This is a genomic window from Sorangium sp. So ce145 (assembly GCF_051525985.1).
Taxonomy (GTDB): domain Bacteria; phylum Myxococcota_A; class Polyangia; order Polyangiales; family Polyangiaceae; genus Sorangium; species Sorangium cellulosum_B.
Map to the genome: position 1 here is coordinate 10,086,099 of NZ_CP150315.1, position 57,671 is coordinate 10,143,769.

General features: G+C 71.1%; 42 protein-coding genes, 2 tRNA genes and 1 pseudogene (2 of these 45 cut by a window edge). 15 read left to right on the plus strand and 30 right to left on the minus strand.

The genetic code is table 11. The annotated features are described in order from the left end of the window. Positions 1 to 362, minus strand: partial view of a transposase gene (locus tag WMF34_RS37380; RefSeq protein WP_437990793.1) — the beginning only. 559 nt of this gene lie to the left of the window's left edge; only the first 362 of its 921 coding nucleotides appear in the window; it begins with the start codon at positions 360 to 362; the stop codon falls past the left edge of the window. Between the two features lie 414 nt (positions 363 to 776). Between WMF34_RS37380 and WMF34_RS37385 the strand changes: the two genes are divergently transcribed. After that, the gene (locus WMF34_RS37385) at positions 777 to 1,289 is read left to right on the plus strand and encodes a hypothetical protein (RefSeq protein WP_012239973.1); all 513 of its coding nucleotides are present in this window, start codon (positions 777 to 779) and stop codon (positions 1,287 to 1,289) included. A 208-nt stretch (positions 1,290 to 1,497) separates the two neighbouring features. After that, on the plus strand, positions 1,498 to 3,357 hold the full coding sequence (locus WMF34_RS37390; RefSeq protein WP_157907183.1) for a hypothetical protein: 1,860 nt from the start codon (positions 1,498 to 1,500) through the stop codon (positions 3,355 to 3,357). 39 nt (positions 3,358 to 3,396) lie between these two features. Here WMF34_RS37390 and WMF34_RS37395 read toward each other — a convergent pair whose 3' ends face one another. The 7 genes from WMF34_RS37395 to WMF34_RS37425 all read right to left on the minus strand — a co-directional run bounded on the left by WMF34_RS37395 (position 3,397) and on the right by WMF34_RS37425 (position 14,234). Further along, positions 3,397 to 4,257, minus strand: a complete 861-nt coding sequence (locus tag WMF34_RS37395; RefSeq protein ID WP_012239975.1) for a hypothetical protein — start codon at positions 4,255 to 4,257, stop codon at positions 3,397 to 3,399. A gap of 139 nt (positions 4,258 to 4,396) precedes the next feature. Beyond that, a complete protein-coding gene (locus WMF34_RS37400) occupies positions 4,397 to 5,632 on the minus strand; it encodes a hypothetical protein (RefSeq protein WP_157907185.1) in 1,236 nt (411 codons plus the stop codon). A gap of 928 nt (positions 5,633 to 6,560) precedes the next feature. Continuing rightward, positions 6,561 to 7,754 (minus strand): serine/threonine-protein kinase, encoded by a 1,194-nt coding sequence (locus tag WMF34_RS37405; protein WP_437990794.1) that lies wholly within the window; start codon positions 7,752 to 7,754, stop codon positions 6,561 to 6,563. 294 nt (positions 7,755 to 8,048) lie between these two features. Beyond that, positions 8,049 to 9,797 carry an ABC transporter permease gene (locus tag WMF34_RS37410; protein WP_012239978.1) on the minus strand — a complete coding sequence of 583 codons (1,749 nt, stop codon included), beginning with the start codon at positions 9,795 to 9,797 and terminating at the stop codon, positions 8,049 to 8,051. After that, positions 9,794 to 11,038 (minus strand): ABC transporter ATP-binding protein, encoded by a 1,245-nt coding sequence (locus WMF34_RS37415; protein ID WP_012239979.1) that lies wholly within the window; start codon positions 11,036 to 11,038, stop codon positions 9,794 to 9,796. The genes WMF34_RS37410 and WMF34_RS37415 overlap by 4 nt, the downstream gene beginning before the upstream one ends. Beyond that, complete coding sequence (locus WMF34_RS37420) at positions 11,035 to 13,173, minus strand: hypothetical protein (protein WP_437990795.1); 2,139 nt, start codon at positions 13,171 to 13,173, stop codon at positions 11,035 to 11,037. The genes WMF34_RS37415 and WMF34_RS37420 overlap by 4 nt, the downstream gene beginning before the upstream one ends. Further along, positions 13,170 to 14,234 carry an AAA family ATPase gene (locus WMF34_RS37425; protein WP_012239982.1) on the minus strand — a complete coding sequence of 355 codons (1,065 nt, stop codon included), beginning with the start codon at positions 14,232 to 14,234 and terminating at the stop codon, positions 13,170 to 13,172. The genes WMF34_RS37420 and WMF34_RS37425 overlap by 4 nt, the downstream gene beginning before the upstream one ends. A 91-nt stretch (positions 14,235 to 14,325) precedes the next feature. Between WMF34_RS37425 and WMF34_RS37430 the strand changes: the two genes are divergently transcribed. After that, the gene (locus WMF34_RS37430) at positions 14,326 to 14,859 is read left to right on the plus strand and encodes a hypothetical protein (RefSeq protein WP_437990796.1); all 534 of its coding nucleotides are present in this window, start codon (positions 14,326 to 14,328) and stop codon (positions 14,857 to 14,859) included. Positions 14,860 to 14,955: 96 nt separating this feature from the next. On the opposite strand, the gene cysK is transcribed toward WMF34_RS37430, so the two are convergent. Both cysK and WMF34_RS37440 read right to left on the minus strand, forming a co-directional pair. After that, the gene (cysK, locus tag WMF34_RS37435; protein ID WP_437990797.1) at positions 14,956 to 15,912 is read right to left on the minus strand and encodes a cysteine synthase A; all 957 of its coding nucleotides are present in this window, start codon (positions 15,910 to 15,912) and stop codon (positions 14,956 to 14,958) included. Positions 15,913 to 15,963: 51 nt separating this feature from the next. Next, entirely contained in the window at positions 15,964 to 17,034 is a 1,071-nt protein-coding gene (locus tag WMF34_RS37440; protein WP_012239984.1) for a sulfate/molybdate ABC transporter ATP-binding protein, read from the minus strand. A gap of 725 nt (positions 17,035 to 17,759) precedes the next feature. Between WMF34_RS37440 and WMF34_RS37445 the strand changes: the two genes are divergently transcribed. Continuing rightward, positions 17,760 to 18,719: an NAD-dependent epimerase/dehydratase family protein gene (locus WMF34_RS37445; RefSeq protein ID WP_437990798.1), complete on the plus strand. Its 960-nt coding sequence runs from the start codon at positions 17,760 to 17,762 to the stop codon at positions 18,717 to 18,719. Positions 18,720 to 18,735: 16 nt separating this feature from the next. On the opposite strand, the gene WMF34_RS37450 is transcribed toward WMF34_RS37445, so the two are convergent. The 4 genes and pseudogenes from WMF34_RS37450 to WMF34_RS37465 form a co-directional block, all read right to left on the minus strand. Then, complete coding sequence (locus tag WMF34_RS37450) at positions 18,736 to 19,479, minus strand: DUF434 domain-containing protein (RefSeq protein ID WP_437990799.1); 744 nt, start codon at positions 19,477 to 19,479, stop codon at positions 18,736 to 18,738. Positions 19,480 to 19,923: 444 nt separating this feature from the next. Next, the gene (locus WMF34_RS37455; RefSeq protein ID WP_437990800.1) at positions 19,924 to 20,175 is read right to left on the minus strand and encodes a hypothetical protein; all 252 of its coding nucleotides are present in this window, start codon (positions 20,173 to 20,175) and stop codon (positions 19,924 to 19,926) included. A gap of 345 nt (positions 20,176 to 20,520) precedes the next feature. Further along, positions 20,521 to 20,904, minus strand: a complete 384-nt coding sequence (locus tag WMF34_RS37460; protein ID WP_012239988.1) for a hypothetical protein — start codon at positions 20,902 to 20,904, stop codon at positions 20,521 to 20,523. A 116-nt stretch (positions 20,905 to 21,020) separates the two neighbouring features. Then, positions 21,021 to 21,929 (minus strand): annotated as a pseudogene (locus tag WMF34_RS37465) (protein kinase domain-containing protein). A 306-nt stretch (positions 21,930 to 22,235) separates the two neighbouring features. On the opposite strand from WMF34_RS37465, the gene WMF34_RS37470 reads away from it, so the two are divergent. After that, entirely contained in the window at positions 22,236 to 23,066 is an 831-nt protein-coding gene (locus tag WMF34_RS37470; RefSeq protein ID WP_437990801.1) for a hypothetical protein, read from the plus strand. A gap of 137 nt (positions 23,067 to 23,203) precedes the next feature. On the opposite strand, the gene WMF34_RS37475 is transcribed toward WMF34_RS37470, so the two are convergent. After that, entirely contained in the window at positions 23,204 to 24,715 is a 1,512-nt protein-coding gene (locus tag WMF34_RS37475; RefSeq protein WP_437990802.1) for an ATP-binding protein, read from the minus strand. A 68-nt stretch (positions 24,716 to 24,783) separates the two neighbouring features. Next, positions 24,784 to 26,373: an AAA family ATPase gene (locus WMF34_RS37480; protein ID WP_437990803.1), complete on the minus strand. Its 1,590-nt coding sequence runs from the start codon at positions 26,371 to 26,373 to the stop codon at positions 24,784 to 24,786. Positions 26,374 to 26,949: 576 nt separating this feature from the next. On the opposite strand from WMF34_RS37480, the gene WMF34_RS37485 reads away from it, so the two are divergent. Next, the gene (locus WMF34_RS37485; protein ID WP_437990804.1) at positions 26,950 to 27,915 is read left to right on the plus strand and encodes a glycosyltransferase family 2 protein; all 966 of its coding nucleotides are present in this window, start codon (positions 26,950 to 26,952) and stop codon (positions 27,913 to 27,915) included. 112 nt (positions 27,916 to 28,027) lie between these two features. Further along, positions 28,028 to 29,005 (plus strand): lysylphosphatidylglycerol synthase transmembrane domain-containing protein, encoded by a 978-nt coding sequence (locus tag WMF34_RS37490; protein WP_437990805.1) that lies wholly within the window; start codon positions 28,028 to 28,030, stop codon positions 29,003 to 29,005. 167 nt (positions 29,006 to 29,172) lie between these two features. On the opposite strand, the gene WMF34_RS37495 is transcribed toward WMF34_RS37490, so the two are convergent. Next, positions 29,173 to 29,811, minus strand: coding sequence for a hypothetical protein (locus tag WMF34_RS37495; RefSeq protein ID WP_437990806.1), 639 nt, complete (start codon positions 29,809 to 29,811; stop codon positions 29,173 to 29,175). 157 nt (positions 29,812 to 29,968) lie between these two features. Between WMF34_RS37495 and WMF34_RS37500 the strand changes: the two genes are divergently transcribed. The 4 genes from WMF34_RS37500 to WMF34_RS37515 all read left to right on the plus strand — a co-directional run bounded on the left by WMF34_RS37500 (position 29,969) and on the right by WMF34_RS37515 (position 35,095). Then, positions 29,969 to 32,131: a DUF2079 domain-containing protein gene (locus tag WMF34_RS37500; protein WP_012239996.1), complete on the plus strand. Its 2,163-nt coding sequence runs from the start codon at positions 29,969 to 29,971 to the stop codon at positions 32,129 to 32,131. Then, complete coding sequence (locus tag WMF34_RS37505) at positions 32,106 to 32,552, plus strand: universal stress protein (protein ID WP_012239997.1); 447 nt, start codon at positions 32,106 to 32,108, stop codon at positions 32,550 to 32,552. The genes WMF34_RS37500 and WMF34_RS37505 overlap by 26 nt, the downstream gene beginning before the upstream one ends. 141 nt (positions 32,553 to 32,693) lie before the next feature. Further along, the gene (locus WMF34_RS37510; protein WP_437990807.1) at positions 32,694 to 33,908 is read left to right on the plus strand and encodes an ammonium transporter; all 1,215 of its coding nucleotides are present in this window, start codon (positions 32,694 to 32,696) and stop codon (positions 33,906 to 33,908) included. Between the two features lie 437 nt (positions 33,909 to 34,345). Continuing rightward, positions 34,346 to 35,095 carry a YebC/PmpR family DNA-binding transcriptional regulator gene (locus WMF34_RS37515; RefSeq protein ID WP_044966745.1) on the plus strand — a complete coding sequence of 250 codons (750 nt, stop codon included), beginning with the start codon at positions 34,346 to 34,348 and terminating at the stop codon, positions 35,093 to 35,095. A gap of 22 nt (positions 35,096 to 35,117) precedes the next feature. Here the strand turns inward: WMF34_RS37515 and WMF34_RS37520 are convergent, their stop codons facing one another. Then, a complete protein-coding gene (locus tag WMF34_RS37520; RefSeq protein WP_437990808.1) occupies positions 35,118 to 35,921 on the minus strand; it encodes a CPBP family intramembrane glutamic endopeptidase in 804 nt (267 codons plus the stop codon). Continuing rightward, positions 35,918 to 37,294, minus strand: coding sequence for a bifunctional phosphopantothenoylcysteine decarboxylase/phosphopantothenate--cysteine ligase CoaBC (coaBC, locus tag WMF34_RS37525; protein ID WP_012240001.1), 1,377 nt, complete (start codon positions 37,292 to 37,294; stop codon positions 35,918 to 35,920). The genes WMF34_RS37520 and coaBC overlap by 4 nt, the downstream gene beginning before the upstream one ends. Before the next feature lie 349 nt (positions 37,295 to 37,643). On the opposite strand from coaBC, the gene WMF34_RS37530 reads away from it, so the two are divergent. Next, the gene (locus WMF34_RS37530) at positions 37,644 to 38,672 is read left to right on the plus strand and encodes a tryptophan--tRNA ligase (protein WP_437990809.1); all 1,029 of its coding nucleotides are present in this window, start codon (positions 37,644 to 37,646) and stop codon (positions 38,670 to 38,672) included. A 96-nt stretch (positions 38,673 to 38,768) separates the two neighbouring features. Here the strand turns inward: WMF34_RS37530 and WMF34_RS37535 are convergent, their stop codons facing one another. The 3 genes from WMF34_RS37535 to uvrC all read right to left on the minus strand — a co-directional run bounded on the left by WMF34_RS37535 (position 38,769) and on the right by uvrC (position 44,447). Beyond that, positions 38,769 to 40,526, minus strand: a complete 1,758-nt coding sequence (locus WMF34_RS37535; RefSeq protein WP_012240003.1) for a VanW family protein — start codon at positions 40,524 to 40,526, stop codon at positions 38,769 to 38,771. A 64-nt stretch (positions 40,527 to 40,590) separates the two neighbouring features. Further along, entirely contained in the window at positions 40,591 to 41,937 is a 1,347-nt protein-coding gene (locus tag WMF34_RS37540; RefSeq protein ID WP_437990810.1) for a serine/threonine-protein kinase, read from the minus strand. A 281-nt stretch (positions 41,938 to 42,218) separates the two neighbouring features. Further along, entirely contained in the window at positions 42,219 to 44,447 is a 2,229-nt protein-coding gene (gene uvrC, locus WMF34_RS37545) for an excinuclease ABC subunit UvrC (RefSeq protein WP_437990811.1), read from the minus strand. A 1,422-nt stretch (positions 44,448 to 45,869) separates the two neighbouring features. On the opposite strand from uvrC, the gene WMF34_RS37550 reads away from it, so the two are divergent. Then, a complete protein-coding gene (locus WMF34_RS37550) occupies positions 45,870 to 46,001 on the plus strand; it encodes a hypothetical protein (protein WP_269454207.1) in 132 nt (43 codons plus the stop codon). 531 nt (positions 46,002 to 46,532) lie between these two features. Further along, a complete protein-coding gene (locus tag WMF34_RS37555) occupies positions 46,533 to 46,985 on the plus strand; it encodes a hypothetical protein (RefSeq protein ID WP_012240008.1) in 453 nt (150 codons plus the stop codon). Positions 46,986 to 48,213: 1,228 nt separating this feature from the next. Here the strand turns inward: WMF34_RS37555 and WMF34_RS37560 are convergent. Both WMF34_RS37560 and WMF34_RS37565 read right to left on the minus strand, forming a co-directional pair. Continuing rightward, positions 48,214 to 49,461 (minus strand): DUF2062 domain-containing protein, encoded by a 1,248-nt coding sequence (locus WMF34_RS37560; RefSeq protein ID WP_012240009.1) that lies wholly within the window; start codon positions 49,459 to 49,461, stop codon positions 48,214 to 48,216. A gap of 3 nt (positions 49,462 to 49,464) precedes the next feature. After that, positions 49,465 to 50,337 carry a tetratricopeptide repeat protein gene (locus WMF34_RS37565; RefSeq protein WP_012240010.1) on the minus strand — a complete coding sequence of 291 codons (873 nt, stop codon included), beginning with the start codon at positions 50,335 to 50,337 and terminating at the stop codon, positions 49,465 to 49,467. 117 nt (positions 50,338 to 50,454) lie between these two features. On the opposite strand from WMF34_RS37565, the gene WMF34_RS37570 reads away from it, so the two are divergent. Beyond that, complete coding sequence (locus tag WMF34_RS37570; protein ID WP_437990812.1) at positions 50,455 to 52,584, plus strand: peptidoglycan DD-metalloendopeptidase family protein; 2,130 nt, start codon at positions 50,455 to 50,457, stop codon at positions 52,582 to 52,584. Positions 52,585 to 52,802: 218 nt separating this feature from the next. Here WMF34_RS37570 and rpsI read toward each other — a convergent pair whose 3' ends face one another. From rpsI to glmS, 6 genes are all read right to left on the minus strand, one after another. Then, positions 52,803 to 53,195, minus strand: coding sequence for a 30S ribosomal protein S9 (gene rpsI, locus WMF34_RS37575; protein WP_012240012.1), 393 nt, complete (start codon positions 53,193 to 53,195; stop codon positions 52,803 to 52,805). Between the two features lie 8 nt (positions 53,196 to 53,203). Next, positions 53,204 to 53,653 carry a 50S ribosomal protein L13 gene (gene rplM / locus WMF34_RS37580; protein ID WP_012240013.1) on the minus strand — a complete coding sequence of 150 codons (450 nt, stop codon included), beginning with the start codon at positions 53,651 to 53,653 and terminating at the stop codon, positions 53,204 to 53,206. Positions 53,654 to 54,154: 501 nt separating this feature from the next. Next, positions 54,155 to 54,239, minus strand: a tRNA-Ser gene (locus tag WMF34_RS37585). 106 nt (positions 54,240 to 54,345) lie between these two features. Continuing rightward, a tRNA-Ser gene (locus WMF34_RS37590) sits at positions 54,346 to 54,432 on the minus strand. A 189-nt stretch (positions 54,433 to 54,621) separates the two neighbouring features. Further along, positions 54,622 to 56,382 (minus strand): sensor histidine kinase, encoded by a 1,761-nt coding sequence (locus tag WMF34_RS37595; protein WP_437990813.1) that lies wholly within the window; start codon positions 56,380 to 56,382, stop codon positions 54,622 to 54,624. A 159-nt stretch (positions 56,383 to 56,541) separates the two neighbouring features. Beyond that, on the minus strand, positions 56,542 to 57,671 hold the 3' portion of the coding sequence (gene glmS, locus WMF34_RS37600; RefSeq protein WP_012240015.1) for a glutamine--fructose-6-phosphate transaminase (isomerizing). Its footprint extends 706 nt past the window's final position; only the last 1,130 of its 1,836 coding nucleotides appear in the window; its start codon lies beyond the right edge, outside the window — the gene reads right to left on this strand; the stop codon is at positions 56,542 to 56,544.

Here is a 57,671-nt window from a genome sequence, read left to right on the forward strand (position 1 = left end):
GAATATGAAATCTTTTCCACCACGGCCGCCCGCGTCAAGAGGCGAACAACGCTGGTTGCTTCGTGGCCCCACACCGGCCCCTCCCAGGTTCGGAGCACCTTGGTCCCCAGCGCCACGAGGCGATGAAACAGCTGCAGGAATCGCGGAAGCACGCCTTCGACGTCAGTGATGACGATGTGCAGGTGCGTGGACATAGCACACAATGCATGCAGGCGAATGCCGTAGCGCCTGGCCGAAACCGCGAGCGCATAGATGATCAGCTGAGTAATCGCGGCATCCGGTCTGAAGAGGAGGTGTCGCCGCAACGCGCGTCGTGTGAGGAGATAGGTGGCACCTGCAACGATAGCGCGGGGCTGGCTCATCGCTGCCGACTATGCCAAATGCGTGCCGCGGATTGCGGCCAATGATTTCGCACACTTGAATCTTCGAGAACCTGGCGGTTGCTGTTTTCCGCCGGCGCCCGCCATGGCCTATGCCCGGGACCGCCTCATAGACAACACGTATCGGGTCTCACCACCAAGGCAACGTCGGTCAGACCGGCCGGGCCGGCAGACCGGCAACGTCGGTCAGGTCGACAGTCAACGGCAACGTCGGTCAGCCCGGCAGTCAGCTCGGCACGGGCCCAACAGCGGCCTCCGTTTCCGGTGGCACAGGCCAACAGCGGCCTCCGTTTCCGGTTGACATCTGGCACGGCGCATGGATCAACCACATTGCGCGCGTTCATGGTTGTCGACCTCGTGCGATGCTCTCGCCCGCCATGCTGCTGGAGAACTCCCATGCACCGACCCCTCCTCGCCCAAGGCCTCGTGCTGTCGCTCTCGCCGTTCGGGTGCTCTACTAGCCCGGAAATTCCTGAAGCGTACGGCATGGCGGTCATGACCGTGAACGGGGAGAGCTTGGTGCTTGACACGGGCGATAGCGGCAAGCTGCCTGTCGCCGGATTCGACGACAGCTGGGACGTTGACTGCTCCCACATCAATGGCGAAACCAATCTGGAGCTGGTGGATCACTCGAAGGACAGGAGGGGCTTCTACTACCTCGATCTCCATCTGCTCGGCAGCAAGCGCAAGGGCGGCGACGCTGCTGTCGTGAACATGCGAATGTACGTCGACGATGCGCTTTTTTATGGCTCTTGCCACGCGACGCTCCGGACATCGTCCGAGGACTCGCACGAATGCAAGTTCTCTTTCGCTGACTGTGGCCTGAACTTGCTCGGCGCTGCCCAGGACGTTGTCCCAGCGCGCCTCGAGTTCGCGTCATTCCGCTTGAAATGGTGCTTCGTCCCCTGAGGGGGCGGAGCGCGATATGTCCAAGGACAGCTCCTCCGCGGCGCGTCGTCGCGCAAGGACGACCGAAGCCGCTCCACAGGGCGTCCCGACAGCGCGCGAGGCGCTCGCACCGGGCGCGACGTCGGGCACGGCGTGCCGCAATGAGGCTTGGAGGAGCGCCCCGAAGCAGCTCTGGCCGGCGCGTCGGCCCGCAGGTACACCTCGATCCATGGTCGATGCGTCTCCCCGGCGGAGGTTCAGCGCCGCGTTCGTTCGGTGGTCTCGCCGCGTCCGGCGGCGGCTCGCGCTCGATCTGATCCTCACCGGCGCCGCCGCTGGGATGATGCTCGGCGCGGTAGGCGCGGCGGTCGCCTGGCACATGCGGCAAGGCGCGCTGCGCCCCTGGATGGCCGCGGGCGGCCTGCTCGGCGCCGTGGCTGGCGCAGCGGTGGCGCGCCGGCGCCGGTGGACTGACCCGAACGTCGCGTTGTTTCTCGACGGCAAGCTCGGCTCCGCCGAGTCGGTCTCCACGGCCGTCGAGCTCGCAGCAGCCGAGGACGCGGCGGACGGCGCGCCCCGTGGCAGCGCATCCGCGGCCCGCGAGGTGGTGTTCGCCCACGCGACCGCGGCCCTCGATGCCGCAACCGCCCGGCAGGTCCGCACGCCCCTTGGGCGACGCTGGCATGCCGGAGCGCCCCTCGCGGCAGCGGCCATTGGCTATCTCAGCTGGCTTCCTCTGCCACCAGCGCCCGCGGCAGCAGCGCCCCCACCCGGGGCCGAGCAGGTACGCCTCGCCGAGATCGCCGGCCTTGGGCGGGTGATCCAGCTTTCCGAGATCGACGCTCGGGACGCGGAGCAGCACGATCGGCTGAAGAAGCTCTCGGACGACGCGAAGCGGCTCCGCGAAAAGCTGAAGAGCGGCGTCGAGCGCCGCGAAGCGCAGGCCGAGCTCGGCAGGCTCCGCGACGCGATCACGGCCGAGCGGCTATCGCTCGGCGAGGGCGAGCAGCGTCATGGGATGGAGTCGGCGCTCGGCAAGCTCGGAGAAGACCCTCAGCTGAAGCGGGCTGCGAAGGCGCTCGGCGATCGCGACCTCGTCGCGTTCGACGAGGAGATGGCGCGGCTCGCGAACAAGCTCGAACGGGACGACCGCGAACGGGCCAGGAAGGTGCTCGAGGAGGCCGCCGAAGCCGCCAAGCGGGCCGGCGCCCCCGGCGTGGCGAAGGCGCTCGAGGAACAGCGCAAGCTGCTGGATCAGCGCGGCAAGCAGGCCGACGCGTTGAGGGAGCTGGCGGAGGCGCTCGGCGACGGGCTCGGCGACGAGGGGCGCGACGCGCTCCGCGAGCTCGCCCGGACCGGCAGCGACCGCGACGCGCGGCGGCTTGCTGGCAGCCTCGAGAAGGCGCTCGAAAAATTGAGCCCCGAGGAGCGCAAGCGGCTCGCCGACCGCTTGAAGCAGCGAATGGCGCAGTCGCCCGAGAGCGCGCTCGGAGAGCCCATGTCAAAGGAGCAGATGCGCGAGCTCGCACGGCAGCTCGAGACGCTGGACGGACAGCAGCAGCTCGAGGAACAGCTGCGCCAGATGGCCCAGGAGGGGGGCCCGGGCAGCGAGGAATCGAAGCGCCAACGAGCGCTCGACGATGCACAGCGCGGGGCGGGCGAGGCCGAGGGGCAGCTCGGGGGGACGCCGCTCCCGATGCCGATCGCAGGCGGGTCAGGCCAACCGGGGTTGGGCGGCCAGGAGCGCGGACAGGGCGGGCAGCAGGGCTCGTCGGGGGGCGGGACGGGCAAGCAGGGGTCGGCGCAGCCAGGTCACTCGGAGGGCGGCGGCTCGGGCAGCCACGAAGGGCAGACCGGCGCGATCGCCGGGGGTGAGCTGCGCTCACGGGCCAGCGCGAGGCTCAACCCGGGTAGGCCGATGCCGGGGATCGTGACGGGCCGAGCAGCCGGGCGCGCCGGAGACACCGCCAATGTGCGCGGCGAGAGCGCGCTCGGTGTCGTGGGTCCCCAGGAGGTCGGCGGTGTCGAGCGCAGCGATGTCCCCGAGGAGTACCGCGAGCAGGTAGGCCGTTACTTCCAGCCGCGCTGAGCCCGGGGACGAGACGTGGAGCGCGCAGCGCCCACCGGCCTAGAAGCTCGCGCCCAGCAGCAGGCCGTTCGCCTCCGCGCTGACGAAGGGCGCGGCATACAGCCGGGGGAGCCCGGCCTTCGTGACCGGCGGGCGGCTCGACGTGGAGAACGCGTACAAGGCCGTCCCCGCGAGCACCACGCCGCCGCCGAGGAAGCTCCAGAACGAGACGTTGGCGAGCGTGGTCTGGGCGTCGCGCAGGTCGGTGCGCCTCTCGCTGCCGAACGGCTCCGTCGCTGCGGACTCGCCCTTTGCCGTGGAGAGGATCGCGAAGGTCACGCCCGACGCGAGCCCGAGCAGCCCGACGGCCCCGCCCGCGACCACCAGCGGAATGCTCGGGCCCGAATCGAGGCTGAGGGCGATGCTCTGGTCCGAGCCCCTCGCCACGAGCAGCGACGTCGACGTCCTGGCGCCAGCGCGGCGTGCCTCGATCGTGCGCTTGCCGGGATCGACGAACACCTGGGTGTCGAGGGGCGAATGCCCGACGACCTTGCCGTCGACGAGCACCTCGGCGTCGTCGACGTTCACGCTGATGCGAAGCGCGCCGACCTGCGACCTGGCGACGGCGAGGCGCTTCTGCAGGAAGCTCTTCTTCTCGGCCTTCTCGCCGAGCGGAAAGGTGTTGAGCGCGTACAGGAGGTGCTCGGCCGCCTCGCGGGGCTGGTTCACCTCCAGCTCGACGTTCCCGAGGTTGCCGGCCACGTCAAAGCTCTGCTGGAGATCCCACGCCGCCTGATAACGCGCCTCGGCCTCGGCGAATCGCGCTTCATCGTAGAACCTGTTCCCCTCCCGGTAGAGCTGCGCGGCGCGCTCGCCCGCGCGCGACGTCGCGGGCGCGGCGTCGGTCGGAGAGTTGGGCATCAGCCGAGCCTCGCCGGTCGCGCTCGCGACGCTCGGCCTCAGAAGAACCGCCGCGCACGGGAGGAGTAGAGACAGGTATTTCAAGAATGGCTTTCGCATGGTGGCTGGCGGGAGGAATGCAATCCGGAGAGGCGACGCCTCAGGGGAACGGACGCGGGGGAGCGGTCGTCCCCGGGGGCGTTGTGGGCGACGCAGAGGGCGCGGACGGCGGGACCGAGGGCGGGATGGGGGGGCTCACAGCCGAGTCGTAGATGTCGTCCGCCGCCGTCGAAGGCTTGACGGGGCGCCGCACCTGCACAGCAGGGCGCGGTGATGACGGACGGGCGGCGACCGTGGGCGCGGAGTGAGCGGGCGGCGAGCTCGGCTCCGCCGTGGGCGACGCCGTCGGAACCTCGAGCACGGCGGGAACGGGTCGCTCTGCGGTGGGCGGCGGCTCGATCGCCACCGGGGGCGGAGGTTCGGGCTGCGCGCTCGGGGTGGACGTCGCGAGGCCAGCGGGATCGGGCGAGGGAGCGCGGCCGCCCTCGGCCAGCGCCGGATCGTGCTCGCTCGTCGGGTTGGCGGCGCGCCACAGCACCCAGAAGCCAGCGACCGTCGCGCTCCCCAGAAACACGAGCAACGCGAAGAGCGCCAGCGGGGCCCGCCGGCGGCGCGCGGCGAGCACCGCCGCGGCGGCCGCTGCGGTCACCGCGGTGTCGTCGGACCGCGCCGCGGTCGGCTGCAGCCCCGCTCGAGGCGCGCCGGCTGAGGGCGGGGGAGCGGCCGCTGCGATCGGCCGCTGCTTCCGGGACGACTGCCCGCGCGAGCCGGACGACTCGTCTTCGGGCGGCGGCCAGACGCCGCTGCCCACACCGACGCGGGCCGTGCGGACGCCACCGGGACGCACGCCGCCCTGCCCATCGGGAGCCCCCGTCGGCGGACCCGACAACCCCTGCACAGGGATCCTGCGCATCGTCGGCCGGTTCCGTTCGTCGACGCCCTTCAACAGCGACGGCGCTACCTGGATCTTCTGCTGATCCATCGCCTGGTGCTCTCGGTTCGGAGGCAGCGTGACCGGAGGAACATACACCTGCTTGTCGCTCGGCCCCGCCTCGCGATCCTGGCGGCGCCGCGGCCTGGGCTCGCCCCACTGCACCATCCGCTCCGCGGGCGGCGCTGCGGGGCCGGTGTTCCCTTCTTCAGGTCTGCGGCGCGGCTCCTGCGTAAGCGCTCGCTGTTGCGCGGGTGAGGGGTGCTCTTGCGATGCAAAATTCGGTGTGTCGTACCCGCGCGGCGGCTGCTGCGGCAGCGTCGGTTGCTGCGGCGCGGCGTCGCCCGCAGCGCCCTGAGCCGCCGGCTGCCCTGGCGAGCTCTTGTTCGCGTTCCTGTTGGTCATGCCTGCCCCTCTCGCCACGCGCAAAAGGCGCGCTGCTGCCCCACGTGAGCAGCAGCGCATCGAGCCCCCGGTACAAGACGCCGCGCTGTCATGGGCGCACTCCCGAGGTGATCTGCCTCGACCGCTGCACCGCAGACGGCGTGGCGGGTGCCGCGGCAGCGCTCCGACGAGCCCGGGGGCGCCGGAGGCCAGCGTCGAACGCGCGCTGGTCCGCGCACGGTACCTCGGAGCTCGCTCGGGGACAGGGCCACGGCATGGACCCGAAGATACTCCACCCGGCCGCCACCACCACGCACCCAAGCGTCACCACCCCCTCCGGAGCGATGCCAAGGTCGCTCCATGGCAGGGCGCGGGCATCGGGAGCCGCCGCGGTCACGTCCGTGACGGCGGCGGCTCCCGGTGCCCGGAGGCGCCGGTGTCGCGGACCATGACGTCGCGCGAGGCGCGGCTCCGCGGGTCGACAGCGTGCAAAGTTAACCCTGGCCACCTTTTTGCTTCCTCAGCGAACCACGCGCGTGTTGTCCGATACTGCGCTGCCAAAATTCCCGTGTGCCACGACATCGATTTTTTTGCACCCATCCAGCATCCACGGTCCACGACGGTCCGCACCCAGGTTGAGCTGCCGACGGTCCGCACCCAGGTTGAGCTGCCGACGGTCCGACGGTTCACACCCAGGTTGAGCTGCCGAGCTGCTTTCTGGCCCGCACCCAGGTTGAGCTGTCTAGGTTGAGCTGTCTCGGAGCTGTCTCGTGGCCCACACCCAGGTTGACCTCCACCGCGCGCCTAGGTTGACCCCTCCGAGGTTGACCCTTCCGACCCAGGTTGCCCTCTCAGCGCCGGCGCTCCCATTCCGCAGCCCGCATCGTAGCGGGTTCGTCACACCGGGTGACGTTCCTGGCATCCGCGGCGACGACGCCGTACCCGCCTGTCAGCCCAGGAAGCTCACCAGCAGCGCCAGGGTGAAGCCGAAGAGCACCACGCTCACCACCAGCAATCCCATGGCCGCCCAGCTGGCCTGAGCGCGCGCGGGCCGTCGCGCGCGCCGCGGCCTGCTTCTGTGCGCCTCCGAGGCCCGCTGCAGCGCAGCCCCTGGGGCGGGCCGCGCTGCCATGTCCGGCGCCGTGAGGCCGAACGCCTTCACGGTCGCGCTCAACGTCGGTGGGAGCGCCGGCGCCCGGACCGGCGGCAGCGTCAGCGGCGCCGTGCGCTGCCAGTACGACCCGGACGGGTTGACCGACCCGCCATCCACCCGTCCCGAAAGCCCCGCGGCGATGCGCGACAGCTCCGCCGCGAACGCCGCTGCGTCCGGAAAACGGAGCTCCGGGCTCTTCTCCAGCGCCCTCATGATCGCGCGGTCGAGCTCCGGCGGCACCGGTCGTGGCGCGTGGCTCGACGGCGGCGCGGGGACCTCGCTCGCATGGGCGCGCACGAGCTCGTGGACGCGCCTCACATGCTCGAACGGATCGCGACCGGCGACCAGCGTGTAGAGCACCACGCCGGCCGCATACACGTCGGTGCGCGCATCGACGGCGAACCCGCAAGCCTGCTCGGGCGAGAGATAGCGCGGCGTACCGACGAGCACCCCCTCCTCCGTCTGATAGAGCGACGGCGCCGGCGCGCGCCCATCGCCGCGCGGAGCGACCACCTTCGCGATCCCGAAGTCGAGCACCTTCACCACGCGCCGACCCTGCGCATCCGCGTCGCACACGAAGAGGTTCTCGAGCTTCACGTCGCGGTGAACGATGCCCGCGCCGTGCGCCGCGGCGAGGCCCGCCAGCGTCTGCGTCACGAGATCGAGCGCCTCCATCGCCGGCAGCGCGCCGCGCGCCGCGAGCTCCTCGCGCATCGTCCGGCCGTAGAGCCGCTCCATCACGAGGAACGTCCTCCCCTCGGCGGTCCGCCCGAAATCGGTGACGGTCACCAGGTTCGGGTGGGCGAGCCGCGCCAGCGACTGCGCCTCGACGCGCATCCGCTCCACGAGCCGCGGCTCGCGGTTCAGGTCGCGGTGCAAGAGCTTCACCACCACCGGCTTGTCGAGGCCCACGTGCGCCGCCTCGATCACCTCGCCCATTCCCCCTCGCCCGAGCCGGCGCACGGGCCGGTACGGCGTTCCATCCAGCAAGGTATCGCTCAGCTCAGGCGCCGCGCATCGGCAGTCTTCGTGCGAAGGCAAGGCCATCCCCTGCGGGTCGAGGTGGTGCCGCCGTCGTCACACGACGCGAGGAATCGAGATCCCCTCTCGCTCCCGGACCTCGAGCGCGCGAGCGCTCTTCTCACACGCTCGCCACAGGACGCCCAAGATTTCGACAGATCCGCGCGCGGCGCATCCTGCTGCATTCCCCGGACGCGTTCCAAATTTCCACACAAAGAGACGTGCACGTACGATTTCGGAGCGCGCCGCGATCACGCCCCGTGATCAGGCGGCGGTGCCCGCTGCGCTCCCTGGCTCCGCGTGCTCGGGCGTGGCCGCGTGCGGCGGAGCTGCCTGCTCCGCCGCGAGCGCCGCCTCGTCTTCCCGGGCGAGGAGCGCGTCCGTCTCGGCGAAGGCTGCCTCGCGTTGCGCGACGACGGCGGCGCAGCGCGCGCGGGCCGCGGAGAGCAGGCCGAGCCCGACGGCGACCCAGCCAGCTGCGGCCGTGTACCCGGCCGCGATGACAGACCCCGCGTCGCCCTGATCGGCCCTGGAGAGCATCACGAACGCATAGAACGGCGACGGGGCCGCGACGAGGAGAGCGCTCTCGCTCGTGTCGAGCTCCGCGACGAGGCCGGCGATGGCGGCGACGATCCATGGGCCGACCGCGATCGTGAAGAGCAGCGTCAGGAGCAGCGCCCGCGCGACCAGGGGCGAGGCGATCCGCGCGCGAAGGAACGCGCCGAGCCCGACGAGGAACACGTAGACGGCGAGCGCGTAGACGGCGACGTGCTGGACCTGCTGCGCCTGGATCTGCGGCGTCGGGACGGGCGCGCCGAGGCTCAGCCGGTGCCCGACGACCCAGAGCGCGGCGATGGCGGGGACCCCCACCGCGAGGAGGAGGTACGCCGAGCGCATCACGCCGGGGCCGAAGAAGCGACGCAGCCGGCTGGCGCGGCTCCGAGCCCAGTGAACCTCGACGCGGCGCGATGGGCCGATCGGCTCTCCGGCGAAGAGGAACACGCAGAAGATCAGAAACGAGAGCGCCGCGCACACGCCCGCGACGATCGCGGGCAGGCGATCGGAGGCGTCCACCGAGAACGCCGGCACCGCGACGGCGGCGGTCGTCACGGGCGCGCAGACAGCGAACCACGTCTTCAGCCCGGAGGAGCGATCGTCGCTCTCGCTCGTGAGGTTCGCGACGGTCACCTGGTACAGGAACCACGCGGGCATGCCGACCGCCGCGATCGGAAGGAGGATCAGGAAGAGCACGTAATCGAGGCCGAGCGGCGCGCGCTGGTAGGCGATCGGGAGCCAGATGGGCGGCCCCTCGGGGACCTCCGGCCAGGCCAGGTGGGCCGCATACGAGAGCCCCGAGCCGCCCGCCGAGAACAGGCCGATCGACAGCGGGAACGCGAGCAGCAGCGTGACGAGGATCGCCGCGCGCAGGCTCCCCATCTTCGAGCTGATCGCCAGGCCGAAGGCCACGCTGAGCAGCGCGATCAAGAAGAGGAACAGGAAGGCGATCACCACCTCCATCGCGGTGATCCCGCCGAACAGGAACGGCAGCGCCCCGACCGGCGCGAGCATCACCACGTACATCGAGATCGCCGTGTAAGCCGCGAGGAACTTGCCTCGCGCGATCTCGCCGGGCGGGATGCCCGTCAGGAGCACCGCCTCCCAGGTGCGCCCCTCGCGCTCCGAAGCGATGCTGTTCGCGGCGACCGCCGGCCCGACCAGCGCCACCACGAAGTACGCGAGCGAGAAGAAGACCTGGAACAGGATCACGCCCGTCTTCGCAGGCGCGATTTCCTTCGCCGCGATGCCGCCGATGGCCGCCACGAGCAGCGCCATCAGCACGGCCAGCACCAGCAGGATGATCGGCGTGCGGGCGAGGCGCGCCGCCTGCTTGAGCTCCCGGATCCAGATCGGGTTCGGCTCGCGCAGGACGTGCCCCACGCGATGCCGCGCCCGATCGACGAGCCGCTGCGACGCCGGACCGGCGGGCGGCGATGTGCCAGTCTGCACGCTCACTGCACCTCTCCTTGCGTGACCTCCAGGAAGATCCTCTCGAGCTCGTTGCGCTCCGGCTCGACGCCGATCACACCGACGCCGCTGCGCACGAGGTGCTGCACGATCTCGGCGATCTTCACGTCGGTGCCCACGTAACCGACGTGCACGGCTCCGGCGACGATGTCGACGTCGGTGATCCCCGGCCCGCCCCTGACCAGGAAGGCCGCTGCCTCGGGATCGCCGAGGACCCGCACCTTGACCTTGCGCCGGGAGATCTGCGAGAGCGCCGGATAGGCCGCCTGCCCCGCGCTCGCCGGCGCAGCGGCGTGCGGCGGGTGCTGGCCGTATCCGGGCGGCGGAGCGCCGGCCTGCGCGCGATCGACGGCGGCCGGATCCACCGGCGCGCCGTCGGGCGTGGCCGCCTCGGGTCCGTGCCGCGGCGGCGCGTGCCCGTGCGCCTGCGGCCCGTACGCGCCCGGCGCGGCGCCATGGCGCGGCGGCGCGTGCCCGTGCGCCTGCGCCGCGCGCACCGCCTCGAGGCGCGCGGCGATCTCCCCGATCGGCCCAGCGACGACGAGACGGCCCTTCTCGAGGATGCCGATCGACGTGCACACGTCGGAGAGCTCCGTGAGGATGTGCGACGAGAGGAAGATCGTCTTCCCCAGGCTCCGGAGCTCGAGCAAGAGATCGCGGATCTCGATGCGCGCGCGCGGATCGAGATCGCTCGCCGGCTCGTCCAGGATGAGGACCTTGGGATCGTGCAGCAGGATCCTCCCGAGCTGGAGGCGCTGCTTCATCCCCTTCGACATCGTGGCGACGATCCGGTCCTGGATCTTGCCGAGGTCGGTCAGCTCCAGGACGGCGTCGACCACGTCGAGCGACGGCACCCGGAAGGCGTCCGCGAAGAACTCGAGGTACTCGCGCACCGTGATCCTGTCGTAGACGCCGGCGTGATCCGGCATGTACCCGATGCTTCGGCGGACAGCCGCGGGGTCGATCGTCACGTCGACGCCGTCGATCTCGACCCGCCCCGCCATGGGCTCGAGCAGGGTCGCCATGACCCGGATCGTCGTCGTCTTGCCCGCGCCGTTCGGCCCGATGAAGCCGAAGATCTCGCCGGGGCCCACGTCGAAGGTGACGTCCTTCAGCACGTCGAGCGCGCCGAAGCGGTGCGAGAGGTGCCGGACGCGGATCGTCGGCCGAGGCCGCTCGATCTGCGCCGCGGCCGGGGAGGGCGGAGCGCCGCCGAGCGCCGCGCTCACGGCCGGCCTCCGTAGCCAACGACCCGCACGAGCACGCGGTCGCTGTCGATCCGCAACCCGGAGTCGCTCGCGCGCCCCTCGCCGCCGTCGAGCTGGCCGAACAGCACGGGCACGCCGGCCGGGAACCAGTCGACCGATCCGCCGGCCGCCTCCTCGATGGCCAGCCACGCAGCGCCTAGCCCTGGCGCGTCGGGATCGAGGAGCGGAGCCAGCAGCCTCCCGCCGAGGTCGTGGACGTCCATGCCGCCGACCCGCCGCCCGAAGCCCGCGTGCGAGAGCCAGCCCTGCCCCTCGCTCCGCGCCGCGAGATCGACCCCCGCGCGCGACGAGACCCTCTCCCCGTCGCCGATGCGGGCGAAGTAGCGGGCCGCGCCCTCCGGTAGCCACAGGACGCCGCCCCGGAGGTCGCGGCCGCTCCGGTTGCTCACCACGACGTCGCCGCTCGGATCGGCGACGATCGCGATGCCGTCCCCGAGCGACGCGGCCCCGTCCTCACGCACGATCACCGTCTGCCAGGGGAGCGCCGCGACCTTCGTCAGCCGCGCCCCGTCGCGGTCCACGAGCAACCGGTCGCGCCGCTCCGAGAGCTCGGCGACCACGGCCGTGCTGATCACGCCGCTCGCGTCGGTCGTGCGGACCGTGAGCTCCTCCGCGCTGGCGACGAAGAAGCCCCGGAACCGGCGCACCGCCCCCTTCGTCATGCCGGCCCCCGCCTCGATCAGCGTGAGGTGGCGCGCCCGGCCGCGCACCCCCTTCGCGAGCAGGCCCACGCCGACGATCGCCGCGAACGTGACCGCAGAGAGCACCGGCAGGTGCCAGAGCGCGCGGAGCGGCCTCCCCTGCCGCGCGGCGCGCGAGAAATTGATCGGACCGGCGAGCACCGCGTAAATGCAGAGCAGCAGCGCGGAGACCCCGATCGCCCAGCGGGAGCTCTCGTTCGGATCGAGCTCCCGCCGCACCGGATCGAGGTCGACGCCCATCGCATCCTCCCCCGGGCGGAAGGCGACCGTGGAGCGACGGTCGTAGGCTCGGCGAGCGAGATCGGCCACCCGGATCTTCACCCACGGGTCGCTGGCCGCAGGCGAGCGCGTGGGGTCGAACGCGAGCAGGTGCACCTCGCCGAGGCCGTAGAACGCCGAGCTGCCATACGCGCTCCCGCGCAGGTTGCCGCCCGACCAGCCAGAGAGCGACTCGGCCACCGCGGGGGTCGCGCTCGGCGCGGGCAGGAGCACGTTGCCCTGCTTGCCAAAGCCGCTGGAGCCGCCGGGCGGCGCGATCTCCGCAAGGGTGGGCGGCGCGACGGCGGCCCTCGCGACCTCACCGCCGACGAAGGCCGCGAGCGTCGGGTGCCGCAGATCCTCGGGGCGGGCGACGGACAGCGCCAGCGTGCCGCCGGAGAGGACGAAGCCGGCGAGCGCCTCGAGCTCGGAGCCGCCCAGCCTGGACAGCGTGTCGGTGCGCATGAGCACGGCGTCCGCCGCGTTGTACAGGGCCGCCCGGTCGGGCAGCAGCGGGTCGCCGGTCGCGCTGTCGAAGCGAGGTTGCCCGACCCAGAGGACAGGGCTCGGCGTCCCCCCGGGCGCGCGGCTGGTCGATATGTACAGCGGCGCGATCGGCGCGTCGTGGAGGCCCCCGCGGAGCAGCGACCTCTCGCTGACGTCGAAGAGCACCACCGCGTGCTGCGAGGTCGACGAGAGCCCCTGCGACGACACCTGCGCTCCGCCCTCATCGAGCGCCCGCACCTGCACGTCGCCGAAAGGCGACACGTGCACCGGCACGCGCACGTCGACCGACGCGCCAGCCCCGACCGCGTACGGTGCCGACGCGACGAAGACGCGGTCATCGGAGTAGCGCTTCGACTCGACCTCGACCTCGCCCCTGGCCGCCCGGCCGCCGTTGTTCTGGATGCGCACGACGACCTGGTTCCAGCCCCAGGGCATCCCGCCGCTCGTCCCGAGCACGGGCGCCACGTCGACGACGAGCGCCGTCGCGGTCGACGGGGGCGGCGCCTGCCCGGACGCGGGCCCCGCCGAGAAGAGCGCCGCGAGCGACGCCGCCCCCGCGAGGCCCTTCGCGCCTCTCCTCAGCGACCCGCTCCGGATCGCCTGCCCCCGCGGCTCCTGCACGCGCCTCATCGCCGGATCGCCTGCGCCACGGGCTCGGGCCGCGCCTCGATCGCGGAGAGGAGCGCCGCGATCACCTGATCCGTCGTGATGCCCTCCGCCTCGCCCTCGAAGGACCGGATCATCCGGTGGCGGAGCACCGGCCTCGCGACCCGCTGCACGTCGGCGAAGGCGACGTGCGCTCTTCCCTGGAGCAGCGCCACGGCCTTCGCGGCCAGCACGAGCGACTGCGCGCCGCGCACGCCGGCGCCGAACCGGAGCGACCTCCGCACGATCTCGGGCGCCCCCTCGGCGGCCGGATCGCTCGCCCGGGTGAGCCGCGACGCGTACCGCATGACGGGCTCGGCGACCGCGATGTCGCGGCAGAGCGACCGCAGCGAGAGCACGTCGTCGCGGGTGAGCACCCGCGGCGGCGGCCCGCGATCGTGGCCCGTGGTCCGGGCGAGGATCTCGGTCATTTCATCCTCGGTCGGGCCCGGCACGAGCACCTTGAGCAAGAACCGATCGAGCTGCGCCTCCGGCAGCGGGTAGGTCCCTTCCATCTCGATCGGGTTCTCGGTGGCCAGCACGAAGAACGGCTCCTCCATCGCGTACCGCGTGCCCGCGATGGTGCACGCGTGCTCCTGCATGGCCTCGAGCAGCGCGCTCTGCGTCTTCGGCGTCGCCCGGTTGATCTCGTCGGCCAGGATCACCTGCCCGAAGATCGGCCCCTTGTGCAGCGAGAAGTGGCGCGAGCCGTCCGCCGCCGCGACGAGCACGTTCGTGCCGGTCACGTCGCTCGGCATGAGATCCGGGGTGAACTGGATGCGCGAGAACGCGAGATCCAGGCAGCCGGCGATGGTCCTGACGAGGAGCGTCTTGCCCAGCCCGGGCGCCCCCTCGAGGAGGACGTGCCCTCCCGCGAGGATCCCCCAGAGCGTCTGCTCGATGACGTCGTCCTGCCCGACCACGGCCTGCCCGATCGCCTCTCGCAGCCGCGCGCTCGTCCGCTGGGCGAGCTCGAGCCTCGCCTCGAAGGACGCAGGGGCCGTGCCCTGCCCGCCGTCAATACCCGCGCCTGATTCCGCCGCCATCTGGTCGCCCTCGGCCGACGACGATAGCCGGCCACGCCCCGCGCGTCGATCGGACCTCGTCACATGCTATGTCTTGCGAATGAGGATGCTTATGTTGAGCTGTCGCCGTGGGCTCGCTTCGCTCTGCCTTGCCGCGCGCAGCGGCGCGGCGCTCACCGTGGTGCTGTCGCTCGGCGCGAGCGCCTGCGCATCGGTCGTCGGTGAGCATGAGGTGGAGACCAAGTTCCTCGTGAAGCCCACCTCGCAGTCGACCTTCTCCGGATGGAGCGAGCTGTCCGTCTCGGAGGACCCGAACTCCGTCGACAGGGCCGAGCTCATGTACATCCGGCTGGAAGCACGCGACGACAACGTGCCGGACCTCACCTTCCTCAAGAGCGTCTCCGCCTCGGCCGTCGTCGACGGCAAGTCGACCGTCGTCGCCAAGAAGGCGCCGATGCCGCCCGGGGAGCGCATCGTCCCGCTCGATCGGGTCTATCACGACGACATCCGGCCCTTCTTCTACAAGGACGACGAGAGCGGCGATTACACGGTGCACGTCGACTGGGAAGGCAAGGTCGATCTGACGAAGACGATCCCGCCCGAAGGGGTGTGGATGAAGGTCCTCGTCGCCGTCCGCATCGAGTGATCGAGGCCGCGAGGCCGGCGGCGCCGCAGGCGCCCAGGAAGACGGAGCGCTTCTGCAGGGAAGGCGACCCGATGTGCGGCTGCCTTCCCTGGCGGGTCAGCGGGGCACGGCCGCGCGAGCGCAGCCGACGAGCTCCTTGAAGAGCGGCGAGGTGACGTACCGCTCCCCGCCGTCGGGAAGGATCACCACGATCCTCTTTCCCTGCATCTCGTCGCGCGCCGCGATCGACAGCGCCGCGGCCATCGCCGCGCCGCCGGAGATGCCGACGAGGATGCCCTCGGTCTTGGCGAGCCGGCGCGCGGCGTCGAACGACTCGTCCTCGGACACGGGCACCACCTCGTCGATGAGCTCGCGCCGGAGGATCTTCGGGACGAAGCCCGCGCCGATGCCCTGGATCAGGTGCGCGCCCACGCGGCCGCCGCTCAGCACGGCCGCGTTCCTGGGCTCGACCGCGATCATCTTCACGCCCGGCTTCTTCTGCTTGAGCACCTCGCCCACGCCGGTGATCGTCCCGCCGGTCCCCACGCCGGCGACCACGACGTCGACCGTCCCGTCCGTGTCCTCCCAGATCTCGCGCGCGGTCGTCAGGCGGTGCGCGGCGGGGTTCGCCGGGTTCTCGAACTGCTGGAGCATCACCGCGCCGGGCGTCTCTTCCACGATCTGGCGCGCCCGCGCGACGGCCTGCACCATGAGCGACCCGGGCGTCAGCAGCACCTCGACCCCGAACGCCCGGAGCAGCGCGATCCGCTCCGGGCTCATCGACTCGGGCATCGTGAGGATCAGCCGGTAGCCCTTGGCCGCGGCGATCATCGCCAGCGCGAGGCCCGTGTTGCCGCTCGTCGGCTCGACGAGGACGCTCCCGGTCTTCAGCTTGCCCTGCCGCTCCGCGTCCTCGACCATCGCGAGGCCGATGCGATCCTTGACGCTGCCGCCGGGGTTCCGGCTCTCGACCTTGCCGATCAGCTCGGCGCGCAGCCCCTTGCCCGCAGAGCTCAGGCGGACGAGGGGGGTGCGCCCGATCGTCGCCGCGATGTCGTCGAAGATTGAAGCCACGTGCCACCTCCCATGATGGCCGTTGGCCAGACGGGAGCGCCGGCCAGCGGGCTAGATGGAGTAATCTTGCACGAAGATCTTGGCGTCTCGGAGATTTACCAGCACCCTGTCCCCCTCGGACAGGCCGAGCTCGGCGACGCGATCCTTGGTCAGCTCGACGGAGAGCGGCTGGCCGTCGGAGAGGCGGAGCTCTGCCTTGACCATCCACCCGACCCGTGACAGCCGCTCGACGCGCGCGACGCTGGCATCGTCGGCGGCGGGCGTCTTCGAGGAGTCGATCCGGGTGTGGACCTCGATGTCGTGCGGACGTACGAAGGCGTGCACGCTCGCGCCGTCGCCGGTCCCGGGGGGGGCGTGCACCGCGAGGGTACCGAGCGCCGCTTGGCCGTCGCGCACCTCCCCCTTGAGCACGTTGATCGACCCGACGAAGCTCGCGACGAACTCGGTCGCCGGCCGGTCGTAGATCTCCTCCGGGGTGCCGATCTGCTCGACCCGCCCCTTGTGCAGCACGATGACCCGATCGGCGAGGTCCATCGCCTCTTCCTGGTCGTGGGTCACGAAGACGCTCGTGATCCCTCGCTCCTTGTGGAGCCTCCGGATCCACTCGCGCAGCTCGAGGCGGACCTTGGCGTCGAGCGCCCCGAACGGCTCGTCGAGCAGGAGCAGCGACGAGCCTGGCGCGAGCGCGCGCGCCAGCGCGACGCGCTGCCGCTGGCCGCCGGACAGCTCGTGCGGGAACCTGCCGCCGAGCCCGTCGAGCTGCACGAGGCTGAGGAGCTCGTCGACGGTGGTCGCGATCTCCTTCCGTGGCCGCTTCCGGATGCTGAGGCCGAAGCCGATGTTGTCGCGCACGCTCATGTGCCTGAACAGCGCGTAGTTTTGGAAGACGAAGCCGATGTTCCGGTCCTGGACGCGGGTGGTGGTCGCGTTCTTGCCGTTCAGGATGACCTCGCCGGAGTCGGGGCTCTCGAGCCCGGCGATGATGCGCAGGACGGTGCTCTTGCCACCTCCGCTCGGCCCGAGGAGCGCGACCAGCGCGCCGCTCTCGATCTCGAACGAGACGTCATCGACCACCTTGTTCGGACCGAACCGCTTCGTGAGCCGCTCGACAACAATTCCCATAAGCAACAGCTAGCCTTCCGACCCCGTCTCGATCGCTCCTCGGGCAGAAAAAGCGAGGGGCCCGAGCGCGCACCAGCGTCGCCTGCCGGTCGGGTAGGCGCAACCAGATTCAGAAATACACATCGGAAAGGTGGGCGTATTTGCAAGAACGGGGGCGTGCTGATGCGAGAAGGCTGACAGAGGGCAGGGAGCGCGGAGCCGGTGCTCAGGCTGCCCCCCTCCCGGTCGGTCGGTCCTCAACCTCGGTCGGTCCTCAACCTCGGCTAGTCCTCAACCTCGGCCAGTCCTCAGCCTCGGCCAGTCCTCAACCTCGGTCGGTCCGCTGGTCCGCCAACCTCGGTCGGTCCGCTGGTCCCCAACCTCGGTCGGTCCGCTGGTCCCCAACCTCGGTCGGTCCGCTGGTCCCCAACCTCGGTCGGTCCGCCAACCTCGGTCGGTCCGCTGGTCCCCAACCTCGGTCGGTCCGCTGGTCCCCAACCTCGGTCGGTCCACTATCTACGCTCTCCACGCTCTCCAACCCCGGTCGGTCCCCAGCCGGTTCCCGAACCCCGGAGCGAGCTCAGCGGCGCGGCGGGCTTCGCGCGGCCGGCTGCTGCCCGACTCAACGGATGGCCCGAGGTGCTAGCATCGCCGCGCCGCGACGCGGCAGGCCCGGGACCGGAGGCCGCGGCGCGGCTGGACGAGGACGCGAGGCCGCGACGCGGCAGGACCAGGACGGAAGGCGGATGCGTTGTCTGGTGACGGGGGTGGCCGGATTCATCGGCTCCCACCTGGCGGAGCGGTTGATCGAGCTCGGACACGAGGTGCTCGGGGTAGACCGCTTCACCGACTACTACGCCCGCGAGCTCAAGGAGGGGAACCTGGCACGGCTGCGCGGCGAACCGCGCTTCTCGCTCTCGACGGCCGACCTCGCGACAGACGATCTCCGCCCGCTGCTCTCGGGCCGCGAGGTCGTCTTCCACCAGGCGGCGCAGGCGGGCGTGCGCCCGAGCTGGGGACAGAGCTTCGAGGTCTACCTGCGCGACAACGTGCTCGCGACGCAGCGGCTGCTGGAGGCAGCCAGGGCGCACGGCCAGGTGCGCAAGCTCGTCTATGCCTCGTCCTCCTCCGTCTACGGCGACCCCTCCGGCAACACGGGGGATGTGCCCATGCACGAATCCAGCCGGACCGTCCCCCACTCCCCCTACGGGGTGACGAAGCTCGCCGCCGAGCAGCTCTGCGAGCTGTACCGCCGCAACTTCGGCCTGCCCACGATCTCGCTCCGGTACTTCACGGTGTACGGCCCCAGGCAGCGCCCGGACATGGCGTTTCACCGGTTCATCGCCGCCGTGCTGAAGGGCGAGCCGGTCCGCGTGTACGGCGACGGCGAGCAAACGCGCGATTTCACGTACGTGAGCGACGCGGTGCAGGCCAACGTCGACGCCATGGAGAGCGGCGCGGTCGGCGTGTTCAACATCGGCGGCGGCTCTCGGGTGAGCCTCAACGACGCGCTCGGGCTGCTGGGAGAGCTCGCGGGACCCGTGCGCGTCGAGCGGGGAGAGCCGCAGCCCGGCGACGTCCGGCGCACCTGGGCGGACACCGCGGCGGCGCGGGCGGCGCTCCGGTACGTGCCCCGGGTGCCCCTGCGCGAGGGGCTCGCGGCGCAGGTCGCATGGCAAACGAGGCGGCTCGGGCGCTGCCGGTGACGGGCGCTCCGCGCCCTCACGCGCCGGCATCACCTCCGCGAGGGACGAGCTCGACCACACGCGCCGCCGGCACGCGCGCGCCCACGATCTCGTCCGCGAGGTTGACCCAGCGCACGCAGCGATCGAGGACGACGCTGTCGGACGAGATCACGCCCGCCGCCCCCGCGAGCAGGCGGTCGGGATCGGGGACGAGCGTCGCCTCGATCGAGAGGGGCGCGCCCCCGAGCCGCTCCAGGATCCGCGCGCGCAGCCGCCCGGAGCTGGGGATGGCGGCGTCGAGGAGGAAGCGCGCGCGCGCCGCGCCGGCGCCGGACAGCGCGTCGCCGATCCGATCGAGGGCCGCGTCGGTCTCCGCGATCGGCGCGTAGCTGCCGCGCAGCCCCGCGAGATCGCGCAGCGCCCCCTCCGGCCCGCGCACGAGCAGCCCGCCCGCGAGCGCCACCTCCAGGGTGATGATCAGGTTGAAGCCGTCGATGTTCGCCTCCGCGCCCTGGAGCGACGAGCACGGGGCGCAGCGCGCGAGGCGCGACGCCCGCTGCGCGTCCGAGCAAGCGGCCCGCTGCAGCGCGAGGCGCTGGCGTGCGGCCAGCTGGTGGTGGTCGCCGGCGGTCCGGATCGCGGTGCGCAGCGGATAGCCGCGGCCGAGGAGCCACGTCACCTCCTCGAAGGCCACGCGCAGCGTCCGGACGGCATCGGGGCCGAACAGCCGTTCGTCGTCCGGGTGTCCGCCGCGCGGCGCACCGCTGTGCTCGCCCGCCACGTCACCCGCCTCCGCGGCGCACCAGCGCGCACATCACATCTCCGCGCATCGGGTAGACCCGCGAGTCGCCCACGCAGGTGATGTACGCCATTCCGGACCCGAGCAAAACCCTGGCGACGGTGGCGCGCGGCGACCGCCCCGCCGCGGCCATCGACGGCAGCTGCCACGCCGCGATAGATCGACCTGCTGAAGGGCTGCTCGGCGCGACGGCCGGAGGATCTCCGCGCTCGCCGCTCGATACAGAAGGGGCCGACAGATCAGAGGCCCTTCTGCCCGAACCCAGGACAACCCCCCCCCGGGGGCGGTTGATGCCGTTCATCCTGGTCGTGCGGCCTCGGCGTGCCGTGGGGCCATCGGCAGCGCCGCGATGTACAGGAGCGCGAGCCGTCATCTCCGCGCTTGCGTGCTCTTCTGGACGGGCGCCCTCGCAGCGGCGCCCGTCGATCATTCGTGCTGATCGTCGTGCAGCGGGAGCTTGAGCCATGCCCCGGAGGGCGGCGCGAGGTCCTCCACCGGATCCTCTCGATCGGCTCGCTCTGCTCTGCAGTGCGGGCAACAGAGCTCCGGATCCCAGTCGACGTCCTCGAGCCCCAGCTTCCGCAGCCACGCGAGCTCCCACATGAGCCTTGGACTCACGTGAATCACGTTGCCCGAACGACGCATGCCGCTGCCGCTGAACCGCCGAGGCTTGGCCATGAGCGCTCCTCTTGGGATAAGGGCACCCATTCTGCCGCTGACGAAACCGCTCGCCAAGCGCGCTCTCGCCGAATCCGAGATATCGCCAAAGCTTACGTTGGGGTGCGTGAAATTCTCAAAAAGTTCGGCATCTCGCCGCACGCGCACACGCTCGGGTCTCGGTGCGCCCGTGACGAGAGGCAGCAGCGCGTCATCGCCGCGCAGGTCACCCGCCTCCTAAGCGTGCCAGCACGCACGTCACGTTGTCCGGTCCGCCGTGCTCGTTGGCGATGTCGACCAGCAGGCTCGCCGCCAGGCTCAGGTCCCGGTGCCTTGCCAGCACGCCCTCGAGCCGCGCTCGTTACCTCAGCGCAGCCGCAGCGCTGCCAGCACCACGCCGCACAAGACCCCCAGCACGAAGAGCACCGTGCCGACGAGCGCCAGGCGCGACCTGCGCTGGTCGGCCTCGCCCTTCACAGACACCGCGCTCACCCACACGTCGTCGTTCGCCTGCGTTGCCTCGCGCTCCTCGGCGGCCCACTTTTCCACCCAACCGGCCAGCTGCACGAGCGTCGCCTCCAGCCGGGCGTCCTCGATCCCGTGCGCTGCCATCGCCTGTCGCGCCTCCACCTTCGCAATGCGCTTCTTCTCCGCCTCCGGCGTCATCGCGCACCACACCGGATCGGTCCACCGGCCGACGGAGGCTTCCGGGGTGTTGGACGAGACGCTCGTGTCCTTCGGCGTTCTCATCGCGCTCATCCTCACAGATCAGCCGCGACCACGCACGCAAGTACGCGAGCTCCGCGTCTTCCAAGCGACTCGCCACGTGCGCCTTCCGCCCGTCCTCGAAGTCGCGCACCGCGCGCTCACGCTCGCTCTCCGCGCTCGGCCCCGGCGTCGATCGCTCCTCTTCGCGGACGCTGCTCGTCGCTGCCGTGCTCCCGAGCAGCACCGACATCGCAAGCCACCCCGCCTGCAGCTCTCGCCTCACGGTCGCTCCCTCTTCCACGTAACGTCCGCCATCCACGTGCTCGCCCCTCGTTCATCGGCGCCGTCCCGCCGGGCCCCAGCGCGGGCACCGGCGACGCGACCACCACCCTGGCCGACGGCTCCCGCCGCGGCACCTCGAGCGTCGGCCCCGTCACCGGCGCCCGGTGGACCGCGCGCCGCCCCGGCCGGCCCGGGATCGGCGGCTCGTCGGGCGGCGCCGCCAGCGAAATCCGGCCCTCCGCCTCGTCCTGCTCGAGGCGCCTGCGCAGCGCGATCATGCCCTGCGCCATCTCGGCCGCCGACAGGTACCGCGCCGCCGGCTGCTTCGCCGTCGCGCGCCGGATCACCTCGTCCACGTACGCCGGCAGCCCCGCCCCCTCCGACAGCGGCGCGGGATCCGCGAAGAACTCCCAGTTCACGAGCTTCGTCCGGTCGTCGAACGCGTCGCGGAACGGGTGGCGGCCGGCGATCATCTCCCAGAGCACGAGCCCCAGCGAGTACACGTCGAAGCGCGCGTCCGCCTCGTTCCCGGCGAGGTTCTCGGGCGCCATGTACGCGGCCGTCCCGAGGCGCACGTTGCGCTGGGTCGTCCGCATCTCCTAGGGGATGACCTTCGCGATCGAGAAATCGACGACCTTCACCATCCCGTCCGCGGTGAAGACGTTGTTGTCCGGCTTCACGTCGCGGTGGATGATCTGGTTCTCGTGCGCCGCGTCGAGCCCCCACGCGGCCTCGAGCGCGACGTGCGGCGCGAACAGAGGCGACAGCCTCCCCTGGCGCTCCAGGCGGGTGCCTCTCGGGCGAGCGCCCCTCCTCTGGAGGCGCTGCTATCCATGTCGATACGGCGCCGCCGGAGTGCTCACCCGATCGACGCCTCCCCCTTCCAAGGCGACGCGACCGCCGGCCACCAGGCGCCCACGGCCCGGCGGCCCTCGCATGCCCGCTGGCCGCTGGCCTCCGGCCAATGGCCTCTGGCCAATGGCCGCGCAGAGCACGGTTCCGACAGGAGCCTTTGCGCAAAGCGGTTGTGAACGCGCGAGGCGCTCTCGCTAAGATGCACGGTTTCCTGGGGGAGGATCGGAGAGAGAACGATGGCAGCCTATGGATACAGCTTCGTCACGGACAAGGCGTTCAGCGCGTTCGCGCGGGATCTCGAGCAGGGAGCGTGGAAGGGCGTCTCGATAGACAAGTACGATGTCCCGAACCGCATCCCGGCGGCGTCGCTCTTCGAAGCGCCCAGGCCGGTGGTCTGGAAGCTGCGCGCGCGCTGGAGCATCGCGGCGCTCGATGAGGCGCTCGGCGTCGCGCCGGCTGCGGTGCTCGCCGAGCTCGACGTCGAGTGGGACACCGCCCAGCGGGCGCTGCACCTGTTCCTGGCCTCGGCTGCCGAGAGCAAGGATCCTGCGCAGCGCGACGCGGCGGTGCGGCTCCGCGGCGCCCTGCTTGCGGGGGCGGGTACCGAGCAGACCCGGTACACATACGACGCCGAGGTCGACTACGGCTGGCACCAGGTCGCGATCGTGGGCAAGGCGCCGCTCGCCGCCGACGTGAAGAAGGTCGGCGCCGGCGCGTACCTGAAGCGCGTCGAGGAGGCGACCGAGGCGCTCGCCAGGGGGCTCGGCCGCACCTCCGGCCAGAAGCGCGCGGTCGCGCGCTCGAAGCGCATCCGGGAGGCGGTGGTCGCGTGCACGCAGGCGTTCAACGCCATCCACGGCGAGATCGGCTGGCTCCTCGAGCACACGCCGAGCGGCAAGCAGCGCGATCTGCTCCAGGCGCTCCACGCGCCGTTCCTCGCCCTCCTCGAGCGCAGCCCGCAGCGCGCGCCGGCGGCCACCGCGCCGGAGGAGGACGTCGCGGACGAGGACGCCGCAGAGGAGGAGGACGCCGCGAAGCCCGAGGCGGAAGAGAGCACGCACGCGTGAGCGCCTGCCGGTGGAGGAGCGCGACCGGCCGGCGGCTCATGCCGTCCTGACCCCCCACGCGCGTTTCTATCCGGACATCAGCTCGCTTCTCGATGCCGGCCCATAAGCGCAGAATCCAGCGCGCACTCCTGCCGGGATCATCTGCGCTTCGGAAGCTGCACCACCAGGTGGTCGGTGAGCCACGCCTTGCCTCCCGGATCGGCCTGCTGAACCCGCCAACGGCCCACCAGATCCGGCGGCGTCGGAAGTCGCTCGAAGCTGCGGCCCCCGAGGCACATTCGCTCGTAGGCTTCCGGCCAGCCCGCCGCGTCACGCGCGCCCAGCAACACGGCGATCCCGTGGCGGGTCTCCGAGAGGCGATAGTCGTCGATCTGCTTCTGGATCCCCGCGTTGTGGGCAGCGTCGCGCCAGATCTTGGTCTCGATCAACGCATGGCCGTCGAGGCCCGGCCGGGTCAGGCGCACCTTGATATCGGTGAAGCCCGCCGCCTGGATGGCTTCCCGCTCCGTCTCGATCCATCCCAGAAGACGCAGCCCCACCGCGATGAGGGAGCTGAATACCTGCTCCTGCAAGAGCCCGCCTTCGCCGTGAAAATCGCGTCCAAAGCGGCGCAAGTTCGCCAGCACCGCACAGACATCCTGGACCAGACGCTCGATGGGGTCACCTGAGCCCGCCGGGATCTCCGGCAGGTTCAGGATCGAGGCAATGGGCCATGCGATCACAGGGTCGGCGAGCATCGAGCCTTCGCCCCTCACCAGGCCGGCCGCGCGCAGCAGCGTCAGCGCCTCCTCCGGGTCCATGGGGATGTGCTCACCTGCTTGCAAGGAGCACGCATCGCGAAGCCGCTGCATCGGAACCGAGCCGGCGTGCTCGCGAACGACCTTCAGCACCCGGAACGGGGCATCGAGCCGCCCGTAGTGCGAGACGGATGCGTGCACCGACCGAATGAAGCCGTCGTACTTCTCGCGGAACACGCCGAAAACAGTCTCCAGCTCCAGCACGGAGGCGCTGCTCGTACCCCAGAGGTGCTCCAGGCCGTAGGTCACGAGAACCGGGCTGCCCCCGGAGAGCAGGCGGAGCGTCTCCAGGTGGACCTCGCTCAGGGGACGCCCGTCGTCCTGAAAGGGCCTGGCGAGCTCCACGATCTCCGCCGGTCCGAAGGGCTCGAGCACATACGATTCGGCGCGGCTGACGAGCCCGGATCCAAGCTCCGTCGCGAGATAGAAGAGACCGATCCCGCCCGCGAAGACGAGATCGAAGTGTGCGCCGTGTTCCTTCCGCGTGGTCTCCAGCTTGTTGAACCAGCTCCGAGCGAACGCCCCCCGCTCTCCGGCTCCAGCCGTGACGTACTGGTCAGCCTCATCGAAGAGAACCACCAGCCTCGTCACGTCGCCCTGGAGCACGTGCTCGAGAAGGTCATCCATCCGCGGCGGTGAGAGATCGCGGATGCCGAGCCTCGCCGCGAGATCGTGCACCGCTCCGGCGACGGTCGGCTCCTCGGGCGGATCCGGCACGAGCACGACCCGCGTCCCCGGCGCGTCCTGAAGCTCGCCCCGGATCTGGCGTAGCAAGACGCTCTTTCCGCTCCCGCGACCGCCGATGACCTTGACGGCGATGCCCTTACGAAGATCCTCCACGATCGATTCCACCAGCGCGCGTCGGGGCACCGGGTGACCTGGGGTGTGGTGCTGCCAGCTGTAAGGATTGGACCGCCTCGTCACACCGCCACCCGCGCCTGTGTGGGGAGCAAGGTCCGCACGTACCACGACAGGTGCTTCGGCAGCGCCAGCGTTGCCTCGTCGAACAAGCCGAAATTCCGCAACACCCGCACGCCGGAGCTCTGCGATCCGCCTGACCGCTTCACGGCCGCTCCAGGGTCATGACTCTCGATGAGATCGAGGAGCAACGCGTAGGCCGCCGGATACCTCTTCGAGAGCAGCGCGATGATCTCGCGGTCCACGTCCAGCACGGCTTGACGGCCCAGAAAGCGCTCGACAGCCCTCTCGCGATGAGGATCCGTCGGTTCCTTCAGCAGGACCCCCGGCGCATGCAGCCGGACCTCTTCGCGGAGGGCCGAGCCGAACTGGCGGTGCAGCAGCGGATGCCCACCGGTCCACGCGCGGGCGAGCGCCGCCGTTTCGGGCCCCACGGCGAGCCCCACGCGGCGCCCTAGCTTGCGGAGCATCTCCGTGTCGTGCGGCGGACGGATCGGTCCGAGCCACATCGGCGTGAGCCCCGCGAGCAAGGGGTTGGGCACCCCATCCAGATGCGGAACCGACAGGTGCTCGGGGTCGCGGCCGATCAGCACGAGCGAGACGGCCCCCTGATGTTGCTGGGACAGGGCGCGCACGAGCCCGAGGAGCCGCGAGATGCCCGGCACCGGGCCAAGGCTGCCCTCGCGCTCGAAGAGAAAATCGTACTCGTCGATCACGAAGCACAGGCGCATTCCCTCGTCCACGATCGCCTGGGCTGCTGACTTCAGGCCGGCGATGCCCTGCGGCGCCGGCGGTACATCTGCGCGGCCGGCGGCGCGCATCCTGCGGCGCAGCGCGGCGAGCAGCTCGTCGGCGACATCGTCCACATCCGCTTCCGCCGCATCCAGCCCCTGCGCGTCGAACCAGATCACACACGCCTGGGACGCCATCTTCTCCGCGCCTGGCGCCTTGATCCCGCTGGCCGGGTCGAGCCAGTCGGTGACCGCCCGGACCAGCGAGGTCTTGCCGCATTTGCGCAATCCGAACACGCCGACGGCGTCGCCGCGGGTGACCCGCGTGCGGAGCTCCATGACCTCCGCATCGCGGCCCATGAGCTGGTACCCTCGAACCGGATCGCGCTCCTCGAACACGTCGTACGTGGGGAGCTGCTGGCGGAGCACCTCGGAGAGCGGCGGCCAGCTCCGATCCTCGCCCCATACCCACGCCAGGCGCTGATCCCGACCGGGCATCCGATCGAGGCGGTCTTTGAGCGGCCGACCGTCGTCGTGGGTGTGACCATCGTCTGTGACGATGACCAGGTTGCCGTCGAGGCGCAGATCCGAGCGCACGACCTCGTCGGCAGCGCGCTGGAGATCCCGCGACTGGACCTCGCCCTGGACGGCGATGAACAGCAGCTCGGGGGCCAGGCCGAACCCCTCCTGGATGTGCTGCGGCGGCTTCGCGCGAAGGAGCCAGCTGCGCGGCGCAGCCGGGCGAACATGCGTCAGCTCGAAGCCATCCCTCTCGAGCGTGTCCGCCATCACGGCACCGAAGTGGATGTCCTCCTCGAAGATCCGCAGGAAATGCTTCAGCGTCTTCGTGTTGCCGCCCATGCGGAGAGTCTCGCACACGGCATCGACGCCGGCATATCGCGCCGGTCGCCGCCCGAGCCGGCTCTCCGCAGCCCTTGCCCGAACCCCTGCCGGCTCCCCGCAGCCCTTTCTCCAACCCCTGCCGGCTCTCCGCAGCCCTTCCCCGAACCCCTGCCGGCTCTCCGCAGCCCTTCCCCGAACCCCTGCCGGCCCTCCGCAGCCCTTCCCTCCACCTCCGCCGGCTCTCCGCAGCCCTTGCCCGAACCCCTGCCGGCTCTCCGCAGCCCTTGCCCGAACCCCTGCCGGCTCTCCGCAGCGCTTGCCCGAACCCCTGCCGGCCCTCCGCAGCCCTTGCCCGAACCCCTGCCGGCTCTCCGCAGCCCTTGCCCTCTCCCCCTCCCGGTGACCGGCAGCACGTCCTGCCCTCGTTGCCGTCGCGCTTGCGGCGCGTTCTCGGACGGAACCGCGCCTTCTCGTGACGTTCTGCTATCCTCCGCCGCCGTGATTGTGGACCAGCCCCCCACACCTGCCCCTCACGAGGCTCCGGAGGACCGGGCCACGTTCGGGCTCTCCGCCTTCGATCCTCGCCCGAGCCTCATGGCGCCTTCCATCGCGCCGGCCACCTCGGCGGCGCCGCAGGTCTCGGTGGTCGTCCCGGGGCTGAACGAGGCGGAGAGCCTGGCGGAGCTCGCGCAGCGGGTGGATCAGGCCTTGAAAGGGCGCTTCTCCTACGAGCTCATCTTCGTGGACGACGGCAGCACGGACGACAGCTGGGGCGTCATCTCCAGGATCCGCGCGGAGAACCCGGTCGTGAAGGGGATCCGGCTGCGGAAGAACTTCGGCAAGGCGACGGCGCTCACGGCCGGGTTCCGCAAGGCGAGGGGCGCCGTGGTCGTCACGATGGACGCCGATCTCCAGGACGACCCGGCCGATCTGCCGAGCTTCATCGCCAAGGTCGAGGAGGGCCTCGACGTCGTGGTGGGCTGGAAGGTCAACCGCCTCGACCCCGCCAATCGCCTCATCTTGTCCCGGATCTTCAACGGGACCGTCCGCGCGGTCACGGGCGTGAAGCTCCATGACATGAACTGTGGCTTCAAGGCCTACCGTCGCGAGGTGCTGCGCACCATCCCGATCTACGGCGATCTCTTCCGGTACATCCCGGCGCTCGCCGCCTGGCAAGGCTTCCGCGTCACGGAGATCCCGGTGCGCCACCACGCCCGCAAGTACGGCGCCTCGCGCTACGGACTGGAGCGCATCCTGCGCGGCTTCTTCGACCTGCTCAGCGTCATGTTCCTGACGCGCTACTCGAAGAAGCCGATGCACCTCTTCGGCCTCATCGGCCTGGTCTTCGCTGCGACCGGCGTGACCATCAACGCGTATTTGACGTTCCTCTGGCTGCTCGGTCACAAGATCGGAGACCGGCCGCTGCTCCTCCTCGGTGTGCTGATGATCCTCCTCGGCATCCAGTTCTTCTCGATGGGCTTCATCGGCGAGTTCCTCACCTTCCAGATGCAGCAGCGCCACCTGGCAGACGATCCGCCCGTCCGCGAGGAGTTCGAGTGATCTCCGAGCCTCGCCGCGATCGGTCCTGGGTCCCCGTGTCCGGGCGCCTCCCCTCGCTTCAGGCCCTCTGCTCCGCGGCGCCGCGCTGAGCGCGCGGCCGGGGTTCGCCGTCGTGCGCCGCACCGCCCTGCGCGCCCTCGCCCGCCTGATTGGCCCGCTCCTGCTCGTCCTCGTGGTCGTGCGCATGGACGACCGGGACGCGGTGCTCGGCGCGGTCGTCTCGGCCTCGGCTGGCCCGCTCGCGCTCGCGGCGGCGCTGAACGTCCTCAACATCCACCTCAAGGTGGTCCGCTGGGACGCGCTGCTGCGTGCCCGGGGCATCGTCTATCCGCTTCGGCGTGCGTGGAGCGCCTACGCGACGTCGCTCTACGTCGGCATGCTGACCCCCGGCCGGGTCGGCGACCTGCTCCGGATCCGCTACCTGCGCCACGACCTCGGCGTGCCTTACGCGGAGGGGCTGGCCACCGTCGTGATGGACAGGCTGTGTGATCTCTACGTGCTCGCCGCGTTCGTCGCGGTCGGCGTCGCCCGTTACAGCGCGGTGATCGCCGGCCGCCTGGCCTGGCTGACGTGGGGTGGGATCGCCCTCACGGTCCTGGCGCCCCTCGTGTTGCTCATCCCCGGGCTGGCCGAGCGGCTGCTGCTCGCCTTCTCGCGCAAGCTCGCGAAGGATCCGTCCGAGAGCGCGGAGCCCGGCGCGGCGAGCCGCTTCCTGGTCGCGCTGCGCGCTCATGTCGGGCGCGGGCTCCTCTTCACGCTCCCGGTCACGGTGGCGACGTTCGTCGTCAACTTCGCGCAGGGCTACCTCATCGCGCGCGCCCTCGGCGTACCGCTCTCGCTCTTCGACGTCACCTGCCTGCTCGCCATCGCGAACCTGCTCGGTCTCTTGCCGATCTCGATCGCCGGCGTAGGCGTCCGTGAGCTCTTCTTCTCCCTCGTGTTCCCTTCGCTCGGCTTCACCGCCGAGCACGGCGTCAGCTTCGGCCTGCTGGTCTTCGCCGTCGTCTACCTCAACGTCGTCGCCGTCGGCTTCGTGAGCTGGCAGCTGGCCCCCCCGCCCACCTCCCCCGCCCCATCCATCCCCCGCTAGAGCGACAAACGGGTCGAAACCCCGAGAAAATCAGGAATTTCACAGAGAGGCAGGCAGGCGGGAAGGCGGAGAGCGAAAGACGGCAAGAGGGAGAAATTCATTTTTTCTTCCTCCCCGCCTCCCCGCCTCCCTGTGAAAATTCTCCGGGTTTCAACATGATGGGTGTTCTAGAGAGAAATAGGGGTCGTGAGCCGCAGAGGCTCCCCCTCGAAGGCCGGCACCCGCGCCGCGGCGGCTCGGAACGCCTCGACCACGCACGCGCCGACCTCGGTCCCGGCGAAGGACGCCCCGTCCAGCGCCACCTGGGCCTCGCCGCTCGGCGCGAAGGTCACGGTCACGCTCCCCTCCCCGCTCGGCCCGTCCGGCTGCCAGCAGCGCTTCGCCCGGACACGGCCGTGCTCGAGCGCCGCGCCCGCGGCCTTGCCCACCCGGACGCGCGCCCCGTCGACCCGGCTCGACCAGGCGTCGTACCCCTCGTGAGAGCGCAGCGACATCTCGGCAGAGGGGGGGTACGCCCCGCCGCGCTGCAGGCAGTGCGAGGGGCGCACCATCGCATAGCCCGTCGCGGTGGCGAAGCTGCACACCGCGAGCGCCACCAGCAGGGCCCGCTGCCCGCCGCCCCGGCCGAGCGGCCCGTCGGGCGGCCCGTCATCGTCCGATCCGCCACGCAACCGCTCGACCTCCGCACGGATCTCCGCGATTTCCGCGTCCCGGGCGGCGAGCGCCGCATCCCGCTCCTTCAGCTTGGCTTCGAGGGTTTCGATGCGCGCGCGAGCCGCATCGAGATGATCCCGGTAGTGCGACATGGCGCCATTCTACCGCGGGCCGCGCGTGGCGCCCTGCCCTTCCCGCGCGCTCACGTCGTTACACGTCGTTACACGTCCTTCCGCGTCCTTTCGCGATGTTCCCCCCGCTCCTTGACAGCGGGGGGTGGGGTCAAGTAGCCGAGGACCCGCCTCACCTATGCTAGAGAACCACCGCACCAGGCTGAACAGCGCGCTCGCCAAGCTCGACGGCGCCCTCGAGCGGCTCGCGCGCGCCGCCTTGACCCTGGCGCCGTGGCCGATCCTCTACGGCATGAGCATCGCCGTGACGGCCTGGGTCTTCACCCACCCGAGCCGGCACGCGCAGCTCGACACGAACAAGCTGACCGAGGTGGAGCGCCGCTGGATGGTCGGCGGCGCCGCCGCCGCCATCGTGGGGGTCGCGCTCGCCTACTTCCTCGTGATGCTGGCGCGGCGGGCCCGCACCCGCTCGTGGGACTTCATGGGCACCGTGGGCCGCCTCAACCGCGCCCTGATCCCCCTGCTCGCGCTCCCGTTCGTCGCCGCGCTCAAGCTCCCGAACATCGAGAAGGACAGCCCGAAGAGCACGATCTTCTTCGTCGCCCTCGCCGCCCTGGCCACGGGCGCCGGCGCCTACGCCTGGGGCCGCCGCGCGCGGCTCTCGCCCTGGCTCGACGATGCGTCCGAGCTCGATGGCGCGCCCTCCCGCGGAGGCCGCGCCGCGCGGTGGCTCCCGCCGCTGGCCCTGCTCGCGATGTGGACGGGCTACACGCTCTTCTTCTCCCGGCTCGCGATCACCAACCACCACGCGCTGCACACCCGGACGCCCGACCTCGGGTACTACGACAACATCTTCTACCAGACGATCCACGGACGGCCGCTCGGCTGCTCCTGGCTCAAGGCCGGTTACCACGGCTCCGCGCACTTCGACCCGATCCTCATCCTGCTCTCGCCGCTCTACCTGATCTACCCGAGGGCGGAGTTCCTCCTCATCCTCCAGTCCGCGTGGCTCGGCGCCGGCGTCGTGCCCGTGTACCTGCTCGCGCGCGACAAGCTCGCTCACCGCGGCAAGGCGCTCCTGCTCGCCGCCGTGTGGGCCATCTATCCGGCCCTGCACGGCGCGAACATGTACGAGTTCCACTCGCTCGCGCTGATCTCGCCGCTCGTCGTCTGGCTCCTCTACTTCTACGAGACCGGCAGGGACAGGCTGTACTGGGTCACCCTCGCCGTGCTGCTGCTCTGCCGGGAGGACGTCTCCCTGCTGATGTGCTTCATCGGGCTCTACGCCATCTTCGACCGGCGCCCGGGCAAGACGCGCCTCGGCTGGGTGACCATCGCGACGAGCCTCGTCTACTTCGTCATCGTGAAGCTGTTCTTCATGACGTCGTCGGGCATCATCATGTCCGGCAAGGACGCTTATTCGTTCGCCTATTACTACGAGGAGCTCATGCCGAACCGGAGCGGGCTCGGCGGCATGCTCGTCTCCCTCCTCACGAACCCTGTCTTCGCGCTCAAGGTCCTGCTGGAGGAGCCGAAGATCATCTTCCTGCTCCAGCTCTTCGTCCCCCTGTGCTTCCTGCCCTTCCTCGCCAAGCCCGGGCGCTGGATGCTCGCCTACGGGCTCCTGTTCTGCCTGCTCGCCTCGCGCGACGCGGTGTTCTCGATCCACTTCCAGTACTCGTCGATCCTCTTCCCCATCGCGTTCGTGCTGACGCCGATCGCGCTCAAGCGGATCGAGGGCTCCGGGCCGGCCGCGTACTACGGGCTCGACGGGCGGCGCCTGTCGCGCGCGCTGCTCGCCGCCATGGTCGTGGCGGCCGCGCTGATGTCGTGGAAGTTCGGCGGCCTCGTCGAGAACGCGTCGTTCAGGGGCGGCTTCTCCCGCGTGGCGCGCAAGCTGACGCCCGACCAGGAGGCGACCTACGCCTGGGTCCGGAAGCAGGTGGAGGCGATCCCGAAAGACGCCATCGTCGGCGCGACGAGCAAGATGGGACCGCACGTGTCGAACCGGAAGCAGGCCTATTTCTATCCGGGCGAGCGCGCCGCGACCGTCCAGTACGTGCTGCTCGACGAGGGGGAGCTCAAGGGCAAGGACCTGGAGCGCCACAACGCGGCGGTGAAGCGCGGCGAGCTCGAGGAGCTCAGCCGGCTGAAGAAGCTGGCGCTGTTCAAGCGGGTGAAGCCGCCGTCGAAGGCGCAGCCGCCGGCGCCGGCGGCCTCCGAGCCCCCTACCGGAGACCCGCCCCCGGAGCTACGAAAGCCGGACCGAAAGGGCGGCGGCGCGCCGCCTGCGCCCTCCAACACCGCGGAGCAAGATGAAGACCCTCCTCCTGGCCCATGACTTCAACGCGACCTCCGAGATCGCCCTCGACACGGCGATCGAGCTCGCCCGCAAGCTGTCCGCGAAGATCGTCGTCGCGCACGTGTACAGCGTGCCCGTCTACAGCTTCCCGGAAGGCTCGTCCCTGATCCCCTCGGCCGAGGACGCCGCCCGCATCGGCGATGCGGCGCAGCGGAGCCTCGATCAGGTGCTCGAGCGCCGGCGCGCCACGCCCGGCGTCGAGATCTCGGGCGTGCTGCGCGCCGGCGTCCCCGACGAGGAGATCTGCCGCCTCGCGGACGAGATCGGCGCCGACATGATCGTGATCGGGACGCACGCGCGCGGGGCGGTCGCGCGGGCGCTGCTCGGCAGCGTGGCGCAGCGGGTGGTGAGATCGGCAAAGGTCCCGGTCCTGTCGATACGGGCACCCCAACCGGCCTGATGTAGGTGACATCACGAAACGGTCGGATCCGGTGTCCGGCGCCGCCGGAACGGGCGTTAGAAATTTCCCGACTTCCTGTCAAATGCGTCCTGCCGCGGCCACGAAACCTCGTTGAAACATCGGGCACGTTACCCCGGTGCCATGAAGATCGACACTGGGGATACGGCCTGGCTCCTCGCATCGACAGCCCTCGTCCTTTTCATGACGCCGGGCCTCGCCCTGTTCTACGGCGGCATGGTGCGCCGCAAGAACGTGCTCGCGACGCTCATGCACTCGTTCGCCGCGCTCGCGGTGATCTCGGTGCAGTGGGTGGCCATCGGGTACTCGCTCGCGTTCGGGACCTCGCACGGTGGGCTCATCGGCGGGTTCGACTTTGTCGGTCTGCACGGGATCGCGACGGTGGAGCGCGGCACGGTGCCGCACATCGCGTTCGCGGCGTTCCAGATGATGTTCGCGGTGATCACGCCCGCGCTCATCGCGGGGGCGTTCGCCGAGCGGATGCGGTTTTCGGCGTACCTGGTCTTCATCCTGCTCTGGTCCACGCTCGTCTATGACCCGGTGGCGCACTGGGTGTGGGCGGAGAAGGGCTGGCTCTTCGAGATGGGCGCGCTCGACTTCGCGGGCGGCACCGTGGTTCACCTCGCGGCGGGCATCTCGGCGCTGATCTGCGCGCTCGTGCTGGGCAAGCGCACGGGATATCCGCACGAGCGGCACGTGCCGCACAACCTGACGATGACCCTGACGGGCACGGGCATCCTGTGGTTCGGGTGGTTCGGCTTCAACGCCGGCAGCGCGCTGACGTCGGGCGGGCTCGCGGCGCTGGCGCTGCTCGACACGCACCTCGCGGCGGCGGCGGGCGGCGCGGCGTGGCTCCTCGTCGAGTGGGCGCAGCGAGGCAAGCCGACCGCGCTCGGCGTGGCGTCCGGCATCGTGGCCGGGCTCGTCGGGATCACGCCCGCGGCCGGGTTCGTGGCGCCGTGGGCCGCCGTCGTGATCGGCCTGCTCGCGGGCGTGGTGTGTTACGCGGCGGTCGTCTCGAAGGAGCGCCTGCGCTACGACGACTCGCTCGACGCGTTCGGCGTCCACGGCGTGGGCGGCCTCCTCGGCGCGGTCCTCACCGGCGTCTTCGCCGAGAAGGCCCTGAACGAGGCCGGCCGCGACGGCGTGATCGCCGGCAACCCGGGGCAGCTGGTCCCGCAGCTGGCCGGCATCGTGGCCGTCGGGCTGTACGCCGCCATCGTGACCTTCGTGCTCCTCAAGGTGGTCGACAAGCTGATCGGCCTGCGCGTGCCCGAGAGCGACGAGCGCGAGGGCCTCGACGCCACCGAGCACGGAGAAACTGGCTACGCGCTGTAGCGACACAGAGGGGGCAGCCACAGACCCAGGTCGACGAGGGCTCCCCGCCGCGCTCGCCCTCCCGGTGGAGAGGGCACGCGAGGGTGGTGGGGGAATTCCCCAGCCCTGCTGGCACGATGGACCGCCAAGGCGCCATAAGACGCCAAGATTTTTGTGTTTTTCTTGGCGTCCTTGGCGCCTTGGCGGTTCACAAGATCCCACCTTCCACGTGCGGCCGGGGTGCCGTCGCTGTTGCCTCCCCAGGGGCGCACCGCTATTGCGACGGACGGTTCGAACCGAAAGGCGCCGAGAGCGCCAGGAGAGCTCGACAATCTCCTGGCGCTCCCGGCGCCCTGACGGTTTCTACGCTCGAACCGAACGGTGCTCCATCTTGCGCCGAACCTTCCCCCTGGGCGCGCGCCGCGAGCGAGCGCCCCGTCATCACGGAGCAGACAGGCATGAGCGGCCATTCGAAGTGGGCCACCATCAAGCGCAAGAAGGGCGCGCTCGACGCGAAGCGCGGCAAGCTCTTCACGAAGCTCATCAAGGAGATCACCGTCGCCTCGCGCATGGGCGGCGGAGACCCGAACGGCAACCCGCGCCTCCGCAAGGCGATCAACGACGCCAAGGGCCAGGCGATGCCCGCCGACACGATCAAGCGCGCCATCCAGCGCGGCACCGGCGAGATCGAGGGCGCGAACTACGAGGAGATCCTCTACGAGGGGACAGGGCCCGGCGGGACGCTGTTCCTCTGCGAGGCGATGACCGACAACCGGAACCGCACCGTCGCCGAGATCCGGAAGATCTTCGAGAAGAACAACGGGCAGCTCGGCGCCGGCGGCTCCGCGCAGTGGGCCTTCGAGAGGAAGGGGATCATCCTCCTCGCGAAGGACGCGGCGACGGAGGACCAGCTGATGGACACCGCCGTGGGCGCGGGCGCCGACGACTACAGCGACCAGGGAGAGGAGTGGCAGGTGCTCTCCAGCGTCGACGTGATGGACACCGTCGTGAAGGCCCTCGAGGACGCGAAGATCGCGGTGAAGTCGAACTCCGCGGGCTACGTCCCCAAGAACAAGAAAGAGGTCGCGGGCCGCGACGCCGAGGTCTGCCTGAACCTCGTCGACTCGCTCGACGACCACGACGACGTGCAGAACGTCTACGCCGACTTCGACGTGCCCGAAGAGGAGCTCGCGAAGCTCGAGGGCTGATCCCGCGGCAGGCGCGAGCCCGTCACGGCCGCCAGATCGGGAAGCTCACGATCGCCCACGAGAAGAACGCGTGGGCGAAGACCGCCGGCGCCAGGCGCCCGGTCCGGTGCACCACGCGGCCCCACACGATCGAGCAGCCGAAGCCCGCCGCGACGAGCAGCGGGTTCGGCCCGGCCACCGGATCGCCGAGCAGGAACAGCGTGGGGGCGTGCGCGGCGGCGAACAGCGCGCTCGACAGCAGCCACGCGGCGCCCCGGTCGAGCGGCCCCTCCAGGGCGCGCAGGACGAGCCCGCGCCAGACGATCTCCTCCAGCGCGGCAATGACGAAGACGAGCGCGCCGACGAACACGCGCGCGTCGGCCGAGGGGTCGCCGAGCTGGAGGTACAGGCGAAGGACCCAGGCCTCGCGAGGCGAGCCCCGCGGGGCGAGCAGCAGCTGCACCGCCATGGCGAGCCCGTAGAGCCCCGCCGCGACAAGGGCGCCGCGCGCGAGATCGCCGGACAGGGGGCGGAGCGCGGCGCGGAGCTCGCCGCGCCGGCGGAGCCACATCACGGTGATCGCCGTGAGGACGGCGTAGAGCGCGCCGAGCGCCGCGAGCATGGCAGGCGCGCCCGCGTGACCGGGATCGAACGCGAACGAGACGGCGAGCGCGACACAGGCGGTGACGGACGCGGCGATGAGCGCGGCCTCGCGGCGCGATGAGCGCGGCGGCTCGCGCGGATCGATCGCCCGCGGATCGCGCGACGGGGCCGGGGCGGCCGAGCCAGAGGCAGCCGGAGGAGCCGCGGCGGAAGAGGCCGCGGCGCGGTCTTCGCCCGGGCTCATCGCGCGCTCGCCTGACCCGTCGGACTCGCCTGACTCGCCTGACTCGTCCGACTCGTCCGACTCGTCCGACTTAATTGCAAGACCCGGTCGAGGATGCGGTCCGCGAGCGCCGGCTTGGGCAACACGCCGAGCGCGTCGGCGGCGTCGCGGGTCACGATCGTGGCGCGGTTGTCGTCCCGGCCGAACGAGTCCGCCGCGTGGTTGGCGACGATCATGTCGACGCGCTTGCTGGCGAGCTTGTGCCGGGCATAGGCGATGACCCCCTCGTCCGTGGCGGTCTCGACCGCGAACCCGACGAGCACCGGCGAGCGCGCTCCGTCGGCGCCGGCAGCGTCCGCCAGCCCACCGCGCGCCGCGCCGATCTCCGCGAGCAAATCAGGGTTCGGCACGAGCGGGAGCGACGCGAGGTCGGGCGTCCGCTTCAGCTTGGTCGCGTGCTGCTCGGCCGGGCGGTAGTCGGACACGGCGGCCGTCATGATGAGCGCGTCGGCGCCGCGCAGGTCCTCGCCGAGCGCCTGCCAGAGCGCGCCGCGCATCGAGAGCGCGCCGCGCACGTCGACCCGGCGCGCGCCCGGCGGCGTGGAGAGCGACACGGGGCCGGCGATGAGCGTGACCTGCGCGCCCCGCGCCGCGGCCCGCTCCGCCACGGCGAAGCCCATCTTGCCGGTCGACCGGTTGCCGAGGAAGCGCACGGGATCGAGGTCCTCGAGCGTGGGGCCCGCCGTGACGACGACGCGGAGGCCCTCGAGGTCGCGCGGGGCGAGCCGCGAGAACGCCGCGGCCGCGATCGCCGCCGGCTCGGCCATGCGCCCGAGGCCGCGCTCGCCCGAGGCGACCTCGCCGAAGACCGGGCCGACGAGCTGCACGCGCCCGTCGGCCTCGAGCGTGGCGACGTTCCGCGCCGTCGCGGGGTGCGCCCACATGCGGGGGTGCATCGCCGGCGCGGCGAGCACCGGCCCCCGCGCGCACAGGGCGAGCGCCGTCACGAGGTCGTCGGCGCGCCCCGCGGCGAGGCGGGCGATCACGTCGGCGGTCGCGGGCGCGAGCAGCACGAGATCGGCCTCGGCGGCGAGCGCGACGTGCAGCTCGCCCGCGAAGCCGGGATCCCACATGGTGTCGCGCACCGGCTCGCCGCAAAGCCCGCTCAGCGTCATGGGCCCGAGGAACTGCTGCGCGGCGCGCGTCATGATCGGGAGCACGCGCGCGCCGCCCTGGATCAACAGCCGGGCCACCTCGGCGGCCTTGTACGCGGCGATGCTGCCCGAGACGGCGAGCGCGACGGTCGGCCGCGCGCCTTCGGGGGCTTGGCCAGCGGGCGGCGGGGCGGAGACCTCGGGGCGAGGTGCGGGAGATGACGGCGTTCGGCCAGACATGGCGCAGGTGCCAGCGTGGGTCGTGGGGTCGGTCCGGCGTCCACCGTGGCACGAAAATCGCCAATCGTACACGGCCACGGCCACGGCCACGGCCACGGCCACGGCCACGACACGGCCACGGCCACGGCCACGACACGGCCACGGCCACGACACGGTACACGCCGCGCCGCGGGCGGATGCTCCGGGGCCGCGCTGCGGGCAGAGAGCTCGTGCTGGTGCGCACGCGCGTACCACCGCGCGCCAGCGCGCCCGCGCAGCAAGAAACCCGGCTGATTTTTGGGGCGTGGCAGTGGCATCACCCGCCAGGAGCGCGTAATGGGATGAGCTCCCTCAGAGGAACACGACAACGATGGCAAGCACCGTCCTCACCGGCATCAAGCCCACCGGAACGCCGCACCTCGGCAACTTCGTAGGGGCGATCAAGCCGGCGCTCGCGCTCGCAGGGACCGCGTCGAACGCGCTCTACTTCGTCGCGGACTATCACGCGCTCAACGTCATCCACGACGCGCAGAAGCTCCGGAGCCTGGTCCACGAGGTCGCCGCGACCTGGCTCGCGCTCGGCCTCGATCCCGAGAAGGTCATCTTCTACAGGCAATCCGACGTTCCGGAGATCTTCGAGCTCAGCTGGATCCTCTCGTGCTTCACGGCGAAGGGGCTCATGAACCGCGCCCACGCCTACAAGGCCGCTGTCGCCAAGAACATGGAGTCCCGGGCCGGGGCGCCGAGCGCCTCGGGCGCCGAGGACAGCGACGACCTCGACGCCGGGATCAACATGGGCCTCTACGGCTATCCGGTGCTGATGGCGGCCGACATCCTCCTGTTCAAGACGAATGTCGTGCCGGTGGGCAAGGACCAGGTCCAGCACATCGAGATCGCCCGCGATATCGCGCAGCGCTTCAACGCGATCTACGGCCCGACCCTCGTCCTGCCCGAGGCGCGCATCAGCGCCGAGACGGCGGTGATCCCGGGCCTCGACGGCCGCAAGATGAGCAAGAGCTACGACAACACCATCGCGCTCTTCCTGCCGCCGGAGAAGCTGCGCAAGACGATCTTCAAGTACAAGACGGACTCGTCGCCCCCGAGCGAGCCGAAGGATCCGAACACCTCGCCGCTCTTCCACCTCTACCGGGAGTTCGCCACGCCCGAAGAGGCGGAGGCGCTCCGCGGCCGCTACCAGAGCGGCATCGGCTGGGGCGAGGCGAAAGAGGCCGTGTTCGAGGTGCTGAACCGCGCGCTCGAGGAGCCGCGGCGCCGCTTCGCCGACCTCATGGCCAACCCGGCTCGCATCGACGCCCTGCTCTCGGAAGGCGCCCAGCGCGCGCGGGCGCTCGCGGGCCCGACGCTCCACGAGGTGCGCCGGGCGATCGGCGCTCGCTGAAGGCCGCGGCGGCGGAGGGCGAGCGGGGCTCGCCGAGGCCAGCGCGCGGCGAGCGCCGCCGAGCAGCCGACGGCGGCTTCGCTCGAGGCCGCCCGCTCAGCCGCCATCGCTCGTCGTCGTCGTCTTCTTCTGGTTCTGGCGTCGCTTCTTGCCCTTGCCGCCCTTCGCCTCGTCCCCCGCGGGGTCCCGCTGGCCACGGGCTTCCGGCGCCGCCGCGCCCGGGGCGTGCGCGACGGCGATCCCCTCTGCGGGCGGCGCGTCCTCGCCGCGCGCGCGGCCGCCTTCCCCTTCGGCGCGCTCCTCCCCCTTCGCGCGGAACGTGCCGAACCCAGCGCGCTCGGTCCAGCCGCGCTCGCCCGTGAGCCCGGGCTCGCGGCTCTCGACGGTGCCGCCGCCCGGCTCCGGGCCGGTCACGCCTGGCGTGCGGACGTCCGGCCCCTGCGTCACGACGAGGTACTCGTCCGCCACGTACTCGGGGTGATTGTCGTCGGCCGTCTTGGCCTCGGGGTCGCGCGGACCGCTCCCGACATGGACGATCTGCGCGGTCGGCGGGTAGCTGTCGCTCCACTTCTCCCGCACCGCGTAGGCGCCGTCGCGGACGACCCGCGAGCTCGTCGTCTTGAAGCCGGGGATGCCGCGCTGAGCGAGCGCCCGCTTCCCTTCGGGCAGCTTCGGCGTCGGGCGCTCCAGCTCCTCGAACGGGACGACCTCGTCGATGCGACGGAAGTACGTGACCGTGAGCTTGCGCGAGGGCCCGAGGATCTCGGCGCGCACGACGCCGCCGGCCACCGTCTCGTGGAGCACGATCGGGAAGTCGAACGGGTTCCTGAAGCGGTAGTTGATCGTCGGGTAGACGACGGTCGCGTCGAGGCCGAGCTTGATGTAGTAGCTCGGGCGGGAGTGCGGATAGCGCTCGACGATCTCGAGCCCCGCGAAGAACGCGGCGCCGTGGAGCGTGCCCGAGATCTGGCAGGTCCCGCCGCCGAGCCCGTCGACGAGCTCTCCCTGGGCGATGACAGGAGCGACGCGGTACCCGTGCGCCTCGTCGCGCGGGCCGACCGTCTCGTTGAAGTCGAAGATCTCGCCCGGCATGACGACCACGCCGTCGAGCTTGGACGCCGCGAGCCTGAGGTTGTACGTCCTCTCCTTGGATCTCGCGCCGGTCGCGTAGCGCGTCTCGAAGTAGCCGAGCACCTGATCGAACTTGACGTTGCCGAGCTGGTCGGCGACGAGCTTCGGCGCGATCGTCTCGACGCTGGCCTGCGCGGTGTCCTCGCCCGCCCGGAGGGCGGCGTCGATGCGCGCGAGCGTGCCGTAGACGTCCAGCCGATACCCGATCTTCTCGGGCTTGAGCTGCTTCGCCTCGAGGTCGACATACGCGTCGACCGCGGGCGCGTCGAGCTCGACCTTCAGGTCGAGCAGCTTGCTGATCGCCCGCTCGGAGTCGAGGAGGAGCGGGATCGGGATGTCGAGCGGCGCGTCCTCCTGCGCGGCCCGCTCGTGCGCGCGGCGGAGCGCGCTCTCGGGGCGGAGCGCCTCGCGCACGAACTCGGCGAGGCGGACCCGGTTGATCTCGACGCCGAGATCGTTGCGGCGGAGCGCGCGCGCGGAGCCGTCCGGGAGCACGATCCGGATCTCCCCGGTGGCGTAGCGGCGCACGAGGTCGAGCGCGTTCGCCACCACGTCGCCACCCGTCGGCACCGGCACCTGCGCCACGCGGAGGACCGGCGGGGGCTTAGGGCCGTCGTCCGGCGGGGGCGGCAGCACGAGGTAGGTGATGGCCAGGCCGCTCGTGACGAAGATCGCCACCAGCGCGGCGAACCGCCAGAGCTCCGGCGAGCGGCGAAGATCCATGCGAGGGCGGCCATCTTGAAAAGCGTTGCCCGAACCGTCAAGCGAACGCGGGCGCGCGGCGCGGCTACGGTGCGGCCCGCGTCACATCGGGGCCGCCGCGCGGCGCCTTCGATGCGGCGCGCGCGGCCCTGAGGAGCGGCTCCTTGATCGAGCCCGCCCCGGGCACGAGCAGAGAGCCCGGCTGGCGCGGCGGGCCGCCGTGCGGCGAGGAGCGCAGGAGGAGCGCGCCCGCGAGCACCACGAGGACCACGAGGCCGACGGTCGCGGGGACGAGCCAGCGCCGCGCGTGGCCCTCGTCGGGCGTCAGCGGCGCCGGCGGCGCCGGCCGAGCGCCCTGCGGTGGGCCGGCGCCGCGCTCTGCGCTCGCTCGCCCGGGCTGAGCGGCGGCTTGCGGCGAGCTCTGCTGTGACTGCGGATAGTCGGAGTCGATCGCGCGCTCGCGCGCGATCTGCATGGCCTCCTGGATCGCGGCGCGCCGCCGCTCGCCGCGCGGGCCGAGCATCTGCTGCATCAGCGCGGCGAGCTCATCCGAGGTGGCGATGGGCGTCGCTGGCGACAGCTGCTCGATGGACTGGCGCAGCTCGGCCATCGTGGCGAAGCGCTCGTCCCTCGGCTTCGCGAGCATCCTCATGACGATGCGCCCGACGTCCTCCGGGAGCGACGGGACGAGGGTCCGCGGCGGCTCGGCTGCCGCCTTGTCGCAGATGCGGCGCACCGTCGCAGGATCGTTCTCGGCGTGGAAGGGGTGCTTGCCCGTCACGAGCTGATAGAAGACGATCCCGAGCGTGAACACGTCGGTGCGCCGATCGATGGGCTCGCTGCCCGCCTGCTCCGGCGACATGTACGCGTACTTGCCCTTCACCTGGCCGACCTGGGTTCGCTGCAGGTTCGAGGCGGCCTTGGCGACGCCGAAGTCGAGGATCTTCACCGACCCGTCGTATCCGACCAGGATGTTTTGCGGCGAGACGTCGCGGTGGACGAGGCCGACGGGCTTGCCGTCGCGGCCGCGCAGCTCGTGCGCGGCGTGCAGGCCGAGGGCCGCCTCGGCCACGATGCGGAGCGCGAAGGGGAGCGGCAGGCCGCCGCGCGCCTTGCTCTCGCGGAGAACCAGGTTGAGCGGCTCGCCGTCGATGAGCTCCATCACCTGGTAGAGGACGCCGTCCTCCTCGCCCACATCGATGGTCTCCGCGACGTTCGGGTGATGGATCTGCGAGACCAGGGTGGCCTCGTCGAGGAACATCGCCTCGAAGTCGGGATCGTCGCTCAGCTCGGCGCGCAGCAGCTTGACGGCGACGATCCTGGGGAGCTGGCCGCCCGTTCGAGCGGCCCACACCGAGGCCATGCCCCCGAGCGCGATGGGGACGAGGAGCTCATAGCGACCGAGCGTGTGGCCAGCGCGTACTTCTCCCATGGTGCTCACGTGCCGCGTAACCCCGGAGCGAGGCGGCGCCCGCCGGGAATCGAGCCCGCCGAGCGCGGCCCGCCGCGGCCCGCCCACGACGTCGGGTCCGCAAGAAGCGCTCGGTGTGCCAGGTGGTGCTCTTGATCGAAAAATGACCGCGCGCGCCCGGAATGCGACCGGGCGCCTGGTGTTCGGATCGTCGCAGAGAACGCCTTGGCGCTCAACCCGGAACGCCGTTCGGGTCGCAGCGTGATCTTTCACCGATCCATCGCGGAACGGGCCGGTCGCGCTCAGCGCGTGAGCCCCCGTGCCTTGGAGAGATCGCCGGTGTCCTCGGCCGGCGCGTCGGGCTGCGAGGACTCGGGAGACGGGATGACCTTGCGCAGCGCTGACAGGTGTCGCTTGGTGACCCCTGTCACCGCCAGGATCTGAGCGTCGGTCGCGCGACGCACTCCTTCCATGGAGCCGAGCTCCCGGAGGAGCGCCGTCCTCACCGCGCTGCCAAGCCCAGGGATGTCCTCGATCTCGGACCGGAGGCGCCGCGCCTTGCCGAGCCGCTTGCGTGCGTGGTTTGCGAAGCGGTGCGCCTCGTCGCGCGCGCGCGCCAGGAAGAAGAGGGCGGAGCTCGTGGATCGGAGCGGGATACCGTTCTTCTGGCCAGGCAGGTAGACGCGGTCGACGAGCTTCTCTCCGGTCTGCGTCTCCCGCTCCTTCGCCAGACCGACGATCGGGAGGCCGTGCAGGCCGAGATCGCGCGCCGCCGACAGCGCCACCTGAAGCTGGCCGCGCCCACCATCGACGACGAACAGATCGGGAAGATCCCACTCGCCTCCGCCGGCCTCGGCGCGCCTCGACACATCACCCCCCGAGCCGGCGCTCTCTCGCTCCGCGGCGGCGGACACCGGCGTCCCTTCCGTCTCCGGCGGAGCGTCGCTCGCTGTTGCCGAGCCGATGTCCTCGTCAGCCAGGTCGCCCTCCGTCGCATCGCTCTCGAGCGCGTCGCTCTCCGCCGGATCGCTCTCCATCATGTCGCTCTCGGTGACGCCCTCCATCACGTCGCTCTCGGGCGCGCCTTCGGCGCCGGGGGCGGCCTCGCTGTCTGCGGTGGACGCGGGGCTCGCCTGCCGGGCGGCCTTTCCGCGGCGGAAGCGCCGTGAGAGCACCTCGTACATCGCGGCGTAGTCGTCGCCGTCGGCCACGCTCTTCACGTTGAAGCTGCGGTAGCGCTTCTTGTCCGGCTGACCATCGAGGAGCGCCACGATCGATCCCACCGTGTCGCCGCCGCCGAGATGCGAGATGTCGCAGCACTCGATGCGACGCGGGAGCGTCGGGAGACGAAGGCGCTCCCTGATCTCCTCGAGCCGGGCCTCGAGATCGTCGGAGCTCCGCTGCTTCTCCCGGAACGCGTGAGCCGCGTTCTCGCTCGCCATCTTGAGCAGATCGACGCGGGGCCCGCGCTGAGGCACGAAGAGCGCCACCTTGCGGCCGCGCCGATCGCCGAGCCACTCCGCGACGCCCTCCGCGCCGTCGGGCAACACCGGCACGAGGACCTCATCGGGGATCGTGGTGGACGCGACGCCATAGTACTCGTTCAAGAAGCCGCCGAGCACCTCGTCGTCCGGCAGCTCCATGTTGCGGAGCGAGAAGGACAGCGTGTCTGTCACGCGCCCCCTCCGCACCAAGATCACTTCGACCTCCACGAGCGTCCCCTCGCGGTAGATGCCCACCACGTCTTGATCGACGTCCTTCACGTAGACGACGCGCTGGGCCTCGCGCACCGCCTCGACCGCCCGGAGCTGATCGCGGTAGATGGCGGCGCGCTCGAACTCGAGCTCCCGCGACGCGTCCCGCATTCGCGTGGTGAGCTCCCCCGTGAGCTCGTCGTGGCGCCCTTCGAGGAAGAGCGCGACCGAGCGGACCATCTCCGTATAGAGCTCCCGGTCCACATCCATCACGCAGGGCGCGAGGCAACGCTTGATCTGGTACTGCAGGCAGGGGCGCCGGCGCGACGCCATCTCGGTATCGGAGCAGGTGCGGAGCTGGAAGTGCTTGTTGACCAGGTGGAGCGTCCGCCGCGCGCTCGTCGCCGAGTGGTAGGGCCCGAAATAGCGCGCCTTGTCCGGGGCGGGACGGCGGACCGTCTCGAGCATCGGCCACGCCTTCTGCGTGTCGAGCTTGAGGCAAAGGAAGTCCTTGTCGTCACGCAGCTTGACGTTGAACCGCGGCTTGTGCTGCTTGACGAGCTCGTTCTCCAGTACGGCCGCCTCCTTCTCGGTGGCGGTCACCACCGTCTCCAGATCGGCCACGATCTTCCGGAGTATCGGGATGAAGTACCTGGCGTCGCTCCCGCTCTCCTGAAAGTAGCTGCGGACGCGCGAGCGCAGGCTCTTCGCCTTGCCGACGTAGACGACGGCGCCGGCCTTGTCGATGAACAGATAGCAGCCCGGCGTCGTCGGGAGCGACGCGAGCTTGGCGGCGAGGAGGGCTTCGGGATCCTGCTTGGCGCTCGGGTTGACCACGGCCGGAACGATCTAGAAGTCGCGCGCGCCGGCAGCAAGCGCCGCGATCACGGCTGCTCCCGTGGAGAGCGGCCGAAGCGGCCGCGCCGGTTCTCCTTTACATCTAGAAAAACGCCGTCATGTGACGCGGCGCCGCTCGCCTCGGCGCGACGGGGCAGAACGCCCAGGTCGAGATGTCGGGCGGCGAGCGCCCTGATCACGAGAGCCGCGCAGCGCGCGCGAGCGCCCTGATCACGAGAGCCGCGCGCGCCGCGCGTCGACGCGCGGCTCTCGTGAGGCCACCCGATCACGGTGAGCCGCCGTCACGCGTCGCGCGATCGCCCGTGTGGGAGGCGGCGCTGGCGACTGCGGTGATGGCGCGCCGCGCCCACGTCGACGCGAGACGCGCCCTCGAGCAGGCAGTAGGCTCGACGGCAGGATCTTCGCGGGAGGAGGTCTCGGGTGTCGAGCGCTCCTGCTTCGTGGCCTGGCGGACGACGGCGTCTTCGCCTCGGTCGCAATCCGGCGCGACTCCCGGTCGCTCCATCGCGCCCAGTCCGTCTGGAGCTTCCTGGCCTTGAGAGAGGTCGCCCGCTGGAGAGCGAGGTTGCCCCTACCGGCCATCGGTGCCCGCTTGTCCCCGCCGTAGCTGCGCTTCGGGCTCTCCCCGCAAGCCACTTTCAGCCCGCCGGGCGCCACGGTGGCGAGCGTCTGGGAAGCATCTGGCAGGAATCAGGGAGGAACCTGGGAGGGGCGATGGGAGGACCGATGCCCGGTCGGAGCTCCATCGTTACCGCGCACCCTCTAATCAGGTTGCCTGAACCCGAAAGGACTTGTATGGTCGTAACACCACCAGCGACTGCCCGTTCGATACCCGGGTCCTGGGGCCAGAAGGCATCGGCGAACTGAGCCTGCGGCGCCACCGGCCCCGTGTCTGGTTCCCGTTCGCTGCCGTCCAGGTGCGCCGCCGCGCCTGGTGTCGGGCGGCCCCCGAGGTGGGAGTGCGCGTCGAACAGCCGAGGAGTGACGAACTGTCCACCAGCGTCCATCACCGCCGCCCCGCTCGGGGGATCGATGTCGCCCTCGGCGGCGACGGTGAGCTTTGCCCCCTCGCACGGGAGCGAGCCGCGGGCGAGCGTCACCCTGGTGCCCAGCACGAGTGTCACCCCCTGAATCAGGATGAGCGGCTGAGCAGGAGCGGCGGCCTCGTGGCCTCCCGCAGGGCGACTTCCGGCTTGCCGGGGCGGCCGTCGGAGCTCGGGCACGGCGAGCGGTTTGGGAGACTCGGCCGGAGGTTGGGCAGCTCCAGCACAGCCGCAAAAAGACGCAGCCAGGCCGGAGGCGACATGGCCTGGGGGCTGCAACGTGGGTGGGAGCAACCGCGTCGGGCCGCCGCGCCGATCAGCCAGGGGGATGTCCTGGCAGGTGGGTGGGGTAGCCCTCATGACGTCGACACCGCCCGAGGGCGGCTCGGCGGCCGACACGTTGCGGTCGATCCCGGAGAGCGGCTCGGTCGGGAGACGAGAGCTCGGGCATACGGTTACGCCGCCGGAGCAGGGTGGAGTGCAGAAGTGAAAGGCTGCCGCTCCAGCTCACCGGGGTCGCCTGGAACGGCGACCTCGGCCATGACACCTTTCCTCATCGCGGGCGCTCCACCCGGGGGGTCGGGCTCCTCCACGGTCCCTCGGTCAGGCGCCCGCTTCGGTCGCTGCGCGGTGGGGCGCGTGTGTCCGGAGCACAGGAAAGCAGATCTTCATGGGAATGTCGCTGGCTCCCCTCGGTTACGGGGCTGCCCACGGCACGCGCGCCGCGGCATCCAAAGCGGGAGCGCGGTGCAGAGAGGAGCACGGCGCTGTCCATCGCACCCTCTTGGGTTGGGGCGGAGCCTGGCTTCGCGGCGCGACGTCGCGCGACGTCGCCAGGGAGACGAGGTGGCTGGAGTCCGGCTCGACCGGTCGCCCCCAGCACCCGATGACCGACGGGGAGGTGGCGAGCGCGGGTTCTTGACGCGCGTTGAGGGGAGAGGGGGACACCTCTCGAATTATTTTCAAGCAAGGTGCTGTTCAGCAGTTGACAACTCTAGCTATTCATGGGACGCGAGATCCAATGAACAACGTCGAAACCGAGATCAAAAGCCACGTTGATGCATTCGTCTCTCAGCTGAGCGGACTTGTCCGCAAAGCGGCTCTCGAGGCCGTCGCCAACGCCCTGCGAGGCGAGGGCCAGCCGGCCGCTGCGGCCGCCGCGCCGCGCAAGGCGGGTCGGGCCAAGGCCGCTCCCCAGCAGCCTGCGGAGGTCAAGAAGGCGGTCGGTCGCCCCGCTCGCGCCGCGAAGCCCACCCGCAAGAAGGGCGAGAAGCGCTCGAAGGAAGAGCTCGCCGCCATGACGCAGAAGGTCCTGGAGCACATCCGGAGCAACAGCGGCCAGGGCGTCGAGCAGATCGCCAAGGATCTGGGCACCACCACGAAGGAGCTGACCCTCCCGATTCGGAAGCTGCTCGTCGAGAAGAAGATCACGTCGAAAGGAGAGAAGCGGGCTACCAAGTACTTTTCCCGCTGAAGCCGGCATCGACGCTCTCCAGAGGGGTCCGGCCAAACCGACCGAGGTCGACGTCCCGCCTTCCCGCAAGCCCAGCAGGGGAAATCGCGGCGAGCCGGGAGCTGTCCCGGCAGGCGCGGAGACGTCGCACCTCGGAGCGGAGCAAGCTCCGCAGCCGTACACGCCGCTGGATGCCCCTCAGGAAGTCCCGCCAAGCCATGTCGTCTCGTCGTAGGACGACGGAGAAATCCGCGCATAAAGCGCGTCAACTGCCGCCCGACCGCTGCTGAGCGGATCCGCCTTGTGGCACGGCGCAGGCGGCGCCGCTCCGCGATCGCGTCTGTGCACACATGTCCGCTCTGGTGCCCAGGACGCTGGGTTACCGAGCCGCCATGCCCGTGCGCTTGTCGGCGTCGGATCGGGAAAGACCACCACGTCATGCCCCCTGAGCCCCAACATATCGTGGGGCATCATCGAAGGACCACCACATCTAGTTTCGTGCATCGGCGATCGCGTCGGGTCTCCTGTCACGCGGCGCTGACGCGGCCTCGAAACGGACGCTGGGGCGTGAGGCGGGGCCGAGCTCCAAGGACACGAAAGGGAGGGTCACCGGCGCGACGCGGCGCAGGAGTCCGGTCATCCGGGGCCGGACTCCCGCCGGGCAATGCTCGCTGCGTGGAGCCGTGAGCGTGGCCGGGACTGCCGACATGGCAGAGCACGATCGGCGCCGCGCAAGCGTCGTTGCTGTGAACGCCCGACCCGCTCCGCCCATCCGGCGCCCTTCTCGACGATGACGCGGCGCCCTCGGAGCCGCACCGGACCTGGCTGGCCCGGAGCTCAACGCACCTTCACGGACACCTGGACAGGACGCCCCAGGCGGATATCGCGGCCTTGCAACGTGGGCGAGGCTGACGCCTGGCTAAGGAGGAGCCGCCGGAGGCCTATCGACCTCTGGCGAACAGGAAGGGACATGGGCGGCGGGGCTCCTTCGCCAGGCCCGTGGGACAAGCATGGTCTGTGCCATCAGGGCAATCGCTCCACCCGATAGCGCGGCTCGTGTACCGAGAGGAGCCGCGAGAGCGACGCGTCAACCTACTGGACAGGTTCTAACCATCCGCGGTGTTCGAGCAACTGGGCGATGCACAAGAGGCCGCACGCCGGATCGGACACCCCGGCAACGACCGCTGACGCTCGGGGCGCGGTGACGGCGGTGGGAGGATGAGAGCTCGCGGGGAAGGGCGACTCGGGCTCAGCGCTGGGCTCGGCTCCCGACGATGAGGACATTCGAGAAGGGCGTTTTCCCCCAGGCGGGCACCGTCTCGCAGGAGAAGCCGAGCTGCTCGAGGAGCGCCGCGATCTCTCGGGCGGGACGGAAGCGCACACGCTCGCCCCGGTTGAATCGAAGCGCGGTGAAGACACGCTCCTCAAGGAGCGTGATCGAGCTCCTCAAGCCGCGCTCGGTGTCCGCCTCGCGGACGAGCAGGCGCCCGCCCGGGCGAACCGCGGCCGCCGCGCGCCGCAGGATCGCGTCCTGCTCTTCCACGCGGAAGTAGTGGAGCAGGTCGATGAGCAGCACGGTGTCTGCAGTTCCGAGCTCGGCCTCGCGCGCATCTGCGCACCAGAACTCGGCGTCGAGCGGAGGGCGGGCGTGGGCCGCGCGCTGCGGGCCGGACGACTCGGACGAGCGCGGGAGAGATGCGCCGGAGCCCTCGCCGGCCGCGCGCCGGGCGTCCTCTATCTTGGCTCGGTCCCAGTCGAACCCACGCGTGCGCTCGGCCCTCCCCAGCTCGAGCAGGAGAATCGGCAGCTGGCCAGCCCCGGTCCCGATATCGAGGACCTCCCCGAGCGCGCCGGGGCGGTCGCCTGCGATGTCGGCAATCAACCGGGCGATGGGGTCGCCGAGCAGCTTGAAGCGGACATAGTGAAAACGGGTACGCTGCGCCGGCGTGGCGCCCTCAGGCGGGCTGTACCTCCCGGCGACGCGCTCGACCGCGTGGACCCACGGCGGCGCATCGCCGGGGAGCCGATACGGCTCCATCCTGCTGCTCTGCTGCGAGGGAGCGCGGCGCCGCTTCAGCGTGACGAGGACGAAGATCAGGCCGCCGCCGAGCGCCGCGAGCGCGAGCCCGACCACGGGAGCGCCGAGGAACATGTACTCGGGGAAGTCCGAAAGCGCTTGCGCCCAGCTCATCTTTTCGTGGAGGCGCAGCCAGCGACCCGTGCGGATGTACGCTCCGACCTGGACCTCGGCCGTGAGGAGCGCTGGCGCAAACAAGGGGTTGGAGATGTTCGCAGCGACCCAGGCAATCGCTGCATCCAGACGGAACCACAGGCAGAGGAGGAGCACGAGCGGCGTGTGGCAGCCGAAGATCGGCTGCGACCCGATGAACAGGCCGATCGCGACCGCCACGGCGGTCCGGCCGGCGGACAGCTCGCTGCCACGGAGCTCACGCCACGCGCGGCGCGCCTCCTCTCGGAGGAGAGAGTATTTCGCCAACGTTCAGGGTTTGCTTTCCCGTGCAGCACGATCCGTCTCACCTGCTGCATCGGCCGTCGTCTTGGAGAGGATGTCGCTCACGGTCGTGGGTGTCGCCTCGTCGAGCGCGTCCCACGTACCGCCCGCCGCGGCGGCCGGCGCCGGCTCGCCTGACACAGCGCCCGCGGCGCGCCCGCTCCGCTGCGCCTCCAGCGAGCGAAGGTACATCTTCGCCGTCCTGTTGTCGGGATCGATGGCGAGCGCCTCGCGCCACTCGGCGCTCGCCTGATCGGGCGCGCCGAGGGAGAGCAGCGCGACCCCGAGCAGCACGCGCGCTGGTGCGTACTTCGGGTTCGCGTCGCGCGCGGCGGCGTAATGCTCGCGAGCGAGCGCCAGATTCCCGGCGTCGCGGTACATCGTCCCGAGGCGCAGCTGAAGATCGACGAACGTCGGACACAGCGCCACAGCCCGCGTGAGCTCGGCGATCGCTTCCTGCGCGCAACCGGCGTCGGCATAGGCCTGCGCGAGATCGGCGTGCATGTTGGCGATCTTGCCGCGCGCGAACGGGTCGAGGACGCCGCCTCCCCCTTCGCCGCGGCGGATGCGAGAGTAGACATGCCGCGCGGCCTCGTATTTGCCGAGGTCGTTGTAGGTGACGGCGAGGTTCAGCAGCGCTTCCGTGTAGTGCTCGTTGAGCTGCACCGCGCGCTCGAAGTGGGCTTCGGCCGCGAGGAAATCACCGCGTTCGTGGAGAATGACGCCGAGCATGTTGTAGACGTCCGCGAAGCGGTCGGTCTTCTCGATGATCTGCCGCAGGGCGTGCTCCGCGAGATCGTACTCGCGCCGCTCGTAGTGCTCCCTGCCGAGAACCAGGAGTTGCTTCAGCCGGTCGTCCATCAGGCCCGTCAGCTTACGCGACCGGCGTACGATGGGATCTGCCTTCCGCGCAACCCTTGCGTCGGCCAGGGAGTCGCGCGGTTGCAACCCCGTCGATGCCTTGGTACGCACGTCGGCGTGCCGAGTGCAGTACCCCAGAACCCGCTCGAGGCCTCCGGAGCGCCGGGCGCCGAGGACCGCGCCAGGGGGCGGAGCGGAGAGGCCGGCAGCGCGGCGGAGCCTGGCGCCGCTGTCCCGCAAGACGGGCCGCGCGTGGAGCCCGGCGCTGCTGTCCCGCAGGACCCGCCGCGCGCGGAGCCCGGCGCCGCTGTCCCGCAGGACGCGCCGCGCGCGGAGATCGTGCGCATCGGCGCGGCCGAGGACGTCGCGGACGACGCGCTCGACGCCCCCAGCAAACCGGCCACGCCGCCGCTGACCGCGCCGCTTCAGGGCGGTCGCCGGGGCGAGGGCGCTCCGGCCGCTCCCTGGTCGCGCAGCAGCGAGCTGCGCGCGCGCGCGGCGTCGACGTGGCCGCCGCAGCTCCCTCCTCCTTCTTCTTCTCGCGGGCGCGCATCGGCGCCCTGGTCGCGCGGCAGCGATCCGCGCGCGCAGCCCCTGCGGTCGCCGTCGCTCATGGACGGCGGTCCCCACGCGGGCCCCGGTTCGACGGACGGCCCGCGGCTTCCTCCCGGCCTCACCCGGCCCCCTCCAGGACCGCACCTGTCGCCGCGCATGACCGCGGTCTTCGGCGGCATCTTCGGCCTCGCGACGCTCACCTCGCTCATCGCGCTGCTGATCCAGGGCGTCCCGGTGCGCGACGAGCGCGCGCTGGTCGCGGCGAGCCCGGCGGCCTCGGCAGCAGGTACGGACGGGGCCGCCGGGCCGTCCTCCGTGCCCGAGGTGAAGACCAAGCAGCGCACCCCGCTGCCCGGCCCATGGCGGATCTCCGAGCTCGGGAAGGATCCTTCCGTGCTCCTGGTGAGCGACGTGATGGACCGCCGGTCGTTCATCACGGCCCTCGACGAGAAGGGCGTGCCGAAGGCGCAGATCTACCGGATCATGAAGGCCTTCGACGGGCTGCGGAAGTTCGACAAGTGCGGCCGCAAGGACCGGTTCACGGTCGCGATGGATCGCTCCACGCGCCGCGTCCGCGCCTTCGAGTACGAGGTCTCGGCGAGCGAGATCTACCAGGCGAGGGACGACGCGGCCGGGCTGCTCAAGGGCGCCGCGCTCGACATGAAGATCGCCGAGGAGGAGGTCGTCGCCTCCTTCTACGTGGGGAAGGATCTCGCCGACGCGATCCGGGCGGGGGGCCTGGAGCCCGGCGTGCTCGACGCGATCGACGACGCGCTGAACGGGCGCCTCTCGACGGAGAGCTTCGAGGAGGGGAGCACGGTCCGGCTGATCGCCGTCGAAGAGACGGCGCTCGGGATGTTCTCCCGGTACAAGAAGGTCATCGCGCTCGAGTACCGGCCCGCGGATCCCGCGGAGAAGCCGGTGCGCATCTACGATTTCAAGGGGCAAGAGGCCCGCGGCACGTTCGATGAGCGCGGCCGGCAGCCGCACGCCGGCGGCTGGCGCGCGCCGCTCCCGGGCGCGCCCGTGACGTCGAAGTTCAACCCGCAGCGGATGCACCCCGTGCTGAAGAAGAGGATGCCCCACAACGGGACGGACTTCGGCGCGCCGACGGGAACGCCGGTGTACTCGGCGTATCGCGGCGTGGTCGACTGGGTCGGTCCGGCGGGTCCGAGCGGCAACCTCGTCACGGTGGCGCACCCGAACGGGGTCACCACCGGCTATGCGCACCTGTCGAGGTATGCCCCCGGGATCAAGGCGGGCATGAAGGTGGGTACCCACCAGCTCGTCGGCTACGTCGGGTCGACGGGCCGCTCGACGGGCCCTCACCTTCACTTCACCGCGAAGAGGGACGGCAAGTACTTCGATGCCGAGACGCTCCAGCTCGATGGAGAGCGCGTGATGCCCGCCATCGATCGCGCGGCGTTCGCCGCGGCGAAGGAAGCGCTCGACAAGCGGCTCGACGCCATCCCGCTGCCCGAGCCGCCGCCCGAACCGGCGAAGCCGGAGGCGGCAGAGCCTCCCTCGCCGCCGCTCGCGGCCACCGGCAGCGAGGCCTCGGCCGCCGCCGCGCCGGACGTCGGACCGAGCGGACCGAACGAGCAAGAAGCGCAGCCGCCGGAAGGCGCCGGGGACGACGACGGCGAGCTCATCGAAGGCGCCGATCTCAAGAGCCCGCCGGAAGCGATGTGACGCCGAGCGGACCGAGAGGTCTGCTCGATGAGAACAGACGCCGAGCGGGCCGAGAGGTCCGCTCGATGAGAACAGACGCCGAGGGACGAGCTGCCCCGTCCTCGGCGCCTTCGCGGCATCGGGCAGACAAAACGCACCGAGGACGCGGAGGGGGAAACCCTCGCGTCCTCGATGTCCTTGCCATGCCGTCCATCCCGATGGGCGGCGGCCCAGGCCTGCTACCGCTTCGAGTACTGGAAGCGCTTGCGGGCGCCGGGCTGGCCGTACTTCTTGCGCTCCTTCTTGCGCGCGTCGCGCGTGAGGAAGCCCGCGCGCTTGAGCGACGGCCTGCGCTCCGGATCGAGCTCGCAGAGGGCGCGCGCGATGCCGTGCCGCATCGCCTCGGCCTGCGCGCTGTGGCCGCCACCGACCACGGTCGCGCTCACGTCGAACTGATCGAGCAGCTCGAGCAGCTCCAGCGATTGACGCATCACCATGCGCGAGGTCTCGCGGACGAAGTAATCGTCAGCGGGCCTCTGGTTCACCTTGATGTTGCCGGTGCCCGGCGAGAGGAAGACGCGCGCAACGGCGGTCTTACGCTTACCAGTGGCGTACGTTCTCGTTTCCGTCATGGCTTTGCTCAGCTGTAGCTAAGGGGCTGCGGCTTCTGCGCCGCGTGGGGGTGATCGGGACCGGCGTAGACCTTGAGCTTGGTGAGGAGCTCGCGCCCGAGCACGTTCTTCGGGAGCATGCCCTTCACGGCCTTCTGGATCGGGAGCTCCGGCTTGCGCTCGAGCAGGTGACCGTACGACTCGGAACGGAAGCCGCCCGGCTCGCCGCTGTGCCGCACGTAGTTCTTCTGCTGGAGCTTGCGGCCCGTCAGAAGGACCTTCTTGGCGTTCACGACGATCACGAAGTCGCCGGTGTCGACGTGCGGCGTGAACGTGGGCTTGTTCTTGCCGCGGAGCACCGTGGCGATGCGGCTGGCAAGGCGGCCGAGGGGCTTGCCTTCCGCGTCGATCACCCACCACGTACGCTCGTTGCGGGCCTCCGCAGGCTTGGCGGAAAAGGACTTGGGCTGAGGATTCATTGGGCGAAAAACTCCGGAAGGGCGCCTGCCAAAAAGGGGCGCCACTTCTACAAGGCGGCCCTTCGCCTGTCAAGCGTCTCAGGCTTCTGCGGGGGCATCGTCGTCGTCCGGCGAGCGTTGGTCAAGCGGGGTTTGTCGACAAGCCGCCGGCGTCCGTCCGTCACGTCGGTCCCGTCGGTCTCGTCGCTCCCGTCGGTCCCGTCAGTCCCGCCGCGCACCGCTGGCTTGTCTCGGGTTCCCATATTTCTCTTATTTGCCCGACCATCCAGCTCGCCAGGGCGTTGAACCAGGCAGCGCCTCAGCCGCATCGACGGCGAACGAGCCCAAAGCTCCCCCTCGAACGCCGCGCCAGGCAACACTGCGACGAGAAGACGCGGCGGTCGAGCGACCGGCCGATCCCGTCTCCTTGCTCATCGTTCACATCACATCGCTCGCCGACGTCCTGCTGGCTCGCTTGAAGGAGCGCATCGCGGCAAGGAGTCGATCGATGGTTCAGCTCAGCGGAGAGGGCGGGATTCGAACCCGCGGTACGTTGCCGTACACACGATTTCCAGTCGTGCACCTTCGACCACTCGGTCACCTCTCCCGATACAACTTCAACGCGCCCCGCTTCCTGCCGGACCGGCGCCGCTCGAGAGAGAGCGGGCGGTCAGAGCCCACCTGCTTCAACGGGGGCAAGCAGCCAAGCGTAGCGGAGAGAGCGGGATTCGAACCCGCGGTACCCTTGCGGGTACACCTGATTTCGAATCAGGCACCTTCGGCCTCTCGGTCACCTCTCCGCCGGCGAACATGGCAAAGCGGGGCCGGCTGGTCAAGCATCTCCTGACCACCGACCGGTCCGGAGGTGCGCTTTCGGCGCCGAGGCCCCCGCCAGCAGCCCGGAGCGCGCTCCCGGGCCGCGCTCGTCGTCGAGCCTGCGGGGCGCTCTGCGCTGCAAGATCCGCGGCGCCGCACCGGCGGGAGCGGCCCTACCCCGCCCCGCGCGGCGCCTGCCCTCCGCGAGCGGCTGGCCGCGCCGGAGCGGCGCCCTCGGACGCAGGCTCGCGATCGCCGTCGGAGAAGGCCTCGGCCCCGAGCGCGGCGCGCGCCGCGGGCGTGCCTGCGCGCGGGAGCCGGATGACGAAGCGCGCGCCGCCGAGCGGGGACTCGAGCACGTCGATGGTGCCGCCGTGATCGACAACGATCTTCTTCACGATGCTCAGGCCGAGCCCCGTGCCGTCGTACCGCGTCGTGACGTACGGATCGAACACCGAGTCCCGCACGGCGGGATCGATGCCCGGGCCGTCGTCGTCGATCGCGATGAGGTGGCTCTGCCCCTCGCTCCGCGCCGAGACGCGAACGCTGCCCCACACGGCGGCGCCCGGGCGCTCTCGGGCCCCTCCGCCGGGCGCCGCTCGCTGCGCGTCGCGCAGCGCCTGCGCCGCGTTGCGCACGATGTTGCCGAGGGCGCGCCGGAGCATCTCGCGATCGAGCGCGGCCGGCATCGGGACATCCGGCACGTCGAACTCGAGATCGACGCGCCCGAGCAGCGCCTCGTCCGAGGCGTGCTCGCGCCCCGCCTCCTCGACCGCGGCGAAGCGCTCGCCCTGCTCGCGCAGGAACTCCGCGAGATCCGAGGGCTCGAGCTCTGCCCGCGGGAGCCGCGCGAAATTGGAGAACTCGCCGACGAGGCGGCGCAGGGTGCCGACCTCCTCCTCGACGACCTCCAGCGTCGTCTGGAGCAAGCGCTGGTACGCCGGGTCGCTGCCCGCATAGCGCCGGTGGCACTCCTCGACGGCGAGCTGGATCGGGGTCAGCGGGTTCTTGATCTCGTGCGCGAGGTGCCGCGCCATCTTCTGCCACTCGCCCATGCGCTTGAGGAACTCGATCCGCGCGCGGCTGCCCTCGAGCTCCTCGAGCATGCGGTCGAAGGCGCGGCCGAGATCGGCGACCTCGTCGTCGCCCTGCAGCCCCACGCGCACCGAGAGGTCGCCCTCCGCGACGGGCCGGGTCGCCGCGGCGAGCCGCGCGATGCGGTCGACCACGGGGCGCGCCACGAGCACGCCGGCGAGGATCGCGAGGAGGATCGTCGCGCCGAGCAGGGCGGCGAAGGCGTCGCCGTAGCTCTCGTCGAGGTACTCCTTCCGGTGCTCCCGCTCGAGGGCGTGGTACGCCTGCGCGAACGCCTGGGCCGCGTCGAGCTCGTCGAAGCGCGCGCTCGGCGCGGCGAACGTCGCGACGAGGGTCCGCGCGTCGCCCTCGCAGCCGCCGTCGTCGGGCGCGGGATCGCCGGGCTCGGCGGCGTGGCCGGGCGCGCGCGCGATCGCCTTCCGGACCGTGAGCGTCTTCTCGTGCGCCGGATCCACCGGGCGGCCGCGCTCGCGCGCTCCGACGAGGTCTCCGCCGCAGCGCTCGACGCGGAGGGAGACCAGCGCGGGGTGAGCCGCGATGATGCGCGCGAGCTCGGCGTCGAGGCGCTGCGCCTCGCCGGTGAAGGCGGCCTCGCGCAGCGGGTCCGCCGCGACGATCGCGTCGGCCTCGGAGCGCATGCCCTGCTTGATGGCGGCGGCCAGCTCGGCGTACACGCCGAGCGCCCTGTCCAGGTGGACGCCGAACTCGGGCTGGAACGCCGTCGCCGACACCCGCGCGATCACCGTCCGGGCGACCACGATGCTGGCGACGAGCGGGATCAGGGCGGTCACGAGGATGGCCGCGACGACCCGCCGCTCCGTCCTGCCGGGGATGCGCATGCGCGCAGCATAGCCGCGGCCCCGCGCGGGCGCGCAGGCGCGGGGCGGGGGCGCCCGCGCTGAAGAAGGAGGGGCGCGCACCGCAGAGGAGCGCTGCGCGCGGCAGAGGAGGCCGCTCGCCGCGGCGGGGATGCCGCGCCGCGAGAGCGACGTTGCTCGTTACTCGACGGTGACCGTCTTCGCGAGGTTGCGCGGCTGATCGACGTCGTTGCCCTTCAGGTTGGCGACGTAATAGGCGATGAGCTGGAGCGGGAGCACGGTAAGGAGCGGCCCGACCTCGTCCGGCACCTTGGGGATCCAGACGTGGTGCTGAGCGATCTCGAGGATCGACTCGTCGCCCTTCGTGGCGATCGCGACGACCTGCCCCTCGCGCGCCCGGACCTCCTGCAGGTTGGAGAACGTCTTGTCGTAGTGCGCGTCGCGCGGGCAGACGACGATGACGGGGAGCGCCTCGTCGATGAGGGCGATCGGCCCGTGCTTCATCTCGCCGGCCGCGTAGCCCTCGGCGTGCGCGTACGAGATCTCCTTCAGCTTGAGCGCGCCCTCGAGCGCGATGGGGAAGCCGAGGCCGCGCCCGAGGAACAGGACGTCCTTCGCGTGGACGAGGCGCTTCGCGATCGCGTGCACGTAGTCGGCGTCGCCGAGCACCTCGCGCATGTGGCTCGGGATCTCCCAGAGGGCCTGGAGGATCTCGCGCCCGCGCTCCGCCGGCAGCGAGTCGCGGCGGCGGCCGAGGTAGACGGCGAGCAGGAGGAGCGCGGCGAGCTGCGTGGTGAAGGCCTTGGTCGAGGCGACGCCGATCTCGGGGCCCGCGTGCGTGTAGAGCGCGCCGTCGGAGAGGCGCGGGATCGCGCTGTCGAGCACGTTGCAGAGCGCCAGCACCTTGGCGCCCTGCGCCTTCGCCGCCTTGAGCGCAGCGATCGTGTCGGCGGTCTCGCCCGACTGGCTGATGGCGATCACGAGATCGTCGGGGAAGAAGATCGGCTCGCGGTAGCGGACCTCGCTCGCGAGCTCGACGACCGTGGGGACCCTGGCGAGCTGCTCGATCCAGTAGCGCCCGGCGATGCCGGCGTGGTGGCTCGTGCCGCACGCGACGATGTAGACCCGGCGCAGCTCCTTCGCGAACTCGGGCGTGACCCCCATCTCGGTCGCGTGCACGTCGCCGGCGGCGAGATCGATCCTGCCGCGCAGCGTGGCCTCGACGACGTCGGGCTGCTCGTGGATCTCCTTCAGCATGAAGTGCTTGTAGCCGCCGCGCTCCGCCTGGACGGGGCTCCAGTCGATGCGCT

Excerpts from the sequence above, each read along its gene's own strand:
- WMF34_RS37385 (WP_012239973.1), top strand. The coding sequence starts at position 777 with ATGCACCGACCCCTCCTCGCCCAAGGCCTCGTGCTGTCGCTCTCGCCG.
- WMF34_RS37390 (WP_157907183.1), top strand. The coding sequence starts at position 1,498 with ATGGTCGATGCGTCTCCCCGGCGGAGGTTCAGCGCCGCGTTCGTTCGG.
- WMF34_RS37395 (WP_012239975.1), bottom strand. The coding sequence starts at position 4,257 with ATGCCCAACTCTCCGACCGACGCCGCGCCCGCGACGTCGCGCGCGGGC.
- WMF34_RS37400 (WP_157907185.1), bottom strand. The coding sequence starts at position 5,632 with ATGACCAACAGGAACGCGAACAAGAGCTCGCCAGGGCAGCCGGCGGCT.
- WMF34_RS37420 (WP_437990795.1), bottom strand. The coding sequence starts at position 13,173 with ATGAGGCGCGTGCAGGAGCCGCGGGGGCAGGCGATCCGGAGCGGGTCG.
- WMF34_RS37425 (WP_012239982.1), bottom strand. The coding sequence starts at position 14,234 with ATGGCGGCGGAATCAGGCGCGGGTATTGACGGCGGGCAGGGCACGGCC.
- WMF34_RS37430 (WP_437990796.1), top strand. The coding sequence starts at position 14,326 with ATGTTGAGCTGTCGCCGTGGGCTCGCTTCGCTCTGCCTTGCCGCGCGC.
- WMF34_RS37440 (WP_012239984.1), bottom strand. The coding sequence starts at position 17,034 with ATGGGAATTGTTGTCGAGCGGCTCACGAAGCGGTTCGGTCCGAACAAG.
- WMF34_RS37445 (WP_437990798.1), top strand. The coding sequence starts at position 17,760 with ATGCGTTGTCTGGTGACGGGGGTGGCCGGATTCATCGGCTCCCACCTG.
- WMF34_RS37455 (WP_437990800.1), bottom strand. The coding sequence starts at position 20,175 with ATGGCCAAGCCTCGGCGGTTCAGCGGCAGCGGCATGCGTCGTTCGGGC.
- WMF34_RS37460 (WP_012239988.1), bottom strand. The coding sequence starts at position 20,904 with ATGAGAACGCCGAAGGACACGAGCGTCTCGTCCAACACCCCGGAAGCC.
- WMF34_RS37470 (WP_437990801.1), top strand. The coding sequence starts at position 22,236 with ATGGCAGCCTATGGATACAGCTTCGTCACGGACAAGGCGTTCAGCGCG.
- WMF34_RS37480 (WP_437990803.1), bottom strand. The coding sequence starts at position 26,373 with ATGGGCGGCAACACGAAGACGCTGAAGCATTTCCTGCGGATCTTCGAG.
- WMF34_RS37485 (WP_437990804.1), top strand. The coding sequence starts at position 26,950 with ATGGCGCCTTCCATCGCGCCGGCCACCTCGGCGGCGCCGCAGGTCTCG.
- WMF34_RS37495 (WP_437990806.1), bottom strand. The coding sequence starts at position 29,811 with ATGTCGCACTACCGGGATCATCTCGATGCGGCTCGCGCGCGCATCGAA.
- WMF34_RS37500 (WP_012239996.1), top strand. The coding sequence starts at position 29,969 with ATGCTAGAGAACCACCGCACCAGGCTGAACAGCGCGCTCGCCAAGCTC.
- WMF34_RS37505 (WP_012239997.1), top strand. The coding sequence starts at position 32,106 with ATGAAGACCCTCCTCCTGGCCCATGACTTCAACGCGACCTCCGAGATC.
- WMF34_RS37510 (WP_437990807.1), top strand. The coding sequence starts at position 32,694 with ATGAAGATCGACACTGGGGATACGGCCTGGCTCCTCGCATCGACAGCC.
- WMF34_RS37515 (WP_044966745.1), top strand. The coding sequence starts at position 34,346 with ATGAGCGGCCATTCGAAGTGGGCCACCATCAAGCGCAAGAAGGGCGCG.
- WMF34_RS37520 (WP_437990808.1), bottom strand. The coding sequence starts at position 35,921 with ATGAGCCCGGGCGAAGACCGCGCCGCGGCCTCTTCCGCCGCGGCTCCT.
- coaBC (WP_012240001.1), bottom strand. The coding sequence starts at position 37,294 with ATGTCTGGCCGAACGCCGTCATCTCCCGCACCTCGCCCCGAGGTCTCC.
- WMF34_RS37530 (WP_437990809.1), top strand. The coding sequence starts at position 37,644 with ATGGCAAGCACCGTCCTCACCGGCATCAAGCCCACCGGAACGCCGCAC.
- WMF34_RS37535 (WP_012240003.1), bottom strand. The coding sequence starts at position 40,526 with ATGGATCTTCGCCGCTCGCCGGAGCTCTGGCGGTTCGCCGCGCTGGTG.
- WMF34_RS37540 (WP_437990810.1), bottom strand. The coding sequence starts at position 41,937 with ATGGGAGAAGTACGCGCTGGCCACACGCTCGGTCGCTATGAGCTCCTC.
- WMF34_RS37550 (WP_269454207.1), top strand. The coding sequence starts at position 45,870 with ATGACGTCGACACCGCCCGAGGGCGGCTCGGCGGCCGACACGTTGCGG.
- WMF34_RS37555 (WP_012240008.1), top strand. The coding sequence starts at position 46,533 with ATGAACAACGTCGAAACCGAGATCAAAAGCCACGTTGATGCATTCGTC.
- WMF34_RS37565 (WP_012240010.1), bottom strand. The coding sequence starts at position 50,337 with ATGGACGACCGGCTGAAGCAACTCCTGGTTCTCGGCAGGGAGCACTAC.
- rpsI (WP_012240012.1), bottom strand. The coding sequence starts at position 53,195 with ATGACGGAAACGAGAACGTACGCCACTGGTAAGCGTAAGACCGCCGTT.
- rplM (WP_012240013.1), bottom strand. The coding sequence starts at position 53,653 with ATGAATCCTCAGCCCAAGTCCTTTTCCGCCAAGCCTGCGGAGGCCCGC.
- WMF34_RS37595 (WP_437990813.1), bottom strand. The coding sequence starts at position 56,382 with ATGCGCATCCCCGGCAGGACGGAGCGGCGGGTCGTCGCGGCCATCCTC.